This window comes from Microbulbifer agarilyticus S89, assembly GCF_000220505.1.
Taxonomy (GTDB): domain Bacteria; phylum Pseudomonadota; class Gammaproteobacteria; order Pseudomonadales; family Cellvibrionaceae; genus Microbulbifer; species Microbulbifer agarilyticus_B.
Map to the genome: position 1 here is coordinate 1 of NZ_AFPJ01000034.1, position 56655 is coordinate 56655.

Genomic DNA, 56655 nt, shown 5'->3' on the forward strand with positions numbered 1-56655 from the left:
TGGTGGAGCGCGCGCTCTACATGGCGGATCTCGCCGAGTCTGACGGGAGTCCGCTGCAGGATATCCCGCTGCCGGAAAAAAACGGCTACATGCGGTTTATTCGTCGCGAGCCGTTGGGCACAAGCCTGGTGATCGCGCCCTGGAATTACCCCTATCTCACCGCCATCAATGCGGTGGTGCCAGCGCTACTTGCGGGCAACAGTGTGATCCTCAAGCACTCCGCGCAGACGCCACTCTGTAGTGAGCGGCTGGTTGAGGCATTTACCGCGGCGGGACTGCCCGGCGGCGTGTTTCAATATCTTCATCTCGGCCACCGGGATGCGGAGCAGATCATTATTCGCGGCAGCGTGCAGCATGTGGCCTTTACCGGTTCGGTGGCGGGCGGTGCGGCGGTAGAGAGCGCGGCCGCCGGGCGCTTTCTTTCTGTGGGGCTGGAACTTGGTGGCAAGGATCCCGCATACGTGCGTGCGGATGCCGACCTCGAGTATGCGGTGGACTCTGTTGTGGATGGAGCCTTTTTTAATTCAGGGCAATCCTGTTGCGGGATTGAACGGGCATATGTCCATCACTCTGTGTATGACGAATTCGTGGCGCGCGCGGTGCAGAAAATCAATGCCTATCGCCTGGGCCGCTCAGACGAGCCGGAAACCACATTGGGGCCAATGGTGCGAGCTAGCGCTGCGGATTTCGTACGCGATCAAATTGATGAAGCTGTGACACAAGGCGCTCATGCGCATATCGACGAAGGGGATTTTGCACTGGACTGCCGCGGCAGTGCCTATATGGCACCGCAGCTATTGACTAATGTGGACCACGATATGCGGGTGATGAGCGAGGAGTCTTTTGGACCGGTTCTGGGGGTGGTGCCGGTGCGTGACGACGACGAAGCGCTGGCATTGATGAACGACAGTGAATATGGACTGACCGCGGCGATCTACTCCGCCGACGAGCAGGTTGCCTTGCGCCTGGGTGACCGACTGCGCACCGGCACAGTGTTTTTAAATCGATGTGATTACCTGGACCCGGCACTGGCGTGGACCGGGGTAAAGAACTCCGGTCGCGGGTGCACCCTGTCCGGCATCGGCTTCGAGCACCTCACACGGCCGAAGTCCTTCAATTTCAAACTGTCAGGCGGATAGTGAGATGTCTGATTCGGACTTTTTCTCCAACTGGAATTATCCCACCGCGATGCGGGTGGGTGCCGGGCGCATCACTGAGTTGCCGCAGATGTGTCGCGAACTGGGCATGGCGACACCGCTGCTGGTAACCGACCCGGGCCTGGCGGCGCTGCCCATGGTGCAAGCGATCGTAGAACAGTGTCTGGTGGATGGGATACCTCTGGCGGTATTCAGTGAGATCAAAGGTAATCCCACCGGAGAAAATGTCCAGGATGGTGTGGGCGCATTCAAGGCGCACGGATGCGATGGCGTGATTGCGTTTGGCGGCGGGTCCGCACTGGATGCCGGCAAGGCGATTGCATTAATGGTTGGGCAGACCCACCCGATCTGGACGTTCGAGGATGTAGGCGATAACTACCTTAAGGTGAATACCCGGGGTATGGCGCCGGTCATCGCGGTGCCCACCACGGCTGGCACGGGCTCGGAAGTGGGGCGCTCATCGGTTATCACCGACCAGGATGCCAAGCGAAAGAAAGTCATTTTCCATCCGCGCATGCTGCCACAAATCGTGTTGCTGGATCCCGAGCTCACGCTCGGGCTGCCAGCACCGATCACTGCGGCGACCGGAATGGATGCCCTGTCTCACAACCTGGAAGCCTTCTGCTCTAGTAGTTTTCACCCCATGGCAGAGGGTATTGCGCTTGAAGCGATGCGCCTCATCCATATTTACCTGCCCCGTGCAGTCGCCAACGGCAATGACCTCGAGGCGCGTATGCACATGCTCGCGGCATCGAGTATGGGAGCGACCGCATTCCAGCGTGGGCTGGGTGCCATGCACGCGCTGGCGCATCCTCTGGGTGCCGTGTATGACAAGCATCACGGATTGCTGAACGCGATTCTCATGCCCTATGTACTGGTGGCCAACCGATCCGCGATCGAAGAGCCGATGCGTCGGCTGTCGAGTTATCTCGGCCTGTCCGAAACAGGATTTGACGGCGTTCTGGACTGGGTGCTGCTGCTCCGCCGCGAGTTCGGTATCCCTCATACCTGGGCGGAAATTGGCATTGGTGAAGACGCTGCCAATGAGATTGCCGCAATGGCGATTGCCGACCCATCGGCGCTGGGCAACCCGCTGCCGCTGTCGGCGGCGGATTATCGCGGTATTTTCCTGAATGCCTGCCGCGGCAAGCTTGGCTGATCGCCGGGGCTAATCGATATCCGTCAGGAGATCGTGAATTTGCTGTTGCAATGCGGCGGCCGTGATGGGTGGGACCGAAGCCTGTTCCCGCTGCACGGCGTACCAGAGTATCGACAGGTAGCGGTAGACTTTCTGCCACATATCCAGCTTTTGTAGTTCGCTTGCCCCTGCGGGCCGCTGCAGGTACTCGGTGAGTAATGTTTGCCGCTGCTGGTGACTCAGCTTGAATCCCTCAACCACTGTTGCCAGATCAAAATAGGGTTCCCCTGTGGCTGCATACTCCCAGTCAATGGCACGCAGCTCGCCAGAGTTATCCACAATCAGGTTGTCTGGGAGAAGATCGTTGTGGCACAGGCAGTGTGCACCTTGTGCGGAGTCGAGGCGCTCTAGCTGGGGCGTTATCTTTGCGCGCAGCTCCAGTAGCGTTTGCCAAATGGGCGTGTGGGTATGCTCCAGGTTGACTGACTGCCAGTAGTGGTCAGCCTTGTGGGCGTAGTGCAGTTGTGCAGAAATTGGCGCCAGCTGGTGTAGCTGGCGCAGCATATGGGACATGCGGGCGAGGGCATCGGTCTGATCCAGTTGCAGTGGCACACCCTGGATAAAGCGGGTCAGCAGGTAGCGGTGACCCGGATCGATATACACAAGTGGGGCGCAGAGCTTTTTGCTACTCGCCTGGCGTAACGCTTCAGCTTCGGCGGCTCGGTTGAGGTCCAGCGCCAGGGAATTGGGTGCGTTGATACGCAGCACCAGTTTTTCATCGCCTGCGTCAATCAGAAAGCTGCGGTTGGTCAGCCCGCCGTGCAGCGGACCGATCAACTTTGCCGGCGTGTCGCTCCATCGTTGCCAGTCATCGGCAATAAGACGTTCGACAGACAGGGTCATGCGGTTGCCAATTGCTCCTGGCTACTGTTCTGCCGCTGATACAGCGTGTACCACTGGAAAAAGCCGATAATTACCAGAATCACGTAAAGTACGAACAGCAGCGCGGTGAGGTACATCTCGCGATCGATGTACAGATAGATCGCCGCACCGTCGATCACGATCCAGTAGAGCCAGTTTTCCAGCACCTTGCGGGTGACCATGTAAGTGGTGACCACGGCACCCCAGGTGGTAAAGGAATCAAGATAGGGCAGTGCCGCACTGGTGTAGTTATCCAGTACGTAGCCAAACACCAGAGTAAGTACGCCAACCCCGGCGAGCGCTGAGATGTGCATGGTGGCGGACCAGCGATGGATATGCAGCCGCTCTCCATCTTGCCGGCGCCGGCGCCATTGCCACCAGCCGTACAACGCCATGGCGAGATAAAAGATCTGCAGCGCAGACTCCATCAACAGGCTGACATCCCAGAACAGGAACAGGTAGATAGCCGTGCTGGCAAACGCCGCATACCAGCACAGGATGTTTTCCCGCATGGCCAGCAGTAAGTAGGTCAGCGCCAGCAGCACTGCCGCCACTTCCCATAGGGACATGGCGGCGTAGGCACTGGCGATGGCTTCGCGAATCTCCGGTGAGAACATGGGTCAGAGCCCGCTATTGGGGTTGAGGTCGCCGTCGATAAATTTGCACACGAAGATCGCGCGACCGAACTGCTCCCAGGACTTGCGCATTTCCGCTTTCAGAATATCCATGACCACGTCGTAATCACCAAATACCTGGGTACTCATGGTATTGGAGATTACCTGCAGTTGCGGGTGTTCATTCAGGCGCTGGATAAAATCCTTGATGGCCGGAATGTATTCATCTTTCAGCGGGTACATGCTGATTTCTACGGAGAGTTGCATAGCGAGGCTCCCATTTAGAAGGTGTAACTGCCAGAGATGCCGGCAGTGCGCGGTTCACCCAGCTGATAGTAAGCTTCCGGAGCATAGCCATTCGCCGGGTTATTGCCGAACTGATTGCTGAAGTAGAAACCGCGGGTGTAAATCACTTCATCGGTCAGGTTTCTGCCCCACAAGGATAGATCCCAGTTGTCTTCGCGGTAGGTTAGGCGCGCATTGACCAGTTCGTAGGCGGTGGACTTTTCGTTGTGGCTATTGGAGAAGTAAAAGTCGTCTTTACCTTCCAGCTCCACGCGCGCGCTCAGGTTGTCGGTCAGCGTGTACTCCGCCCCGGTGAACAACTGGTAGTTGGGCGCGTGGGCCAGATCGCGGCCACCGAGGTCGACCAGAGTGGTTTCGCCGGTATAGTCATCGCGGGCATCGACATGGGTGCTGCTGATGAAATCTTCAAATTCCGCATTTAGCCAGCCGAAGGTAGCGAACAGTTGCAGGGCATCGCTGGCCCGGAAATTCACCTCTGCTTCAACACCGACACTGTGACCACTGGCGGCATTCGCCAGGTAGTCATCGAAGGAGAAATCTTGCGGGTTGAAAATGGACTGTTTGGCCTGGACGTCACTGCGATCCTGGTAGAAAGTTGCAACCTGGGCCTGCAGGCGGCTTTCCAACCAGTCGCCCTTTATCCCGAGTTCGTAGTTCAGCATGCTCTCGGTATCGAACAGGAAGGTATCGCTGCCAATGGCGGGATTGCTCGCGGAAGCGGAAATGATTCGGCCGTTGACGCCACCAGCTTTGTAGCCGCGGGAAAGGGTCGCGTAAACCATAGCTTCGTCGGAGGCGTTGAACTGCAGGGTGATATTGCCGCCCCACAGGTCCTCACTGGCGTCACTGACCACCGCAAGAGAATCGTTGTAATCTGCACGGCGCTGCTCGAAACGCAGTCCGGTAATCAACTCAAGGCGCGCACTCAGGGCGGTGTTGAGCTGCCCATAAAGCGCCGCATTGTCGGTATCGAACTGGCTTGTAAAGCTGGTGTTGCGCTGCAGCGCTTCTTCTTCGGTTCGCAGATAGACTCCGGCCACCCAGCCGGTGCTGTCGTTAAACAGGCGGCTCGCCTCGGTGGAAACCAGGCGGATATCCGCGCTCAGGTTGTCGCGATCGCGCAGGTAGTTATCGGTAGAGCTGTATTCCCAGGGGTGGAAGCCCACGAAGGACCAGTCTTCGTCGTAACCGTATTCGGTATCGGAGTTGGCCGCGCTCAGCACCGAGTGGACGGTGAACTGGTCATTGCCGCCCCACTGCAGGTTCACCGCGCCCGCGAGGGTTTCCTGGCGGTCGTGGCCAGGTTGGTCGGACTGGGTGGTGCGGGAATTGTCGAAGCTGAATGCGTCATAACCGTTGTCTGCATCCAGATAAAACAGGGTGAAGTCCAGTTGCAGATTATCGCTGGCTTTAAACTGCAGCTTGCCGCGGGCAACCGTCTCGTCGATATTGTTTGTGTCGGCGCGGTCCAGATAGCGGTTGTCCACATAGCCGTCGGACTGCTGGTTCTGTACTGCAAAGCGGTAGCTCAGTTGCTCGGACAGTGGGCCACTGGTTACCGCAGACAGCGTGTGGGAGCCGTAGTGGGCGGCTTCGGCGGATACCTTGGCGAAGTATTCTTCGCTGGGTGCATTGCTGGTCATGCTCACCAGGCCGGCCAGTGCATTGGCCCCGTAAACGGTACCCTGCGGGCCGCGCAGGATTTCCACCTGCTGCATGTCCAGCGTGCTGGCGGCGAGGCCGAGGCCGGTAAAGTCGATGCCATCCACGATCAGGCCCACCGACGGATTCACCGGGTCGATAAACTGGCTGCGCTCGCCAATACCGCGAATCTGCACGAACCGACCACGGGAGGCGCCGCTTGAGAAGTTCACATTGGGCGCCAGGTTCAGCAGTTGCTCAAGGTTGGTGGCACCGCGGGTGTCGATGGCGGCTGCATCCAACACACTGACACTGGTGGGGGTGTCGAGCTGGCTGGCTTCACGCAGCTGGCTGGTCACCGTGACTTCCTCGATGGCGTTGTCTGCAGACACCGCAGCGCTGGCGAATGCCATAGCGGCGGCAATAGCCTGGGCGACCGGTTTGATATTGGGCTGGATGCGAACGTTGGAATTCATGGCTCTCTCTGACTGATCGATGAGAGACCCGGTGTGCGACGTGAAGAGGGGAGTTTGTGGACTACCTATTCCTACGCCGGTATTAGCCGGATCAGGTTCAAGGGTTTGCGGTTCAAGTCAATGCGACTTGACGACATCTCAGGCTTTCGCCACCCCTTAGGTTTGCGCACGCGATGCTATCAGATATGGCGTGGCACAGGAACACGGCTAGCGGGCAAACCGGCCGGTTTATCCACAAGGTTTTTTTTGCCTGCATAGATTTGCAAACAAAGTGTTTCCATTACACTGCGCACTCCTTTTCAATCTCTTGGCTAGTCCTCTGGAGCCCGTATGAGTCAGCCCGACTCCAATTCCTGGCTGAATGCCCTGCCCGAAGCCTTCCTTGCCTATTTGAATGGCCGCCGCCTGGATGAGGTGGAATGCATTGTTCCTGACCTGCACGGTATGTCGCGCGGCAAAGCGATGCCTCTGCTCAAGTTCTCCCCGGACGCACCAATTTTTCTGCCGATTTCCATCTTTTACCAGACGATTACCGGTCAGGATGTGGAGATGGATATTCAGGACCAGTGGGCAGAAAGTGACATGGCGTTGGTGCCGGATATGTCCACCGCGATGGCGGTGCCCTGGGCAAAGACGCCGGCCTTGCAGATTATTCACGACCTGCAGGACCTCGATGGCAACCCGATTCCCTGTGCCCCGCGCAATGTGTTGAAACGGGTCATTGGTATGTTCCGGGAAAAGGGCTGGCAGCCGGTTGTGGCGCCAGAACTCGAGTTCTACCTGACACGCCCTAATATCGATCCCAACGAGCCCATCCAGCCGCCGGTTGGCCGTAACGGGCGCTCTGGTACCTCGTTGCAGTCATACTCCATGACGGCGATCGATGAGTATGGTCCGGTCATCGATACCATTTATGAGTTTGCCGAGGCCGCCGGCCTGGATATCGATTCGGTGATTCAGGAAGATGGTGCGGGGCAGGTGGAGTTCAATATGCCCCATGGCGACCCGCTGCTGCTGGCGGATCAGGTGTTTTACTTCAAACGCATCATCCGTGAGGCCGCGTTGAAGCATGGTATGTTTGCGACCTTTATGGCGAAGCCGATGCGCGACCAGCCCGGTAGCGCCATGCACATTCACCAGAGTGTGGTGGATATCGAGAGTGGCAAGAATGTCTTTTCCAGTACAGATGGTAGCGCCTCGGATCTGTTTCGATATTTTATCGGTGGTACCCAAAAGCATCTGCGGGAGATCATGCCGTTCATTGCCCCCAACGTGAACTCCTACCGGCGTTTTGAGCTTGCCGATAACTCCAGTGCGCCGACCAATACCGGCTGGGGTTACGATAATCGGGCAACCGGTTTGCGCGTCCCCAATTCGGGCGCCCAGGATCGGCGCCTGGAAAACCGGGTAGTGGGTGTGGATGCCAATCCTTATTTAGCGATTGCTGCCAGCCTTGTCTGTGGTTATCTCGGCATGGTGAATGGTGTGGAGCCCAGTGCGCCGGCGGCATCCGAGTTGGATGAGGAGCAGGAAGCGAGTTTCTATATACCCGGTACTTTTGATGAGGCGCTGCGGATTTTCACCGATGCCAGTGAGGTGCGTCAGGCGCTGGGTGAAGATTTCTGTCAGCTGTATGCGGCAGTTAAGTTGCAGGAGATGCGTCTATTTCACCGCGAGATTTCTCCCTGGGAACGTCAGCATTTATTGCTAAACGTATAGCCTTTGCGGCTATCTTTCCTAGCGAACGCCCCTAATGAGCACGAACAAAAAAGCCCCCGATGGTTTTCCGTCGGGGGCTTTTTTTGTGCTTCAATGTCTGATAACCGGATGCTAACTGGTTAGCAACCGTTAATCAGACGTCGAAGCCGTCTGGCAGTTTCTTATCCACCAGTATTTTGTTCAGGCGCGCGTACTGGGGGATGCCATTCTTGTAGGGCGGGTAGTCCTCGCCCTGAATCAGCGGCTCCAGATAATCGCGGCCGGCCCGGGTAATGCCAAAGCCATCTTCGGCAATGAACTCCTTGGGCATGAACTTCTCGACATTTGCCACTTCCGACAGCGGTGCTTCGCCAATGCTCCAGCTATAGTCGGCCGCCGAGCTGCCATTGCGCTCAATGGTCGGCATGATGGCATTCTTGCCGGCAACAGCAGCTTCCACTGCCGCCTTGCCCACGGCGTAGGCCTGCTCGACGTCGGTGGCCGAGGCTATGTGTCGTGCTGCGCGCTGCAGGTAGTCTGCCAGTGCCCAGTGGTACTTGAGACCCAGCTCGTCTTTGACCATTTTGGCCAGCGTCGGCGCAACGCCGCCCAGCTGCTTGTGGCCGAAGGCATCAACACTGCCAGCATCCGCGAGGAAGGTGCCATCTGCGTATTGGGCACCCTCGGAGGCGACGATCACGCAGTAGCCGTTGTCGGCAACGGTCTGCTGTACCTTGGCGAGAAACTTTTCTTTATCGAAGGCCACTTCCGGCAGCAGGATGATGTGCGGCGCATCGCCTTGCTGTTCCTGGGCCAGGGCGCCGGCGGCGGCAATCCAGCCAGCGTGACGGCCCATCACTTCGAGGATAAATACCTTGGTGGATGTGGCACACATGGAGGCGACGTCCAGCGCGGCTTCTTTTGTGGACACGGCGACATACTTGGCCACCGAGCCAAAACCGGGGCAGTTGTCGGTAAGCGGCAGATCGTTGTCCACGGTTTTCGGGATGTGGATAGCCTGGATGGGATACCCCATCTTCTCCGACAGCTGGGAAATCTTGAGGCAGGTATCGGCGGAGTCGCCACCGCCGTTATAGAAGAAATAGCCGATGTCGTGGGCTTTGAACACTTCGATCAAGCGCTCGTATTCGGCGCGGTTTTGTTCGAGGCTTTTCAGCTTGTAGCGGCAGGAACCAAAAGCGCCGGAGGGCGTATGGCGCAGGGCGGCGATGGTCTCGGTGGACTCCTGGCTGACGTCGATCAACTCTTCTTTGAGGGCACCGACAATGCCGTTCAGGCCGGCGTAGACCTTGCCGATCTTGTCGCTGTGCTGGCGGGCGGTCTCGATAACCCCACAGGCTGAGGCGTTAATAACGGCGGTAACGCCGCCGGATTGCGCATAAAAAGCGTTCTTCTTGGACATGACTATCCTATGGCTGCAGTTTCTCGTCAAAGTACACGTCTGGGCGTGTTGGCGGCGGGCGACTTCTATTGGCAGCCTCGCGCGGCGCGAAGTCTAATGTATTCATATAGCAATTGCATGGTATTGCGGGCATTCGGCACATACTGCGGTAAAAGGCCATGATAAGCTTGGCCGATTGTCGAATCCGGCCATATTGCAGCGCGCTCTGCCGCTGAACTCCAAGCAAGCAAAATCCGCGCCGATCATGGCTGTCGATCACCCGTTCGCCCACGCGGCGACAATGGTTGTGTGAACCCTGGGTCCCGCGGCAACCCGTATTTTGAGAGAGCATTTCTACTGGCATGCATATTCATATCTTAGGCATCTGTGGAACTTTTATGGGCAGCCTGGCCCAGCTGGCGGTGGCCGAAGGGCACAAGGTTACCGGGTCCGACGCCAACGTTTACCCCCCGATGAGTACCCAGCTGGAGCGCGTAGGCATTGCCCTGACCGAGGGCTACGACCCGGCTCAGCTCGAACCGACCCCGGATTTGGTGATTATTGGCAATGCGCTGTCGCGGGGTAACCCGGCGGTCGAGGCGGTACTGGAGAAAGGCCTGCCCTATACCTCCGGTGCCCAGTGGCTGTGCGATCATTTCCTGGGCGGGCGTTGGGTGCTGGCGGTTTCCGGGACCCACGGTAAGACCACCACCGCGAGTATGCTTGCCTGGGTGCTGGAGTACGCGGGTATGGACCCGGGCTTCTTAATTGGAGGCGTGCCCAGTAACTTTGACGTGTCCGCACGTTTGGGTGGCACGCCGTTTTTTGTCGTAGAAGCCGATGAATACGACACGGCGTTTTTCGACAAGCGCTCCAAGTTTGTTCACTATCGCCCGCGCACCCTGATCATCAATAACCTCGAATTTGACCACGCAGACATTTTTGACGACCTGGCGGCGATCCAGAAGCAGTTCCATCACCTGGTGCGCACCGTACCGGCAAGTGGTCTGGTAGTTGCGGCTCAGGAAGACACCGTCACCCAGGTACTGGATCAGGGCTGCTGGAGCCAGGTTCAGCGCTTCGATGTGGAGCGCGAAGGCGGTGTGCGCCTGGGAGACTGGTGTGCGATCAATATTGCCGCCGATGGCAGCTGTTTTGATGTCCTGCTGGAGGGCAACACGGTCGCCACGGTGCAGTGGGATCAGACCGGCATGCACAGTGTCAAAAACGGCCTTGCGGTACTGGCCGCGGCGCGTCACGTGGGCGTGGAGCCTGCGGTAGCTGCCGAGGCGCTGGCGAAGTTTGCCGGGGTGAAACGCCGTATGGAATGCCTGGGGGATATCCAGGGGATTCGGGTGTACGACGATTTTGCCCATCACCCCACAGCCATCGAGACCACGCTCAACGGCCTGCGGGCCAAGGTCGGCGAGGAGCGCGTGATCGCGCTGATCGAACCGCGCTCAAATACCATGCGCCAGGGGCACCACAGGGATCAACTGGCGCGCGCCTGTGCCGGGGCGGATCTGGTGCTCTGGTATCAGCCCGAGGGGATGAACTGGTCTCTGGATGAGGTGGTCCACCATTCCACCGTGCCGGCGAAGGTTCTCCACAGCATCGAGGCTGCGGTAGAATCCGTCCTCGAACTGACAAGTCCCGGCAGTCACGTGATTGTGATGAGCAACGGTGGCTTTGGCGGTGTACACCAGCGGCTTTTGCGTGCGCTTGAGCACAAGTATGGGCCGCAGACTACCAGCGGATAGCCTCGTCACGGGGCGTAACGGATACCCCATTGGCTGAGCCCACATTCCCCAAAACTGTCACCCTCGCAATTACCGGTGCGTCCGGCGCCCAGTATGGCCTGCGCCTGCTGCAGTGCCTGCTGGCCGCACGGGTACGTGTGTGGTTACTGATCTCAGATGCCGCGCGCATCGTAATCAATACCGAAACCGATATTTCGCTCCCAGAAGAGGAAGAGCGCACAGAATATTTTTTGAGCGATCTGTACAATGCGGAGCCAGGTCAGTTGACCCTGTTTAGCAAACGCGACTGGTTCTCGCCGGTGGCATCGGGTACGGGGGCAGCCTCCAGCCTGGTTATTTGCCCAGCCAGTGGTGGCACCCTGTCGGCGATTGCCTGCGGGGCCTCGAACAACCTGATTGAGCGGGCCGCCGATGTGGCTCTGAAGGAGCGTCGGCAACTGATTATTGTGCCGCGCGAGGCGCCGTATTCGGAGGTGCACTTGGAGAATATGCTCAAGCTGACCCGCATGGGCGCGGTGATATTGCCCGCGAGCCCGGGTTTTTATCAGCGGCCCCAGTCGGTGGAAGAACTGGTGGATTTTGTGGTGGCCCGGATTCTGAGTCAGCTACATATCGAACAGGACCTGCTGCCTCCCTGGGGCGACCAGTGAGTAGGGGCCAGTGAGCAGCCGAACTATGCAAAAGACGGTCACCATTCACTTTTGCGTACAGTGCAACTGGATGCTGCGGGCAACCTGGATGGCCCAGGAACTTCTGTACACCTTTTCTGAGGACCTGGATCAGGTGGCGCTGCAACCCGGCAGCGACGGTGTATTTGAGATTCACGTGGGTGAGCAATTGATCTGGGAGCGCAAGCGGGACGGGGGCTTTCCCGGGGCGAAAGAATTGAAACAGAAAGTACGCGATGTACTTTTTCCTGAACGCGACTTGGGCCACGTGGATAGGTGACCTTGAATATCGCGAGTGCGCCAGCATTTATGGCCCTCGCCGTCGATTAAAAAAGCGAATGAATTATGCTGTTGGGCTTAAAGACCTGGTATGAAAAATTGGTTCTCGGGCACCCGAAAACCGTACTTGCGCTGGTGGCACTGCTCACTATCGCCGCTGCCGCGGGTTTGCCGCGCTTCAAACTGGACGCTTCCGCGGACTCCCTGACCCTGGAGACCGACGACTCGCTGGATTTCTTCCGCGAGATCTCCGAGCGCTATAACTCCGGCGACTTTCTGGTTGTTACCTATCGCTTTAAGGACGGAGACCTGTTTAGCGATGAGTCCCTGGCAACCATGCGCCGCCTGCAAGATGAATTGACCATGGTGCAGGGCGTTACCACGGTACAGTCGATTCTCAATGTCCCTTTGCTATATAGCCCCAAGCTGCCGATCTCTGAGGTCTCCGATGGTATCCGCACCCTGTCTAGCCCGGGTGTCGATCGCGACCTGGTGCGCACGGAGTTTCTCGAGAGCCCCATTTACAAAGAGTTGATTTTGAGCCCCGATGGCGAGACTACCGCCATGATGCTCAATCTTGAACTCGACAAGGAAGGCTTGGACCTTGTGCGCGAGCGCGATGCGCTGCGCCGACTGCGCAACACGGAGGGCCTGAATCCGGAGCAGGCCACGCGTCTGGAAGAGGTTGCCGCAGAGTACCTGAAGCACCGTACCGCACAGGAAGCGCAAGCGCGCGAGCGGGTGCAGGAAGTGCGCGAAATTCTCACGCACTACGACGACCAGGCGGAACTGTTCCTCGGCGGCCTCACCATGATCACCTCGGATATGATCGCGTTTATTCAGAGCGACCTGATGGTATTCGGCGCAGGTATTCTGATTTTTATCGTGGTGACGCTGTTGCTCATTTTCCGTCAGCCGCGCTGGGTAATCCTGCCGCTGATTACCTGTGTCACCACCGCCGTGGTAATGCTCGGCCTGCTGTCCTGGCTGGATTGGCGGATGACGGTTATTTCCGCCAATTTTGTCGCCTTGCTGTTGATCATCACGCTGGCGATTACCATTCACCTGGCGGTGCGCTATCGGGAATATTTTTCCGAGCACCCGGAGTGGGACCGCTTCCAGCTGGCCTCCGCAACCGTCGCGTTTATGGCCAAGCCGTGCCTGTATACGGGCCTGACCACCATGGTTGCGTTTATCTCGCTGGTGGTGAGCGGTATTCGTCCGGTGATTGATTTTGGCTGGATGATGACCATCGGTGTAACCCTGGCATTAGTGCTGTCCTTCCTGATCATCCCCGCCAGTCTGATGCTGCTGAAAAAGCAGGACGGGGCATTGGGCAAAGACAATTCACACGCGTTTACCCAGGTGTTCTCCCGCTTCGCGGAGCATCACAAGGCGGTGGTACTGGGCGTTGCGGTACTGGCAGCGATCATCAGCGCCGTGGGCATTTCCCGCCTGAAAGTGGAAAACCGGTTTATCGATTACTTTGATGACTCGACGGAAATCCATCAGGGCATGCTGGTGATTGATCAGCGGCTCGGCGGCACCATTAACCTGGATATCGTGTTGAACAAACCCGAGGATTCCGCGCCTGCGTTTGCGGGGGAAGAGGATCCCTTTGGCAGCGACTTCGGTGGGGATGAGCTAGCCGGGGATGAATCTGCTGGGGAGGAATCGGCCGCTGAGGAAGCAGGCGGTGACCCGTTTGCCGCAGAAGACCCATTTGCCAGCGAGGATCCATTCGCCGCAGACGACCCGTTTGCCAGCGAGGGTGAGGCCACGGCGCCGGACGCCTACTGGTTTACCGTTGCCGGTTTAAACCAGATTGAACAGTTACACGATTTTCTCGAAGCGCAGCCCGAAATTGGCAAGGTGCAGTCACTTGCGACCCTGTATAAGGTGGCGCAGGACCTGAATGACGGCAGCCTGAATGATTTTGAGCTGGCAATCGCTCGCCAAACCCTGCCGGAAGAGATTAATCAGGTTCTGGTTAATCCCTACTGGTCACCGCAGGAGCAGCAAGCCCGGATCACCATGCGGGTGATGGAGACGGACCCCAACTTGCGTCGCGACGAGCTGATCCAGCGTATTTATACATTTGCCGAACAGGAAATGGGCCTGGCCCCGGAGAACGTGCGTCAGACCGGCATGCTGGTGCTTTACAACAACATGCTGCAGAGCCTGTTCAAATCGCAGATCCTCACCCTGGGTGCGGTATTTGCCGGGATTCTGTTGATGTTCCTGGTGCTCTTCCGCTCCCTGTCGCTGGCAGTCATTGCGCTGGTGCCGAATATGCTCGCGGCTTGTGTGGTGCTCGGGGGGATGGGGCTGGCGAATATCCCACTGGATATGATGACCATTACCATCGCGGCAATTACCGTGGGTATCGGTGTGGACCACGCAATCCACTACCTGTACCGCTTCCGCGAGGAATTTGCCAAAGACGGTGACTACGTGGCGACCATGCATCGGAGCCACGCCACTATCGGCCGGGCCATGTTCTATACCGCCATTACCATCATTGCCGGTTTCTCGATCTTGGCGCTGTCGAAGTTTGTGCCGTCGATCTACTTTGGCCTGCTGACCGCGCTGGCGATGTCTGCAGCGCTGCTGGGCTCCCTGACCCTGTTACCGCTGCTGCTGGTGCTGTTCAAGCCGCTGCCAAAACCCGCGGGAGATGCCGCGCCGGGAAAGCCGCTGCCGGTGGCTGAGGCGTGTGCCGGCTGACAGCGCTTGCCGGTCATCAGTTACCGCCGATAACTTGAATTTCGGGCCCGTGGATGCGAATCCACGGGCCCGAATTGTTTCTGCCCGCCGCACCCGCCTTCTAACCTTACGATATACACAGCGGTAACTTGGCTGACTAGTGGGTGGTGAGAAGGTGCGAAAAAGTCGCGTGGCGATACTGATTCCGGGCATCTTTGACCGGGGGAATTCGATGCTCAGGATGCAGCACGCCCTGAACCTGGCGGGATTCACCGCACACAATATAAAACTCAAGACCAACAGTGGCTGGCGCGGCATGGAACCCATGGCCCTGCAGCTGCGCGACCTGGTGGAGCAGGTTACCCGGCAGGGAGAAACCTGTGCGTTGGTGGGGTTCAGTATGGGGGGAATTGTCGCGCGCTATTATCTGCAGCGCCTCGGTGGTGCGGACCGGGTGCACAAGTTTATTTCCCTCTCCAGCCCGCATTTTGGCAGTGCCTGGGCCCACCTGCTGCCCTACAAGGGAGGGCGCCAGTTACGTATCGGCAGCGACTTCCTGGGTGACCTGAACCGCGATTCGGGACTGCTGGAGTGCACTGCTCCGGTCTCGATCTGGACGCCGTACGATACCACCATCGTGCCGTATACCAGCTCCCGCCTGCCGCTGGGGAAAACCTACCAGGTGCCGGTCAGCCTGCACCGCTGGGTGCCGCAGAACCCGCGGGTGATCGAAATCGTCGCGCAGGAGTTGACGACCGTGCTGGAGCGCCCCTACTGAGCGCGGGCGGTGTCGCCCACGCGGAATGTGGATAAGTACTGGCGTTGGATGCGTGCGATCGAGTGTCAGCTGTTCTGCATAAAGAAATCGCGCAGGTAACGAAACAGCTTGCGCTGATTGGTGGGCGCCTTCTTATTGGTGATTTCTTTATTCGATTCGCGAATCAGGGCGCGCAATTGTTGGTGGTCCACACCGGGGTAGGCGTCGAAGAAGGCGCTCTGTGCTTCCTTGCCCTGCTCCAAAAGGCGCTGGCGCCAGTCTTCCGCCATGCGGTCAAAGCGCAGGTGTTGGTGATCCTGCTCCTTGTGCTTTTCCAGTACCGCCCGAATGGCTTCTACGTCGGCATTGCGCATTAGCTTGCCAATAAACTGCAGCTGCCGGCGGCGTGCTTCGCGGGACTTGATGCGGTGCATGGTTTCGATGGCGTCGGTGAGCTCTGCATCCATCGGCACTTCCGCGAATTTGGCAGCGCTCAACTCGGTCAACTGCTTGCCCAATGCCTGAAGTTCATGCATCTCCTGTTTGACCTGGGTCTTGCTCTTCGGCAGGTCCTCGTCAAATTCGTCGTGGGCGTCAAAGTCGTCGGAATTGTGCATAAAACATCTCAAGAAATTTGGCGCTCCGTAGGGGGAGCGGCATCAGGCGAAATACAGGGTAGCGAGACCGAGGAAGGACATAAATCCTACCACATCGGTCACGGTGGTCAGTGCCACACCACCGGCCAGCGCCGGGTCGATGCGCATGGCGCGGAGTGTCACTGGCAAAATTGCGCCGGCGAGGGCCGCGGTAATCAGGTTGATAACCATGGCCGCAATGATAATCCAGGCAATGCGGTGATCCCCAAACCATAGCGCGGTGATGGCTCCGAGGACCGCGGACCACAAGATGGCGTTCAGCGCCCCGCTGGCTAACTCCCTAGACAATAGCCAGCGCAGGTTGCTTTTGCCTATTTGGCCGAGGGCCATACCGCGGATCACCACCGTCAGTGTCTGGCTGCCGGCGACACCCCCCATACTGGCGACAATGGGCATCAGTACTGCCAGCGCCACCACCTTGTCGATGGTGCCCTGGAACAGGTTGATGACCCAGGAGGCCAGCAGTGCCGTGAGCAGGTTGACCCCCAGCCAGATGGCGCGTCGCGGTGCGGTGCGGGCGACGGTGGCAAAGGTATCCTCTTCCTCGCCGAGACCGGCAAGGCTCATCAGTGAGTGGTCCGCATCTTCGCGGATTACATCCACCACGTCGTCGATGGTGATACGCCCGAGCAGGCGCTTATGTGCATCCACCACCGGTGCGGTCACCCAGTCGTATTTGGTGAATAGCCGCGCAACCTCATCGTCCGGCATATCCGCAGGGATGGGGTCCACATCGGTCAGCATGATTTCGCGGACGGTGACGGATGGGTCCGTGGTCAGCAGCTTGGTCAGCGGCAGCAGGCCGATAAAGCGGTCTTTGCGGGTTACCACAAACAGGTTATCCGTGGACTCGGGCAGCTGGTCGTGCCGGCGCAGGTAGCGCAAAACCACATCCAGGGTGAGGTTGGGGCGCACGGACACGATCTCGGTGTCCATCAGGCCGCCGGCCGTTTCCTCGTCGTAGGCGAGCACGCCCTCCACGCGCTTGCGGTCGCTCTCGCTCATCGCCGAGAGCACCTCTGACATCACCCTCTCCGGCAACTGCTGCAGGATGTCGGCCACATCGTCGGCGTCCAGACCCTCCATGATGGTTACCATTTTGTTGGTATCCATGGTGGAGAGAATCTGGCTTTGGACCTCGTCGGGGAGTTCCTGCAGGACTTCCCCCTCCACGTCCTGGTCGATGAGCTTCCACAGGACCTGGCGAATGTGTGGGGGCGAACTTTCCAGCAGCTGGGCAATACTCTGCGGCGACAGCGATGCCAGCATCTGCTGTACTTCCCGGCCGGTGCCGCTATCCAGCGCCGCATACAGCTCACCGAGCTGCTTTTGCGCGCGGAAGGTAAAGTCCGTATTGGTGGAGGGGTTAACCACGTTGTTTCCTGCGTATGGGGGCTACTGCGCGAGTGTCGGGTTTGGCGACGTGATTGGCGGTCAGGCCGTGCGCTTACTCGCCCTCACCAAAGCGGTTGTTGATTAGTGCGCAAATGGCTTCGTGGGCGGCGTCTTCGTCACGGCCGATCACTTCTAGTTCCAGCTCAATGCCCTTGCCTGCGGCCAGCAACATCAACGCCATCACACTCTTGCCGTCCACCGCCTTGCCCTGGCAATGCACCTTTACTTCGGAGGAAAAACGGGCACTGGTCTGGGCAAACTTGCTGGCGGCGCGGGCGTGCAGTCCGAGCTTGTTGATGATGGTAATCCGGCTTTTTTGCATGGGCGCTGTTCTTCTGGTTCTTGCTGCGGCGAGCGGGGCGTTTTACTGGGGGTCAGTCGCTTACTGGGGTCAGTTGCGGTTTTTCTGTTGTTCCCGGTGGCGGACCTGAATGTTCTCAAAGGTGTTGGAGAAGTGCTTGGCCAGGGCTTCCACCATGTACACGGAGCGGTGTCTGCCACCGGTGCAACCAATGGAGACGGAGGTATAGCTGCGGTTGCTCTGCTGGTACGAGGGCAGCCAGCGCTCGAGGTATGCGGTGATATCCCGCTGCATATCCGCGGTTTCCTGGTGCGAGCGTAAAAACTCGGCGACTTCCGGGTCTTTGCCGGTTTTTTCGCGCAATTCGGGCACCCAGTAGGGATTGGGCAGGCAGCGCAAGTCAAACACCAGGTCCGCGTCTACGGGCACCCCGTGCTTGAAGCCAAAGGACTGGAACAGCACGGCCATGCCCGGTGAGTCCTTGCCCACCACACGGGTCTTAATCTGGTCCCTGAGCTGGTGCAGGCTGAGGTTGCTGGTGTCGATCACCAGGTCGGCCATGGCGGCGAGGGGTGCGAGGATCTCTTTCTCGCGATTGAGCGCTTCCAGCAGGTGGGTGTGGCTGTCACTCAGGGGGTGCTTGCGACGGGTCTCACTGAAGCGCTGTACCAGCACCGGCGAGCGCGCGTCCAGATACACCACATCGCAGTCCACGCCATTGGCGCGCAGGTCGTCAATGATCTTGGGGGCTTGGGCCACATCTTGCCAGAGGGTGCGTGCATCGATACCCAGCGCCAGCTGGGTGTTTGCATCCGGCGGCTGCTGGCTTACGCGCCGCAACAGGTCCGGTACCAGGCTGGTGGGGAGGTTGTCGATGCAGTTGAAGCCGACATCTTCAAGCAGCTGTAAGGCTGAACTCTTTCCGGAACCGGAACGGCCGCTGATGATGACCAATCGCATTGCTATCGCGCTCCTTGCTGGTTGGCTGGCACCGGCTTTGCTGTGACCGGTGGTGAACCGTGCCAGTATAAAGCAGTCGCCCCCGGTAGCGGGGTGGAAATTTATGCCGCTGCAGCGCTATTGATGGCCAGCGCGTAGAGTTCATCGCTGGTGGTCGCGTCGCGCAGTTTTTCCCGCACCCGGCTGTCGCTGAACAGGGCGGCAATCTCCGCCAGGGTATCCAGGTGTTCTTGTTCCGAGTCTTCGGGAACGAGCAGCGCAAACAGCAGGTCGACGGGCTGGCGGTCGATGGCGTCGAAGTCTACTGCAGGGGAGGTGGTGCAGAGCACACCAATCGGTTTTTCGCAGCCAGGCAGGCGGCAGTGGGGAATGGCGACCCCTTCGCCGATGCCGGTGGAGCCCAGTCGCTCACGGGCCACCAGCTGACTGAATACCGTATCGGCATCCAGCTCGGGAAACTGTTCAGAGATCGCCTGGGCGATATTGAGCAACAGCTTTTTCTTGCTACTCCCCGCCAGGTGGCAAAGGCTCAGGCGGGGAGAGAGTAATGCTTCCAATGTCATAACGTACAGATGATCTAGCGATGCAGGTCAGCCGTTGCTCTTGGGTACTTTGAGTACTGAGGCTAGCGGTGACTGCGTAACTTCTCTTTGTGTTTCAGCAGCTGTCGGTCGAGTTTGTCCGTGAGCGAATCGATCGCTGCGTACATGTCGTCGGATTCCGAGTCGGCAAAAATATCCTTGTTGCCGTTGACATGCACCAGGGCCTCGGCTTTCTGCGTGAGTTTGTCGACAGACAGGGTGACCTGCGCATCGTTGACGAGGTCGTTGTGGCGGGAGAGCTTGTCCAGTTTGGTCAGGCAGTAATCGCGAATGGCCGGAGTAACGTCTACATGGTGACCACTGATAATGATCTGCATGAATTTCTCCTTATTGGGTACAACACGAATCTTGTCGCACCCCCGCACAGGGCGGCAACCCTACTAGGAAGTGCGTCAGAATGGAAGGATACACTGGGCGGAGAGCTATTGGTTGTACCGAATGCTGCTTTCCAGGCGTTAAATTGCCGGTTGCGCAGGCGAAATAGCGCCAAACGGTGACCCAGCTGGTTAGACCAGTCGCTTGCGCTCGCTGGAGGAGGGGATACCCATGGATTCCCGGTACTTGGCCACGGTGCGTCGCGCGACCTTGATGCCCTGGGCATCCAGTTCCTGGGTGATCTTGTTGTCGGAGAGTGGCTTGCGCGGCTGCTCGCCATCGATCAGCTTGCGGATCAGCGCGCGGATGGCGGTGGAGGAGGCGTCCTCACCGGAGTCGGTGCTCACGTGGCTGGAGAAGAAGTACTTGAGCTCGAATACGCCGCGCGGGGTAAGCATGTACTTCTGGGTGGTCACCCGCGAGATGGTGGATTCGTGCATGCCGATGGTCTCGGCGATATTCGCCAGCACCATGGGCTTCATGGCTTCGGGGCCCTGTTCGAAGAAGCCCTGCTGTTTTTCCACGATGCTGCTGGCGACCTTGAGCAGGGTCTCGTGACGGCTCTGCAGGCTCTTCAGGAACCAGCGCGCCTCTTGCAGGTTGTCGCGCAGGTAGTTGTTGTCACTGGAATTATCGGCTCGCTTGATCAGCGCAGCGTAGGTGTCATTGATGCGCAGCTTGGGCGTGGTTTCCGGGTTGAGCTCCACTACCCAGCGATCCTGCTTGCGGGTGACGATGACGTCCGGCACCACATACTGTGGTTCCTCACCGCCAAAGGCTTCACCGGGATAGGGTGTGAGCGTCTGGATCAGGCGCATGACTTCGCCCAGTTGCGCCTCATTGAGTCGGGTGCGCCGGCTCAGTTGGCGAAAATCGCGTTTGCCCAGCAAATCGAGATGCTGGCTGACCACGGTGAGCGCCTGAGCCAGCCACGGTGTTTCCTCAGGCAGCTGGCGCAACTGCAGCATCAGGCTTTCACGCAGGTCGCGGGCGCCACAGCCAACGGGCTCAAGCTGCTGAATTGTTTTGAGAACCGCGGTGACCTCGTCGGCATCTACTTCCAGGGATTCCGCCAGCTCATCCACGCTCGCGTCGAGGAAGCCATTTGGCGCGATGGCATCAATTAATGCTTCGCCGATCTGCTTGTCGGGATCGGTAAGAGGGGTCAGGTTCAGTTGCCAAAGCAAGTGATCCTGCAGGCTTTCAGAAGCCGCATTGCGCTGCTCCAGCGCGTACTCCTCCATATCCCCCGAACCGCTGCTACTGCCTCCAGAGTAAATATCATCCCAGCGGGTATCTACTGGCAGGTCATCGGGGATATCGCTGTTCCATTCGCCATCGGCGGTGGCCTCTGGCTGGGGCTCGGGCGCGCTCTCGGTGCGCTCTTCGGCTTGTTGGGCGGGGGTGTTCTGGTCCTGGTGGGACTCACCGGCATGCTCGTCAAAATCCGACTCGAGCAGCGGATTGCTGTCCAGTGCGGATTGGATTTCCTGCTGGAGGTCCAGCGTCGACAGTTGCAGTAGACGGATAGCCTGCTGCAGCTGAGGCGTCATTGTCAGCTGTGTGCCGAGTTTTAACTGGAGTGACTGCTTCATAGGGGGTTGCCGACAGAAAAATCTGGCGATGCACCACCGTGAAGAATTTTATTCCTTCACCGGCGGATTAAGGCTCATTTCCTGCAGACTACCGCGGGGCGAGTAGGAAGACAAGGGGCAGGTTAAGCAATAAGTATGCCGAAAAAGTCACCTCTTGCGGAGTGGGGTGAAAAGGCGTGATGTGATTCTCTGAACCACGTGTTCGAAGGGAATGGTTTCCCGGTTTTGGTTCAAATAATAAATTGATGGCCCAGGTACACATCTTTCACGCGTTTGTTGTCGGCGACGTCTCGGGGGTTGCCGGAGGCGATGATGTGGCCTTCGCTGACGATGTAGGCGATCTCGCAAATGTCGAGGGTCTCCCGCACGTTGTGGTCGGTGATCAGCACGCCAATATCGCGATCGCGAAGGTGGCGAATGATCTGCTGAATATCGGCGACCGAAATGGGGTCAACACCGGCAAAGGGCTCGTCCAGTAGTACGAATGCGGGGTTGGTTGCCAGTGCCCGTGCAATTTCCACCCGGCGGCGTTCACCGCCGGAGAGCGCCATACCCAGGCTCTCGCGGATATGCGTGATATGGAATTCTTCCAGCAGCGACTCGAGCTGCTCCTTGCGCTGTGCGCGGTCGAGGTCTTTGCGGGTCTCCAGGATCGCCATGATGTTGTCCTGTACCGACAGGCGGCGGAATACCGAGGCCTCTTGCGGCAGGTAGCCAATACCCTTGCGGGCGCGGCCGTGCATGGAGAGGCCGGTAATGTCCTCGTCATCAATCAAAACCTGCCCGGCGTCTGCCTGAACCAGGCCCGCAATCATGTAGAAACAGGTGGTCTTGCCCGCGCCGTTGGGGCCAAGTAGGCCCACAACCTGCCCACTGGATACGCTCACAGACACGTCCTGGACAACTTTGCGCTTTTTGTATTGCTTGGCGAGGTGTAGCGCCTGGAGCGTTGGCATTGCTTGATTCCGCTGTCAGCGCGTAATGCGCTGCTTGATTTTGTTAGGCTCGGTTTTTACTGGGGTAAGGGCGTTGAGTTACTGCCCTTGCTGCGCCGGCTTGGCTTCCGGCTTCCAGATCATCTCGACGCGTTTCTTTTCCGACTGGCCGCGCGCTTTAATTTGCTCGCTGTTTAGGTCGTAGTCGATGCGTTCGGCGGTCAGGGTGTTGCCGTCGCGGTCGACGACCGCTTCACCGGTCAGTTGCAGGGCATCGTTGGCCACCAGGAATTCGATCCGCTGGGCGCGAGCCTTTACCGGATTGGTGCTTTCCTCGACCTGCTGTTGGAAGTGCGCAGGGGTGCCGGTGGCAACGACCTTGCTCAGTTCGCCTTTATCGTTACCGTGCAGCTCAACGCGATCGGCGCGAATCTGCAGGGTGCCCTGGCGTATGATGACGTTGCCCAGATAGACGGAAAGGTTTTTGCTCCGGTCAGCCTCAAAGTTGTCTGATTTAACGCTCACGGGTTGTTGGCGGTCTTCGGGCAGTGCGATTGCCTGTGGGGCCACCCATGCGCAGGCTACGGTGAGCGCGAGTGCGGCAATGTGTCCGCGGGAATTAGCGAGTTTCATAGCGGCTTTCCACATTGGAGAGTATTTTCACTGTGTCTTGTTTGAGGTCTGCCCGCAGGCCTTTGCCGGTAGTGACGTTGGCGCCATCGGTAATGGTAACAACTTTGTCGGTTTCGGCGAATTCTTCTCGGGGTTTCAGGGTGATTTTCGGGGTGCGCAGGGTAATACCCGGCTGTGGCAACTCCGAAATCGAGACATCTCCCTGAAGTACCACCCGCTGCCCATTGTTGTAGGCAATACCCTTGCGGGACTCGGTGCGCCACTTGGTGTTCTCGTCCTGGTAAAACATCATGCGCGGTTCGGTGAGGTCGGCGCGGTCGCGGCGGGCAAACTGAAAGAAAGTAATACGCTCGGCGTCGACTTCGTAGGCCAGGTTGCCATCAATGTTGTAGTGGCGTGTGCGCGCATCGCGAATAACAAGATCGGCGGCGCGGTTGTGTTCCTGCTGGGTGGGGCGTTTGCCCAGCAGCTGCTCTGGCGGGCTTTCAGTAAACCAGAGGCCGGCCGAGATGAGGATCACCACGATCACCAGGGGGAGCCAGGTGCGCATTCCGTTGTTTCTTCCTTTTATCCGTCTGCTAAATAAGGAGCGAGGGCAGCCTCAAAGGTTCCCTGCGCGAGCATGATACGGTCGCATACTTCCCTTACCGCGCCCATGCCGCCGCGGCGCTCGGTGACAAACAGTGCGCGCTCCTGCACCGGATGCGCGGCATCCGGTACTGCGATCGGGCAGCCCACGCGAGTCATCAGTTGCAGGTCTGGGTAATCGTCGCCGACGTAGGCGATATTTTCCAGATCGTAGGGTTCGTTGGCGAACAGCTCCAGGAATGCGGTGTATTTGTCTTCGCGGCCCTGAATCAGGCGGGTAATGCCCAGGTCGTGTGCGCGCTTCTCAACCAGGGAGCTGCGGCGACCGGTAATGATCGCCACGGCCACACCGGATTTCTGCAGCATTTTAATGCCGTGCCCATCTAGGGTGTGGAAGGTTTTCTGTTCGTTGCCCTGATTGTCAAAGTACAGGCGGCCATCGGTGAGCACGCCGTCGACGTCGAGGATCAGGTGGCGCACCTTGCTCAGCTTCTCGAGAATTTGCTGCTGGCTGGCTTGAGAGGTGGGTTGGGTCAAGGGTGTCGTCCTTCAGTGCGGTCAGATAACGCCGGCGCGCAAAACATCATGCATGTGCAGCAGGCCGATGGGGTGGTGTTCCGGGTCTTCCACCACCAGCGCGGTGATTTTGTTGTCTTCCATAATACGCAGGGCCTCCGCGGCGAGCGTGTGCGCACTCACCGTCTTCGGGCGACGGCTCATCACCTGTTCCATGGTGGCAGCGTCCAGTTCCAGCTTCTGGTCGATCACCCGGCGCAGGTCACCGTCGGTGAATACCCCAATCAGGTGTCCGCTGCTGTCCACAATGGTGGTCATACCGAAGCCCTTGCTGGTCATCTCCAGCAGCGCTTTGGAAAGCGGCGTGTCCGGTGAAACCTGGGGGAGCTCTTCGCCTGCGTGCATGACATCGGCAACCTTGAGCAGCAGCTGCCGGCCGAGCGCTCCGCCAGGGTGGGAGAAGGCGAAATCCTCGGCGGTAAAGCCGCGCGCTTCGAGCAGTGCCACCGCCAGGGCATCGCCCATTACCAGGGTGACGGTGGTGGACGATGTTGGCGCCAGGTTCAGTGGGCAAGCCTCGGTTTCAACTGCGATGTCGAGATTGACGTCTGCAGACTGTGCCAGGGGGGAGTCTGCCTTGCCGGTCATGCTGATCAGGGGAATGCCCAGTCGCTTCAATAGCGGCAGCAGGGTAAGTACTTCCGCCGATGAGCCAGAATTGGATATGGCGATGACCACGTCGTGGCGGGTAATCATGCCCAGGTCGCCGTGGCTAGCCTCTCCCGGGTGCACAAAAAAGCTCGGTGTACCGGTGCTCGCGAGGGTGGCGGCTATTTTTCGGCCAATATGACCGGATTTGCCCATGCCCGACACGATTACCCGGCCGCTACAGCCCAACATAAGTTCACAGGCACGGTGAAAGTTGTCGTCAACGCGCGCTTCCAGTGCCGCCACCGCGGCAGTCTCCATGGATATGGTGCGGCGTCCCGCCTGGAGAATCAGGTCTTTACCCATCATTTGTCTCACTGTCTCGGGGCAGTCTCTAGCGTAGCTTTGCGGAAGCCGCCTGTTTGGTTGGCAGAAGTGCTAACCTATCAATATTGGCTCAAAAAGCGGCGCCTCAAGGCAAAGTGACCCAGTGCCGCTTGTCCGCGGGGCCGCCATGGTATAGTTTGCCGCCGCTAATGTCAGCAGCAGAGCCGGGGCGAATCCATAATCCGCCTTTTTGCGTAACCCAACGTGAATTTTCGGCGTCCCATGACACTTTTTGACGTTGTGGGCATCCAAGGGACGAATTGCCAATGGGAGATGACCTGTGAGTGCACTCACTTCTACCTTTATTTCTACTGATAGCACTGGAAAGCGTTCTGGCTCCGCAGTGATGCGTGTCGTGCGCGCCGCGAGTCTGTGGATGTCTGCCGCGCTGCTGTGCCTGGTGGCGCCTTTCGCGACTGCCGCACAAAACCCCTATACCCTGATCGAAGGGGTTTCCGGGCAGCTGTTGAATACCATCCGCGCAGAGGGGCAGCACCTGAGCTCCAACCCGCAGCGTTACTACAACGCCGTCGACCGGGTTCTGGAGCCGGTGGTGGATTTCGATTTCATTGCCCGCGGTGTGATGGGCAACTACGCGAAGCAGGCGACCCCGGCTCAGCGCGCCAAATTCGCCAGCGCTTTTCGGCGTGACCTGGTTGCGACCTTTGCCCGTGGCGTTGCTACTTTCGGCAATCTCGACGTAAAGGTGATTAACCCTGGAACCGCACCGAAAGGCAACCGTGTCAATGTGTTGCAGGAAGTGCGTAGTAAAGAGGGTTTGACCAAGGTTTCCTACACCCTGGTGCGCAATCGCAGTGGCCAGTGGAAACTGATTAATGTGATCTTGAACGGGGTAAACCTGGGCAAGACGTTCCGCGGTCAGTTTGCCCAGGCCATGCAGGCAAACAGCGGCAATATCGACAAGGTGATTGCTGGCTGGTCTGCGGCCGACAAGGTTGCAGGTACGCCCTGATCCCTGCGACGAATTCTCACAGCGGTGTGCAGTGGCGGTAACGCGGCTGCGCACCGGGCGCTATTCCAGTACACTTGCGCGCTCTTTGTTATCCGATAGTAATTCCCTCCTATGCAGCCAGATCAAATCAAGTCCCTGATTGAAGGGCACATTCCCGGCAGTAACGTAGAAGTCGCCTTTGAAGGTAGCCACCTGCAGCTGACCGTGGTCAGTGACGCGTTCAGCGGCCTCAGTCGCCTGAAGAAGCAGCAGCTGGTCTACGCGGCGCTGTCTGACAAAATCGCCGACGGCACCCTGCACGCGGTGCAAATGAAAACCCTCACGCCCGAAGAGGCTGGACTGTAATTTTTTGTGATGCAGGCACTTTTGTATCGCGATGGGAAACCGTAACGCATGGATAAACTGATTATCGAAGGGGGCAGCCCCATCTCCGGAACCCTGAAAATCTCCGGAGCCAAGAATTCCGCTTTGCCGATTCTTGCCGCGGCGCTGCTCCCTGACGGCCCCGTGCAAATCCATAATTTGCCGCACCTCAACGATATCACCACCATGATCACCCTGTTGCGGTGCATGGGGACCGAAATCACCATTGATGAAAAGCTGGGTGTGGAGATTGATCCGCGTTCGGTCAATGAGCTCACCGCGCCCTATGAGCTGGTGAAAACCATGCGCGCCTCTATCCTGGTGCTCGGCCCGTTGCTGGCCCGTCACGGGGTGGCGAATGTCTCTTTCCCTGGCGGTTGTGCCATCGGCAGCCGGCCTGTGGATATCCACCTGAAAGGTCTTGAGGCCATGGGTGCGGAAATTACCATCGATGAAGGTTTTATCCGCGCGCGCAGTAATGGCCGCCTCAAGGGTGCCAATATCGTGATGGAAAAGGTGACCGTTGGCGGCACCGAGAACCTGCTGATGGCGGCCGTTTTGGCCGAAGGCACTACCGTGCTGCACAACGCAGCGCGTGAACCCGAGATTGTCGATCTGGCCGAGTTCCTGATGGCGATGGGTGCGCAAATCGAGGGTGCGGGGACCGATACCATTCGCGTGCATGGTGTAGCGCGACTGAACCCGTGCACCTACTCTGTGATGCCGGACCGTATTGAAACCGGTACTTTCCTCGCGGCAGCCGCTGCGGCTCGCGGTAAGGTGCGGTTGACCCACACCCGTGCGGACATTCTCGATGCCGTGCTGGTCAAGTTTGAGGAAGCGGGCGCGCACCTCAGTATCGGCGACGACTGGATCGAACTGGATATGAAGGGCAACCGTCCGAAGGCGGTGAGTTTCCGTACCGCGCCGTATCCCGCATTTCCCACCGATATGCAGTCGCAGTTCACCGCAATGAACGCGGTTGCGGAGGGTAAGGGAACCGTGGTGGAGACGATTTTCGAGAATCGCCTGATCCAGGTGCACGAACTCAATCGTATGGGGGCAAATATCGTCCTCGAGGGCAACACCGCGATTGTCACCGGTGTGGAAAAACTGACGGGCGCGCCAGTGATGGCATCGGATTTGCGAGCTTCCGCAAGCCTGGTTATTGCCGGTATGGTGGCCGAAGGCACTACCACCGTCGATCGTATTTACCATATTGACCGCGGTTACGAATGCATCGAAGAGAAATTGCAGCAATTGGGTGCGAACATTCGTCGCGTCCCTGGCTAGCTCTCTTCTGTCGGGGCGGGTGCGAGCCCGCTTCCTTCTAGCGTTATTCTAGATTTTTATTGGCGCGGCCAAACAAGAGTCGATAAGCTCCCGGGGGATTTTGGGAGCCATATCCACGCACATTAGCCCGGGTATTTCGGGCTTACAGACAACCATAATTGCTATGCAGATCACTATTGCCCTGACCAAGGGGCGTATCCTCAAGGAAACTCTTCCGCTACTCGCGGCCGCAGGTTTGGAGCCGGCAGAAGATATTGCCAAAAGCCGTAAGCTGATTTTCCCAACCAACCAGGAAAATGTTCGCCTGCTCATCCTTCGTGGCTCCGACGTGCCCACCTATGTACAGCATGGCGCTGCGGATATGGGCGTGGCCGGTAAAGATAACCTGTTGGAGCACGATGACAGCAACATTTACGAGCCGCTGGATCTCAATATCGCGCGCTGCCGCCTGATGACGGCGGGTATCAAAGGGGCCCCACTGCCCAGTGGGCGTATCAAGGTTGCTACCAAGTTCGTGCAGTCAGCCAAGCGTTATTACGCTGCGCAGGGGCGCCAGGCCGATATCATCAAGTTGTATGGTGCGATGGAACTGGCGCCATTGATGGACCTTGCCGATGAAATTGTGGACATTGTTGATACCGGCAACACACTGAAAGCGAATGGCCTGGAAGCGCGCGATGAAATCGCAGATATCAGCAGTCGCCTGATTGTGAACAAGGCCTCCATGAAAATGAAGTATGGCCCGATCAACGCGCTGATTGAGCAGTTGGCTGAAGCCGTGCGCGCCCGGAGCGGGGAGTAGTCCTCCATGAGTGATTTTTCCATACGCCGGCTGGATGCCGCATCGGCAGGATTTTCCATAGAGCTCGACGCTTTGCTGGCCTGGGAGTCGGTCGCCGACACGCGTGTTGAGTCGACGGTTGCGGAAATCCTGAGTGAGGTGCGGTCCCGTGGCGATGCGGCGGTGATTGAGTTCACCAACCGTTTTGACCGTCGCGAGTTACAGCAGGCGCAAGACTTTTGCCTGCAGCACGAAGATTTACAGGCGGCGCTGACGCGGATCCCCGCGGATAAGCGGGCCGCGCTCGAGGCCGCGGCAGAGCGCGTGCGGGCCTATCACGAGCATCAATTGCAGGCATCCTGGCAGTATCAGGAGGCCGATGGCACGGTATTGGGTCAGCAGATCACCGCCATGGAACGGGTGGGAATCTATGTGCCCGGAGGTAAGGCGAGTTACCCTTCATCAGTACTAATGAATGCCATCCCTGCTCGGGTTGCCGGTGTGGATGAAGTGCTGATGGTGGTGCCGGCTCCGGATGATCAGCTCAGTGACCTGGTGCTGGCGGCTGCGGCCATAGCCGGCGTCGACAAGGTGTTCACCATTGGTGGCGCACAGGCCGTTGCCGCGCTGGCGTACGGTACAGAGACTGTGGCCAAGGTCGATAAAATTGTCGGTCCGGGCAATATTTTCGTCGCCTCGGCCAAGCGCGCGGTGTTTGGCCAGGTGGCTATCGATATGATCGCCGGGCCTTCCGAGATTCTGGTGATCTGCGACGGCAAAACCGATCCGGACTGGATTGCCATGGATCTGCTGTCTCAGGCCGAGCACGATGAGCAGGCCCAGTCCATCCTGTTGAGCCCGGATGCCGACTTCCTGAATGCAGTGGAAGCGTCTCTGCAAAAACTACTGGCGGATTTGCCTCGCGAAGAGATTGCGAGTCGATCGCTAAAGGATCGCGGTGCATTGATTCTGGTGCGTGATATTGAGCAAGCGATTGAGGTTTCCAACCGGATCGCCCCGGAGCATCTCGAAGTGTCGGTAGATGCGCCGGAACAGTACCTGCCAAAGATTCGTCATGCCGGTGCTATTTTCCTGGGTCGCTACACCGCGGAAGCACTTGGTGATTACTGTGCCGGGCCAAATCATGTCTTGCCTACCAGTGGCACTGCGCGCTTCTCCTCCCCGTTAGGGGTTTACGATTACCAGAAGCGCAGCTCGATTATTTTCTGTTCTCCGCAAGGTGCCGACACCCTCGGGCGGGTTGCCGCGACCTTGGCGAAAGGGGAGGGGTTGGATGCCCATGCCCGCTCTGCCGAATACCGCGTGCGGGACCGTTTAGAGTAACGTCCGTGGCCTAATCGCTCGATGCAGCAGCGGCCGGTGGGATTTTCGTTGCCTGCCAGGCCACTGCCTGCCACTTGCCACTCCGTTTGACGAAGGTCCCGGTGTTGAAGAATTCGCTCTTCTCCGGTTGCTTCGCCGTTGTGTCGGCGCCACTAGGTTCAGCCACAAGCCGGAAGGTAATCACCGCGGTATTCCCGAATAGCCGGATGTCCGTGTCCTCAGCCCGGTAAGTGATACTTGCGGCCGCTTGCTTGGCCTCGCCTTCCGCTTCCCGCATGCCCTCGATGATTTTTTTCTTGCCAAAACGCTGTCCACTCGAGCTGGTATAGACCAGGTCGTCTGCCCAGAAGCGCTCATGCACTTTGATGTCACTGACGGCACCGGCAAGGAACTGGTCTAGCATGGTATTCAGGTCGTTTTGGTCGCTGGCGAAAGCGGTGCTCGAGAGTAGCGTTGCGAGCGTCAGTAGGAGCGCTTTAAAAGCGTTATTTGAGCAGGTCACTGTTTATCTTCTCCTGTCGGCCTTTGCTGTGCTTTTTTAAGGAGCCGGTGCCGTCACGTCATCGGGTCTTTCTGAGACGACGGCGCGGGTGGCAAGGATGTCGCCTTTCCGAATATAGGTGATCGTTACGACTTCCCCGGGGCGCAGTGTGGCCATTGCCGCGTACCCGTGAACGCCATCATTAATCGGGGTGGCGTTGATGTGAGTGATTACGTCACCGGGTTTTAGTCCTGCCTGGTGGGCCGGCCCCCGCTTATCGACCCCTAACACGATAACGCCATTGGTCGAAGGTAGGTTGAGCGAGCGTGCAAGTTTCGGATTCAGGTTGTCGGCGTCAATACCGAGCCAGCCGGGAACGACCCGTCCGAACTCGATAATGTCCTGCATCACTTTTAGGGCAATGTTTGATGGGATCGCGAAGCTGATGCCGCTGGTGGAGGCGGCTTGGTCAAGGACTCGTGTATTGATGCCAAGGAGTTTGCCGTGGGCATCGACTAGCGCGCCGCCAGAGTTACCGGGGTTAATCGCAGCATCAGTTTGCAGGAAGTTCTGTAAATAGTCGCCGACACCAGTGTTGCGCAGGTCGCGCTCGGTGGCACTGATAATGCCTTGGGTAACCGTCTGTCCGACCCCCCAGGGATTGCCGATGGCCAGTACAACGTCGCCGACCTGCGCCTGATCCGGGTCGCCCACCTCGATAGCGGTCAGGTTGGGGAGGTCGATCTTGAGGACCGCAAGATCAAACTCTGCCGAGGCACCGACCAAGCTGACCTGCCCCTCGCGGCCGTCAGCCAGCACCACAGATACCTGCTCGGCACCGGAGATTACATGGAAGTTGGTCAGTAAATATCCATCCTCGCTGACGATAACACCGGAGCCGAGGCTTTGTTGCAGGCGCTCTCGCTCCAGAGGAGTCATTCTGTTCAGGAAATAAGGGAACAGCGGGTGTGTGGCCAATGGATGGTTGCGCAAGGGTATCCGGCTAAACACGTTTACCACCGCGGGGCCCGCTAAATTGACTGCTGCGGCATAAGACACTGGGCCGGAGGCGGCGCCCGTAGCGGGGGTGTTGACTGTCCCGCGCAGGTGCGGGAACACCAGTAGCAGCGCCGCGGCCACCGCAAGGCCGATTACGGCGGGGATGGCCCAGTCTTGCACAAATCGTTGTAATGACACCGAAGGCTCCTTGGTTTGGGGTCATTATACGTCTTTCGGTTCTGGTGTCCTCATCAGAAGTTCTAGCCCGGTGGTGATCCAGACCCTTGGTATGGCGTCGCGAATGCGTATAATGTGGCGCTCAAAAATTTCGTCTGGTTCCTCATTTTCAGGAGTATCTATGTCCCTGGTTCGTCCACACGGCAGTGTCGAGCTGCAGCCGCGCTTTGTTTACGATGCCGAGCGCCATCACCAGCTCGCGCACGAAGCGGAGTCCCTGCCTTCCATTGTTGTAAGCTCCGCGGCGGCGGCGAATGCGGTGATGTTGGGTGCAGGTTATTTCAACCCGCTGCACGGCTATATGAACCTCGCGGACACCCTGAGTGTGGCCGAGACTCTGCGCACTGTGGACGGCCTGTTCTGGCCGGTGCCTGTGGTGAATATGGTCGAAGATACGGCCGCGATCGCCGGTGCCAAGCGCATTGCCCTGCGTGATCCGAACGTTGAGGGCAACCCGGTGCTGGCGGTGATGGACGTTGACGCCATCGAAACAGTGACCGACGAGCAGGTAAATACCATTGCCGAGCACGTGTTCGGTACCCTGGATGACGCCCACCCCGGTGTTGCGACCTTCAAGGGTGCAGGTCGTCAGTTGATCTCCGGTTCCATTGAAGTGCTCAACTTCAGCTACTTCCAGGCGGACTTCCCGGATACTTTCCGTACCGCGGTGGAAATCCGCAATGAATTTGTGGAACACGGTTGGAGCAAGGTTGTTGCTTTCCAGACCCGTAACCCCATGCACCGTGCCCACGAAGAGTTGTGCAAAATGGCACTGGAAGCGGTCGATGCGGACGGTGTACTTATCCACATGCTGCTGGGCCAGTTGAAGCCGGGTGATATCCCTGCGCACGTGCGCGATGCCGCTATCCGCAAAATGGTGGAAGACTACTTCCCCAAAAACACCGTGATGGTGACCGGATATGGTTTCGACATGCTGTACGCGGGCCCACGTGAAGCGGTTCTGCACGCGGTATTCCGCCAAAACTGTGGCTGCAGCCACCTGATTGTTGGTCGCGACCATGCCGGTGTTGGTGATTACTATGGTGCGTTCGATGCGCAGACCATCTTCGACGACAAGGTGCCCGAGGGTGCGCTGGAGATTGAAATCTTCCGTGCAGACCACACCGCTTACTCGAAGAAACTGAACCGTGTCGTCATGATGCGTGACGTGCCGGATCACTCCAAGGAAGACTTCATTTTGCTGTCAGGCACCAAGGTGCGCGAAATGCTGGGTAACGGCGTTGCGCCGCCCCCGGAATTTTCCCGCCCAGAGGTCGCACAGATCCTGATGGATTATTACCAGAACCTGTAATTCGCAGTGTGGTACAGGTCGCTCGCGCTATGCAGGGCGGGGGCGACACAAAAAAGGCGGGGTAACCCGCCTTTTTTGTGTCTTGTTGTATGTATTCGTGTTTTGAATCCGGGTCGGTGCGCGTTCGCACTATTTGGGCCCCGCATGATAGGGGCCCAGCATGGACTCAGCGGTGAGAAACCCCTTCCTGCGCCGGTGTTGGGGGCGGTGCGGCGGCTTCTTTCTCCAGGCCGAACTCCTCCGACAGGGTACCTTTGGCGCCAGGCTCTTTGGGGGCCCAGTCGCGAGGGGGCAGTACGTTCAGGTCGTCCTTGCTGTCACTGAGCTGGCCGCTGCCTGCTTCCAGCATCTGCCGGCCAATATCCTGGCTCGACAGGCGCATCGCGCTATTCGCCAGGTATTCGTGAACATCCCGGTAGCTTTCGGTGAGGTTGTGGACGAGCTGCGCCGTCTGATCAAAATGTTCGTTCACCTGCAGCTGGAAGTCTTCCAGCTTGGTGTTGGCTTCCTTTAGGCGCAATTCCAGTTCCCGGGTGCGATCAATGCTCTGGCGTCCGCGAGTTGCGAGAAATGCCAGCAATGCGCCGAGGGTCAGGCCAATCACGCCCACCAGAATTAAAACCGAAGTTGAGTGCACGATACTTCCTCCTCTTAGAAAAATGGCACCGGCCAATCCGTGGCGGCGATCTTATTATACGCAATTCCACCCGCTACGCTGTGGCGGCGTTTGTGCCAATTTGTGGGGGATTTGGTAAAGTGCGCGCCAGTCGAACTGTAGTCGACTCTTCCGCTTGAATTTGTGGTGCCAAGTATGGGTGCCACTGGTCGCTCTTTGGCAGTGTCGCCTTTATATTAATGAACGGTTTCTCTTAGATGGTCACGGAACAGCATCAGACTGCCTCATCAGCGTCTTCGCGGCGCCTATCTCCCATGGAGCGTTACCAGCGCGACCTACAGCGTCCCGATTTTGTCGCAGATCCTGCGCAGAAGGCTGCGGTGGAGGAGTTACAGGATTTATATGAGCGTCTGATTGCGGGTGCGCAAGAGTGTGGTTTGATCGCGCGGGTGCGTCGCCTGTGGCGCGGGACGCAAGCGCCAGAGAAGGGCTTGTACTTCTGGGGTGGTGTCGGCCGCGGTAAGACCTACCTGATGGACGCCTTTTATGAGTCGCTACCCTTCGAGCGTAAGCAGCGCACCCACTTTCACCGCTTCATGCGCGAGGTTCACCGCCAGTTAAAGTCCCTGGCGGGGCAAAAGAACCCACTGGAAAAGGTGGCGGATCGTATTGCGGAGCGCGCGCGCGTGCTGTGTTTTGACGAGTTTTTTGTGTCAGACATTACCGATGCAATGATCCTTGCCAATCTGCTGCAGGAGCTGTTCCAGCGCGGAGTTACCCTGGTGGCAACCTCCAATATCGTGCCCGAGGGCCTATATCGCGACGGCCTGCAGCGTGCGCGCTTCCTGCCTGCGATTGATTTACTGCTGGCGCATACCAAGGTCGTCAATGTGGATAACGGGGTGGACTATCGTTTGCGCGCCCTGGAAATGGCCGAGCTGTACCACAGCCCGCTGGATAACGATGCGGATGCCAGCCTGGCGCGCTCCTTTAATAGCCTGATTGTGGAAGGGGCTGAGGTGCGCGAGCAGGTCACCCTGGATATCGAGGGGCGTCCTATTGTTGCTGTGCGTATCGCCGATGATGTGGCGTGGTTTGAGTTTGCCGAATTGTGCGACGGGCCGCGCTCCCAGAATGACTACATCGAGCTGGCGCGTGAGTTTCATACGGTGCTGCTGGCGAATATCCCGCAGTTCAATGAGCGTACCGAGAGTCAGGCGCGGCGCTTTATCAATTTGATCGATGAGTTTTATGACCGTGGCGTCAACCTGGTGGTGTCGGCGGCGGAGCCCATTGAGCGTCTTTACGGCGGGCGTCAGCTGCGCTTTGAATTTGAGCGCACGGTGAGTCGCTTGCAGGAGATGCAATCCCGCGAGTATCTGGCGCAGCCGCACCGTGCGGAATAGGTGTTCTCTCCTTATATAGCGAACGGCGCAGGGAGGGGTTGTGAGGGTGTCTGGAGCGAGACGGGCTGTTCACAAGTTGCTCAATTTTGTGCTTGAAAACCCCATGGCGCTTATGTAGTATTCGCGCTCTTTTCGTGGGACGGCCCCCATTTCGGGAGCCATATACAGGTGTTTTATAACATGAAGACTTACAGTGCCAAGCCAGAAGCGGTCACTCGCGACTGGTACATTGTTGACGCTGCGGACAAGACTCTCGGCCGTATTTCCGCCGAGATCGCCCACCGCCTGCGCGGCAAGCACAAGCCTGAATATACGCCCCACGTGGACACCGGTGACTACATCGTAGTAATCAACGCCGAAAAGGTCCGCGTGACCGGCAATAAGGCCAAAGACAAGATCTACCACAGCCACTCCGGCTACCCTGGTGGTCTTAAATCCATCAGCTTTGAGAAGCTGATCGACAAGGCGCCTGAGCGCACTATCCAAAGTGCTGTGAAAGGCATGCTCCCTAAGGGCCCACTGGGTCGCGCCATGTTCAAGAAATTGAAGGTGTACAAGGGTAGCGAACATCCTCATGCGGCCCAGCAGCCGATTGAACTGTCGATCTAAACGGAATCATTCTCATGGCAACTACTCAATACTACGGTACCGGCCGCCGCAAGACCTCCACCGCTCGCGTATTTATCGCGCAGGGTGAAGGTAAAATCAGCGTTAACGGTCGTACCCTGGACGAATACTTCGGCCGCGAAGTGGCGCGCATGATCGTGCGTCAGCCGCTGGAAATGGTCGATATGGTCGAGAAATTCGACATCAATGTAACTGTGAAGGGCGGCGGTTCCTTCGGTCAGGCGGGCGCTATCCGTCACGGCCTGACCCGCGCTCTGATGCAGTATGACGAGTCTCTGCGTCAGCCGCTGCGTGCAGCTGGTTACGTAACTCGCGACGCTCGTGCAGTTGAGCGTAAGAAAGTCGGTCTGCGCAAAGCGCGTAAGAAGCCGCAATTCTCCAAGCGTTAAGCGAGAATTACTTTTTTCTGGCCCGGCTTATGCCGGGCTTTTTTTTGTTCGCGTTTTTGTGATTGTGTCGATTGGGTGCTGGCTGCTGGGCAAAAAGTCGCCAGTTGGCCGCGGGATTACCGACGTTCGCCGAGGTATTCACCTTGTATCAAATTGGCATTTTCTTTAACATTGCGCGAATTTCTATCCGCTTGCACCTGGGGTTTGGCCATTTTGTCTTATGGTCGAGCAGGCGGGCCAGTTGTAGGGGAGTTTCTGTTTTAAGTCTCTGATTATGTGACGGTAGGACATTTATCGTCACACGGGCGCTCTGTTCTCTCTGGTTTTCGGCCATTGGAGCTGTATCGTCACTGCCAACGCGCGGGCTACCCTGATTTACCTGCGTGCCGTGGTGTTTTGGATTCTTGACAGACATTTTCCGGAATTTTGGGTTTGGGCCAGTCAGTCTCGAGCTTGCATATGGCAGGTTACGGGGCGCTGTGATGGGAGATCTACGTCATGAGTGATGACGGTGTAAATGTGGGGCGTCGTCGATTCCTGACTGCCGCTACCTCCGTTGTGGGTGGTGCCGGGGCAGTAGGGGTCGCTGTACCTTTTGTCGCCTCCTGGAATCCGAGTGCCAAGGCTAAGGCCGCCGGCGCACCAGTTAAGTACAACATTGCCAAGCTGGAGCCGGGCCAGATGGTCACCGTTGAGTGGCGCGGTAAGCCTGTCTATGTGGTGCGTCGTACCCAGGAAGTTCTGGATAACCTGACGAAGGTTGATCCGTTCCTGCGTGATCCTGAGTCTCAGGAATCTTCCCAGCCGACGTATGTTGATCCGGAAAATCGTGCCATCAAGCCACAGATTCTGGTGCTTGTCGGTCTCTGTACGCACCTGGGCTGTGCGCCCATGTACCGCCCGGAAGTTGGCACTGCCGACCTCGGCGGTGATCAGTGGCAGGGTGGTTTCTTCTGTGCCTGTCACGGCTCCAAGTATGACCTGGCTGGCCGTGTTTATACCGGTGTTCCGGCTCCGCTGAATATGGAAGTACCTCCCTATTCCTACGATGGGGATGACGTAATCGTAATTGGCGTAGATCAGGAGGGCGCTGCATGAACTGGCTAACCGCACTTGGCGACTGGGTTGACCAGCGACTGCCGATCTACCGCGCGTGGGATACCCATATGGGTAAGTACTACGCGCCCAAGAACTTTAACCTGTGGTATTTCTTTGGCGTGCTCTCCATGCTGGTTCTGGTGAACCAGCTGGTGACCGGTATCTGGCTGGTGATGAGCTATGCCCCCACCGCCGAAGACGCATTCGCGTCCGTTGAATACATCATGCGTGATGTAGAAATGGGGTGGATCATTCGCTATCTGCACTCCACCGGTGCCTCCGCATTCTTCGTGGTGGTCTACCTGCACATGTTCCGCGCGCTAATGTATGGCTCCTACAAGCCACCGCGCGAGCTGGTGTGGATCTTCGGTATGTGTATCTACCTGGTGCTAATGGCGGAAGCCTTCATGGGCTACGTACTGCCCTGGGGACAGATGTCCTACTGGGGTGCCCAGGTAATCGTATCCCTGTTCGGCGCTATTCCGGGCATTGGTGAAGATCTGGTTCAGTGGATTCGTGGTGACTACCTGATTTCAGGCATTACCCTGACGCGCTTCTTCTCCCTGCATGTGATCGCACTGCCGCTGGTACTGGTGCTGCTGGTGGTGCTGCATATTCTGGCGCTGCACGAAGTCGGTTCCAATAACCCGGACGGCATCGATATCAAGAAGCACAAAGATGAAAACGGTGTGCCCCTGGACGGCGTTGCCTTCCATCCGTACTACACCGTGCACGACCTGGTGGGTATTGCAGTATTCCTGTTTGCCTTCTGTGTTGTTGTGTTCTTCTTCCCGGAAATGGGTGGTTTCTTCCTTGAATACGCGAACTTTGAGGAAGCCAACCCACTGAAGACACCTGAGCATATTGCACCGGTTTGGTACTTTACGCCGTTCTACGCAGTACTGCGTGCGGTAACCATCGATATCGGCCCGCTGACAGCGAAGTTCCTCGGCCTGGTGGCCATGGGCGCAGCCATTGCGATCCTGTTTGTGTTGCCATGGCTGGATAAGAGCCCGGTGCGCTCCATTCGCTACAAAGGTTGGCTGCCGAAGGTTCTGCTGCTGGTATTCGCGGCGATCTTCATCATCCTGGGTTACCTGGGTGTGAAATCTCCGACCCCTGGGCGTAACTTCCTGGCTCAGGTAGCAACCCTGTTCTACTTCGCCTTCTTCGTAACCATGCCGATCTGGACCAACCCCACCAGCCGCAAGGGCATGCTGTCGTGGATTGTCAGTGGTGCATTTGGCTTTATGTTCCTGTGGATGGCGGTGGCGAACTGGGGCGCGAGCTTGTTCGTCGGCTTCCTGTCCCTGCTGTTTGCCGTGTTCTTCGGAATTCTGCCCTGGTTGACCGACCGCGACGTGGTGCACCCGGAGCCTGAGCGTGTTACCAGCCCGTCTGGTGCCAAGACGTTCATTATTCTGTTTGCCGGTATTATCGCGGTACTGCTGCTGACCTTTATCCCGATCAAGGCGGTAGGCGCAGAGAGCAAGGTTGAGCTGGATTACATCAAGACCGACCTGACTGACAAGCCGTCTCTGCAGCGTGGTGCCAAGTACTTTGTGAACTATTGCATGGGGTGTCACAGCGCCAACTTTTCCCGCTGGGAGCGTGTGGCAACAGACCTGGATATCCCAAACGAACTGATGCTCGCAAACCTGGTGCTGGGTGACGCAAAAATTGGTGATCTGATGGAGATCTCCATGAAACCAGACGATTCCAAAGTCTGGTTCGGCGCCACTCCTCCCGATCTGACGCTGGTGGCGCGCGCCCGTTCGCCAGAATGGCTATACACTTACCTGCGCAGCTTCTATAAAGATGACAGCCGTCCGCTGGGTGTAAACAACAAGGTTTTCCCTAACGTTGGTATGCCGCACGTGCTGATGGAGCTGCAAGGTTTGCCCGAATGTGCCCCCGGCCCGCAGCGCGACCACGGCAAAGTTGTACGCGATGAAATGGGCAACCCGATCATGGATGCCGATTGTGGCAGCCTGCGGGTGGGCGATGTAAAAGGCTCAATGGATGAAGTGCAGTATGACCAGGCGGTGTACGACCTGGTGAACTTCATGGAGTACATTGCTGAGCCGATGGCAGAAACCCGCAAGCGCATTGGTTTCTACGTGCTGGCCTTTATTCTGGTGTTCTTCATTTTCGCTTGGTTGCTTAACCGCGAGTACTGGAAAGACGTACACCACTGAGGTTAGGCCTGAGAGTTTTTCGGGTGGTGGGCCGCCGCATTGCCGGCATTAGCTCACCACCCGTTTTCTATTTTTGAATGTTTCGGCCGGACCTGCTCCGGTCAGTAGATTGAGGTAGTTCCATAATGGGTGTGCCGACCAACAAGCGCTCCTCCATGACCTTCTTTTCCGACGGTCGTTGTCACTTCAGCCACCGTGTGCGCATTGTGCTTGCGGAAAAAGGTGTTTCTGTCGAAATCATCGACGTAGATCCCGATGACAAGCCGGCAGAGCTTGCCGACCTCAACCCCTACAACTCACTGCCGACGCTGGTTGACCGTGACCTGGTGCTGTTTGAGACCAAGGTTATGATGGAATACCTCGATGAGCGCTTCCCGCATCCGCCGCTGTTGCCGGTATACCCGGTAGCCCGTGCACAGAGCCGCCAGATCATGCATCGCATCGAGCGCGACTGGTGTCCGCTGGTGGATAAGATCCTGGCCGGCGGTAAGGACGTTGCTGCCGCCCGCAAGGACTTGCGTGACAGCCTGGTAGGTATCGCGCCGATGTTCACCGATCTGCCGTACTTCTTTAATGAAGAGTTCTCTTTGGTGGATTGCTGCATGGCACCACTGCTGTGGCGTCTCGACCAGCTTGAGGTTGCGTTGCCGAAGACCAAGCAGGCCAAGCCACTGCTGGACTACATGGATCGCCTGTTCGCTCGCGAAGCCTTCCAGCAAAGCTTGACCGAGTTTGAGCGCGAAATGCGCGCCTGAGGTGCTGATTGAATAAGCCGCCGATGACGTCCAACCGCCCGTATCTGTTGCGGGCGTTTTACGAGTGGATAACCGATAACAAGTGCACCCCATATCTGTTGGTGGACACCCACCTGGACGGGGTGCTGGTTCCCCAGCAACACGTCAATGAAGATGGCCAGATCGTGCTGAATGTGTCGGAAACCGCGGTGGTTGGCCTCACCATGGATAACTACGCTATCCGCTTTAATGCGCGCTTCGGCGGTGTGCCTACGGATATCCAGGTACCCGTCGGTGCGGTGGTGGGGATCTATGCCCGCGAAAATGGCCAGGGTATGGTATTCGAGCCGGAAGAGACCCCGGAACCACCAGAGCCCACACCGCCCACCACGCTGAAAAAGCCGGTGAAAAAGCCCGCACTGCGCGTGGTGAAGTGACCCTCCTCGGGTGCCCCTGCCCGAGGGGCACCTGTTGGCGTCATTGTTTGGCGCCATATTTAACCAAAGCACCGTCTTTGGCCCGCCGATACGCTGCGTAACTCTTCTTAAGTCCTTTTGGCGTAAAAATTGACGCCGTAATCCTGTTCTTCATTGGTGAATTCGCTGGCACCTTCCGATACTGCTATCAAGCCGTGTATAGGAGGAGAGCAAGTGAGACTACTGAGCCATACCATAGGAATATTCACCAACCCGGATAAGGAGTGGCAGGCTATCCGGTCCGACAAGCACTCGTTTGTGCAGGTGTTTTTGAGCCATGTACCCATTCTGGCGCTGATACCGGTTGTGTCCGCCTATATCGGGGTGACCCAGGTCGGCTTCTCTGTGGGCGACAATGTGCAAAAGCTCACACCTGGCAGTGCGCTCACCCTCGCCATCATCACGTATTTCTCCCTGCTATTCGGCGTTTATATCTTTGGCGAATTTATCAATTGGATGGCGAAAAGCTTTAAGGTGGAAGGTGACGAGGAGACCCGCCACTACGAGGGCACGGCACTTGCGGTCTTTGTGACAACGCCCATCTTCCTGGTTGGCTTTATCGGGCTCTACCCGAACCTGTGGTTGAATGCGGCGGTTACGCTGGCAGCCACCGCCTACTCGGTATATCTCATTTACGAGGGCATACCGATCCTGATGAACATCGATAAAGAGCGCGCGTTTGTTTACGCGTCGTCGGTGATTACGGTGGGCTTGGTGCTGCTGGTAACGGTGCGGATTGGTACCGTTATTCTGTGGAGTATGGGGATTGGCCCCGTGTATCAAAATTAGTGAACCTCAACCCGGTTGAGGTTCACTTGCGAGCCGGTATGAGAGCATATGGACGTGTAGACACAGCGAGCATGCCGGCTGTTGCCGCTGATAGGTTTAAGCGGTTTCTTCCATTGCCGCGGTTGGGCTGAGTGCCTGCCCGCGGTCGCTCAAGGCCAGCGGCGGCATCGGGCAGTCCAGGCAGTCCGCGATAGCGCGCAACAAATCAACCTCGCGTCCATCGACGATGCCATCATGGCTCATGGTTGTCGCCAGTGCCTTAAGAAGCGCAGGTTTCCGCAGGGCGGGGGTGTCCCGGGCGATGGCTACCGCCTTGTCCAGCCTCTGCAGTGTCATGTCCGCGCGTGCGGGCAGTGCCACCAAGTTCAATCCCAACTGTCGCACGCCGGTTTCAAAGGCCCGCTTGGCCGCCAGGTAATCCTCACAGTCCGCGTGTGCCATGGTCGCCAGCAAGAACTGGTGCGCATCAACGAGGGCCTTGCTGCTTGTTTTGCGCGCGTTGAGCGTGCGATGCCGATCGGGGTTCTGCTCCAGGCCATGCATAAGCACGCGATAGAGTGCCCACTCCCAGATCTCGATCTTGCCATCGGCGCGCAGTAGCTTGATGACGTTGCGCTTGAAGATCTGAAACTGCTGTGCGGCCAGAGACTTCAGGGCCGGAATACACAGGTCCAGCAGTGGCAAGCGCAGGTGCGTTCCAATCCCCATCAGCTCACCGTTCAGCTTTTTAAACTCACGCAGCACAGCCGGGTGTGCGATCTTGGCGAGCAATTCAAGCTGCGTCACACGGTGTTTTGATGCCTCTTCACTGTCAATCAGCAAACCGTAGACCAGTGCGCGCGCCGCAAAGGGATCACGCGCTGCTGCCTGCAATGACGCAGGTATTTCTGCAAGCAACACCTTGCCCTGCGCGCATTGCTGGTATGAGGGATTGGCGATATTGTTATCCACCACCTCGACAATGTCCTCAAGCTTAGCCTGGTAAGGATTACCTGCAGGGGCGGCATTCGTGGTCGATGCGTTGATCGGGTCGCTTGCGCTGTGCGAGTTGTGCATCTGCGAGACCGCAGCCGTGTCTGAACCTGCCATGGCGGCGATGGCGCTTTCATTGGTGTAACCACTTGTTTGCCACTGTGGGTCGAGGCGTGAAATACGCGCATCGAGGGGAGGGTGCGTGGCGAATAGCCCGCCAAAGCGCGCCCTCAGTCCGCTGGCGAAGTACATGTGGCTAAATTCACTGGCATTGGCCGCTTGTAGGTTTGAACCCGACGTATGTTGGGCAATTTTTTTCAGCGCGCCGGCAATGCCCTGTTTATTGCGGGTAAATTGCACCGCTGACGCGTCTGCCAGGTATTCCCGCTGACGGCTCACCGCAGATTTGATCAGGTTGCCAAAAAAAGTACCTGTGTAGCCAATGACGACCAGCCCCATCCCGGCCGCAAATAGCGGCGCGCGACCGCGGCTGCTGCGCCGGCCCCCCAGGTAGCTACCGCGAAGCAGCCAGCTGCCCACCAGACCGATAATCAGAATGCCGTGTAGCAGCCCCACAATGCGAATGTTGAGGCGCATGTCGCCGTTAAAGATATGGCTGAATTCGTGTGCCACAACGCCCTGTAACTCGTCGCGGTCGAGCTGTTCGATGCAGCCGCGGGTCAGGCCAATGACGGCATCGCTCGGCGCATAACCGGCGGCGAACGCATTAATCGCAGTGTCTTCAAGGATGTAGACGTCCGGTACGGGGGTACCGGAAGCGAGGGCCATCTCTTCAACCACATTTAGCGCGCGTTGCTCTGCCAGGCCAGAGGGCGATGTGTTGATTTTGCGCCCACCGAGGGATTCGGCAACGGCGCGGCCCCCGCCCGCCAGCTGGCGCAGTCGAAACAGGCTGGCCAGGCCGATGATGGCGGTGATGGTAACAGCGATCCCGGCGACGGTCTCCCAGCCCAGGTGGCTGAGGATACCGGTAAGCGATGTATCTACCGCGGGATTGCGCAGGTCCGAGTAGCTGGTAACAAAGGCAACGAACACCGTGGTGATTGCCACTAGCCCGATCACCGCTGCGCAAAATAGGGCGAGTAGCACGCCGCTGTTGCGCCGCGCCTTGTCCTGATATTCAAAAAAGTTCATTGGTGCTTAGCCCTGAATTAGAACTCGACGCGGGGCGCCGCCTGGAACACCTCAGAATCGGCAAACTCCAGTAGCTTGCCATTCTCCCGGTGGCCGAAAAACCCGGCAAAGAACACCGGCGGGAAGCTCTGGCGGAAAATGTTGTATGCGGTCACGCCGTCATTAAATGCCTGGCGGGCAAAGGACACTTTGTTTTCCGTGCTGGTCAGCTCTTCCATGACTTGCTGTACGGTCTGGTTTGCCTTGAGGTCGGGGTAGGCCTCCATTACCACATTGAGCCGCCCCAGGGCGTTGCTGAGCATTCCTTCGGCGTTACCGAGATCGGCAATCGCAGCGGCGTTGCCGGGATTACTGGCGGCAGCCTGAAGGCCGGCGAGGGCAGTATTGCGTGCGGAGATAACGGCTTCGAGGGTTTCGCGCTCATGTTTCAGGTATGCCTTGGCCGACTCCACCAGGTTGGGGATCAGGTCGTAGCGACGCTTCAGTTGCACCTCAATCTGCGCAAACGCATTTTCATAGCGGTTTTTCAGAGACACCAAATTGTTGTAGATGCTGATGATGTAAAACACGACGGCAGCGGTAGCAACCAGCCATACGATGGTAGAAATTTCCATAGAGCTCGAATTTCCCTGTAAGTGAGTGCCTGGCGGCGTGTGAGGCCACAGGATTTCGGGTGGTACGCGAAGTCTGCTGGAAGTCAGTGGATTCGGTCATTGGGATTGATCCGTATCGGTTTATTCCAGCGCCGAGCTCGATACTACCATGGACCGTACAACGAAAGGCGGATAGCCCGCGCACCGCGGTGCTGGGGTATAATCCGCCACCAAATTGCGTTTCTCCGCAATATTGGTCAGCCTTGCCGGGTAATTCCCGCTAGATTCGGAGTGAAATCAGTATGAGCGAGCATGTTAAGGACCCCGTGGTCATCGTCGGTATCTCACGCACCCCTATGGGCGCCATGCAGGGAGCGCTTTCTGGCCTCAGTGCCCCTGAGCTGGGCGCAGTTGCGATTCGCGGTGCGCTCGCCGATGCCGGTGTCGATGCCGCAGACGTCGACGAAGTACTGATGGGGTGCGTGCTGCCCGCGGGTGTCGGTCAGGCACCAGCACGCCAGGCGTCCCTGGGTGCAGGCATTCCCCAGAGCACCCCGACCACCACGGTGAACAAAGTGTGCGGTTCTGGCATGAAGACCGTGATGATGGCGCGCGACGCCCTGTTTGCCGGTGATGCAAAGGTCGTTGTTGCTGGTGGTATGGAGAGCATGAGCAATGCGCCCTACATGCTGCCCAAGGCACGCGGCGGTATGCGTCTGGGCCACGGTCAGGTGCTCGACCACATGTTTGTGGACGGGCTTGAAAACGCCGCCGATGGCCAGTTGATGGGCAATTTCGCGGAAAATACCGCGGACAAGTACAGCTTCTCCCGTGAAGAGCAAGACGAATTCGCCATTGAGTCCCTGGCGCGCGCCAATGCGGCGATCGAGTCGGGCGCATTTGAGCGCGAGATTAGCCCGGTAACCGTACGCAGCCGCAAGGGCGAGCTAGAAGTGAGTGTGGATGAAGCGCCCGGCAGTGCGCGTCCCGACAAGATTCCGGCACTGCGCCCAGCGTTTCGCAAGGACGGTACCGTAACCGCGGCGAACGCCAGCTCTATTTCCGATGGCGCCGCAGCACTGGTACTGATGCGTGAGAGCGAAGCCAAGGCCCGCGGTATCAAGGTGCTCGCGGTATTGCGTGGTCAGACCCAGTTTGCCCATGCCCCGGAGTGGTTCACCACCGCACCAGTCTCCGCCATGGCGAACCTGCTGGAAAAAACCGGCTGGAGCAGCACTGATGTTGACCTGTTCGAGATCAATGAGGCATTCGCGGTCGTGACCATGGCGGCGATGAAGGACCTGGACCTGCCACGCGCGAAGGTGAACGTGAATGGCGGTGCCTGTGCACTGGGCCACCCGCTGGGTGCCAGTGGTGCCCGGGTGATCGTTACCCTGCTGGCGGCGCTGGAAAATCGCGACCTGAAGAAGGGCGTAGCCAGCCTGTGTATCGGCGGCGGCGAAGCGACAGCCGTGGCGATCGAACGCCCCTGATCCAGCGGCACGAGCGCATGGTTCGAGCATAAAAAAACGGAGGCCTTGGCCTCCGTTTTTTTATCTGGGAAAAGTGTAGTCAGTCGATGTATTCCACCGCTTTTACCACTTTTTGCACACCGCCCACGGTGCGGGTTTTCTGCGCGGCATTTTCCGCTTCCTGGCGGGTCAGCAGGCCCATCAGGTAAACTACGCCGTTCTCGGTAACAACCTTGATGCGCCCGCTGTCAATTTCCTTGTCGGTCATCAGCGCGCCTTTCACCTTGGTGGTGAGCCAGGTGTCGCTGGTACGAGCCAGTACCGACGTGGTGCCGCGTACCTGAATTTCGTTATACACCTGGCGCACCGAATGCACCTGCTGTGCCGTTTGCCCGGCCAGGTTGCGCAGGTCATTGCTGGTGACCTGTCCGGTCAGCAGGACCACACCGTTAAAGCTGGTAACGTCGATATTGGATTCCTTCAGCTCCGGATGCGCTTTGCGCAGGTTGACCTTGGTGATGGTCTCCAGTTGCTGGTCATCAATGTAGGTGCCAAAGCTGCGCTCACCCGGATCAGGCTGAATAGGCCCGTCATGGGTGGCGTCCAGCACGGTCGCACAGCCGCCCAGCAGGGCCAGCACGCCGCCACCAACAAGCATTTTAAGAGTTGCGGAAAATGTTTTTTTCGCGCTCGATCGCATGGATTACTCCTCGAATCCGCCAAACAGACTGCTGTCGATCAAATCGCACAGACAGAAAAGTATTAATAATTGGACCTGGTGCACCTCTGCAGCAACCGCCGACGGTACCCGCAGTTCAATATCGTGTACGTCCAACAGTGCGGTGCAATCACCATCGGACTCGCCACCGGTCAGCGCCAGTACCCCCATATCGCGGTCGTGCGCGGCGCGGATGGCTTGCACCAGGTTGGAATCCTGGCCGTCAGTGCTGACGATCACCAGCAAATCACCGGGCTGCCCCAGCGCGCGAATCTGGCGCGCGTAAGATTCGGCCCGGCCGTGGTTGCCGGCCACGGTACCGGTGGTTACCGCATCGCCATTCAGTGCAATAGCCGGCAGCCCCGGTCGCTCGCGTTCAAAGCCACCCATTAATTGGGCAGAAAAGCTTTGCGCGAGCGCGCCACTGAGACCGTTGCCACAGATCAGGAGCTTATTTTCGGCCAGCAGGGTATGCACGATCATTTCGCTGGCTTCGGCAATGTAGGGTGCCAAAAGTTCACCGGCATTCATGGTGGCTTCAATGCTGCGGTGAAACAGGGTTACCACTCTCTGTTCCATGTACTGTGTGTATTCCTGTGAGTGAGACTATTTATTGCCCGAAGGCATTTTGTATCCAGTCAATGTTGAGTGGTTCATCACCGACGCCGCGCTCGATCGTCACAACGTCGAAACGGCAGGGGCAATCCAATCTGCGTAATTGCAGGTAGCCGTTGGCCGTGGTCAGTAATTTTCGCTGTTTTCGATAGTCAATGGAAAGCCCGGCGCCACCAAAAGTCCGGTTGCGCCGGTAGCGCACCTCGACAAACACCAGGGTATTACCATCCCGTGCGATCAAATCAATTTCGCCGAAGCGCCCGCGAAAGTTGCGCTCCACGATACGCAGGCCCGCGGCAATCAGGTGCCGCTCGGCCTGCGCTTCCATCTGGTTGCCGATACTGGTGGTGTCCATGAAATTCCCTTTCGATGGATGTCGGTGGATGTGTGTCAGCGAGCGCCCATTAACCCTCAGCTCTAATCCTCAGTTCTGCGTAATGGGTACCGGCGCTCCCCTATTGATGCGCGCCCAGATCTGCTCGCGCACAATGCGACCGTCCCCACTCAGGCTGAGTGCGCCAGTCAGTCCGTATACCTGTTGGTCCGGAAACTGGCGCAGCATCGGCAGGCGCGGGTACAGGCGGAACGCATCGGCGCCCAGCGCATACAGGCGGGCAAAGGCCGGTGCGGGCGCTGCCTGCTTGACGATGTTCTGCTTGGTTTCGTTATCGTCCTCAAACAGCCACGGCAGTGCGGTAAAGCGCACGCCGTTGAGGTCTCGGTCCCGCTGGCGGTCGATATTGCCGGCAAAGATCTGTGAAGTGGAGTAAACCGGTAGTTCGCCGGCATAGAAGAACGACAGCATTGGTTTAATCTGGCGCGCCTGCTGGGGCTGTGCCAGTACAAACAGCATGTCGACATCGCCGCGGCGGCGCGGGGTGAACTTGAGCGGGGTCGACAGGGCACTGCGCAGGGCGCGCTCACGCTCTTTGCTCTCAGGAATCAGCAGGGCATCGCTCACCAGCTGCGAGAAGTTGGAATTATCCCGGTAGTTGCGGCTGACGCTCACCGTGCCGCCGAGGCGGTTCCACTCTTCGGTGAATGCGGTGAGTCCGCGCTGGCCCCAGCCCGATTCGGGGGCCAGGATCATGGCCTGGCGATGGCCCTGGCGGAAAGCCTGTTGGGCGACCTGGCGCGCTTCATCTTCGATCGCGAGGCCAAATTGCACCAAGTCGTCGCTCAAGCGGCCCTCATCGCCGTAGTTCAGGGCGAGGGTAGCCACCGGCAGCTTCTCAGTGGCGAGTAGATTGGCCACCTTGCTCTTGTCGAGGGGGCCAACGATCGCCTGGGCACCGCCGTTGACGGCGGCCTGGTAAATCTCTTCGAAGGGCTGTTCGGTACCGGTGTCATACACCTGCACCTGCGGTGTGGGCGCACCGGCGTCCAGCGCGCTGTAGTAGGCCGCCATAAATCCATCGCGAATGGCGCGGCCGGCGGAACCCAGCGGGCCGGACAGTGGCAGCAGCAAGGCGACATTTTGTGCCGGTTGCGCGGCCAGTTGCTCCAGTAGCTGCAGGGCCTGCGGCGGGTGGCTGACCGCGGGGTGGGTCGGCCACTGCTGGCGCCAGCGGCTCAGCTCGGTCAGCTGGGTACTGATATCGGCCTGGGTGTCGCGGCCGATCAGTGCCAGCTGGTACCAGGCGCGCATCTGCGGTGACAGGCTTTCGTCGGCGCGCGCGCGCAGTTCGGCGGAGGGCAGCTGGGTCAGTAGCTGCCACAGGCCATCGTTGTTGGTTGTGGTTGCCTGGTCGTCCAGGGGCAGGCCGGAGATGCGCTGTCGCTCCTGGATGCCGCTGTCGATATCGCCCATCAGGCCCCACAGGTCCGCGCGCAGGTTGCGCAGCGGCAGGGCGGTGGCGGCCGGGATCTCAAACCAGGACTGTTCCAGTCGGGGTGCGCTTACCAGGTCCAGAGCGGTGAAAAATTCGTCGTCCGCCGCCAGCGCGCTACCGTAGACTTGCGCGTACTGGGCGTATTCCGCGTTGGTCAGCTGTTCCGGGTCGATACTGCTGGCGGTCTGCAGAACCGTCGCGTTATCGCCCAATCCGTATAGAATGGCGGCCGCCTGCAGCTGTGCCTGGTCCTTTTGCGGCGAAGGCAGCTGGCGCGCCTCGCTCAGCAGGCGAATGGCGCTCTGGCGGTTGGCGGTTTCCGCGTCGCTGGGCGCGGCGGCAACCGGGGTGCCGGGCTGGGTACTGGGTGTCTGGCAGCCGGCCAGGGCCAGCGCCAGAGTGCCTGCAGCCAGGCTATTCAACAGGAAGGGGATGCGCCGGGAAAGGGCGGACATATTCTTCTCCCACAAAACTTATTCTGGAGTGAACTATGGGGCTTGATACAGCGGTGCTATATATCGTCGCGACGCCCATTGGCAATTTGGCTGATATGGTACCGCGAGCCGTTGAAGTTCTACAATCCGCTGATTTGGTGGCGGCGGAAGACACCCGTCACAGTCAGAGACTTTTTTCCCATTTTTCCATCGATACCCCCCTGGTTGCGTACCATGACCACTCGGACGATCAGCGTACCAACAATATTCTCGAGCGTCTGGCGCAAGGGCAGACGGTGGCACTTATTTCCGATGCCGGTACCCCGCTGATCTCTGACCCCGGCTACCGGCTGGTGCGCGATGCCCGTGAACAGGGTTTTCAGGTGGTTCCCATTCCCGGGCCCTGCGCCTTTGTTGCCGCACTGTCCGCTGCCGGGTTGCCCAGCGACCGCTTCTCCTTCGAGGGGTTTCTGCCAGCGAAATCGCAGGCGCGGGCCAAGGCGCTGGGTGCCCTGGCCGGAGAAACGCGCACCATGGTGTTCTATGAAGCGCCCCACCGGGTGCTGGATACCCTTGAGGCCATGGCGGAAAGCTTTGGCGGCGAGCGCGAGGCGGTGATCGCGCGCGAGCTGACCAAGGCCTTTGAGACGATCCAGTTGCTGCCGCTTGCCGAGCTGGTGGAGTGGGTGCGCGCAGACAGTAACCAGCAGCGGGGCGAGATCGTGCTGCTGGTGCGGGGCGCTGTGGAATCAAAAACCGCGGAGCTGGATGCGGAGTCAGAGCGGGTGATGAAGTTGCTGCTGGCCGAGCTGCCCCCCAAGCGCGCTGCGGCGCTGGCGGCGGAGATCACCGGCGTAAACAAAAAGGCGCTGTACAACTGGTCACTGGCACAGAAATAGCGAAACTCGGGTATTGGGCGCCCGCCCGCGAATTTGTCTTGCATCCCGCACCCCCGGTCTTTAACCTTCGCGCCCGAGTCAGCCAGACAATCGCTGTTCGATCGCCCTCGGGTGGTTGGGCGGAGGAAAGTCCGGGCTCCATAGGGTGGGACGCCAGGTAACGCCTGGGGGGCGCGAGCCTACGGAAAGTGCCGCAGAGAGTAGACCGCCGATGGCCTGTTCGCAGGCACAGGTAAGGGTGAAAGGGTGCGGTAAGAGCGCACCGCGCGGCTGGTAACAGTCCGCGGCACGGTAAACCCCGTTCGGAGCAAGACCAAATAGGCCCCCTTTAGCCTTGTGCTAGCAGGTGTGACCCGCACTGGGGGCGGGTAGGTCGCTTGAGGTGTCTGGTGACAGGCATCCCAGATGAATGATTGTCCGCGACAGAACCCGGCTTATCGGCTGACTCACCAAATTCCATGCTGCCTTGCCCGTCGGAGTTCACTTCGACAGGGGCAGCCAGCTAGCCTATCTAAATCTTGCCTATCTAAATATCGCTAATTGGTGGCCCCTGGGCGGGCCACTGTTTGTGCGGGCGGGTGGGGCAAGGCGTTACTTTTGCAGTAACAACCCACACTCGCGGTGCTCCTCGCCCTTGGTCGGGTCGAAGTACACATCATTATCCGGCAGATCATTCTCGTACACGTACTCTTCCACATCAATTTCCTTGAGGTGGAACATGGGGGCTACGCGAATGGTGCCGTGGTTACCCTTGGTAAACACGTCCAAACCCTTGCGGTGTGCGTTTTGATCGTGACGGATGCCATTCAGCCACACGTCCGGCTTCAGCTCTTCCATGGCGCGGTTAAACGGTTCCAGCTTTACCGTGCGCGAGAAGAAATCGTGCTCCGGAGTGTCCAGTGGCGGAATGCCGCCGTACACCGCGTTGTAATGCGCCGCAGACATCTTGGGTGAGTAGGTGTACAGATTCAGGTCCAGAAGCTTGATGACCTTCTCGATGTGGCGGTAGGTTTCCGGCGTGTTATAGCCGTGATCCACCCAGATAACCGGGATGTCCGGCTTGGCGCGGGTTACCAGGTGGAGAAATGCAATGGCCAGGGGGCGGAAATTGGTGAAGACCACAGGGTTTTGCGCCTCGGCGATGGTGAACTCCATGATTTCACTGGGCTTGCTGTCTTTGAAGCGCTGGTTGAGAGCGTCCAGGTCGGCACCGTGATGGAAGGTGCGGGCGGCGCTTTGCGTGCTCAGTCCTGCTGAAAGGCCCATGCTGAAAAATTCCTGCTGAAAATTGGATATGGCAAAGCTACAGCGACTTATCCGGTATTAAAAATAATAAAAGCTGATTTTTATATGCCCCTACGTTCTATTGGCTTGGCTGGTACTGTGTCACTGGTGCGGGCGGGCCGGCGCTGAATCCGTGGGTGAGTCGATAGCTGGCGGAAAATTCGCCATTCGGCGTCAAAATCCTCTTTAACTATTCCCCGTATCCTCAAGAGAGGTTAGCGTCCACTCACGTCGGTGATTTCTGATGCCTGTCATGGCGCTCTGGCACGAAGTTAAAGTGGTTTGTTAGGTTGGCAAAGTAAGTGCTTGCTTTGCAGATCTTTTGTTCCCCCTTGTGGGCGCCTGAAATGTGACCACTTCGCCTGTAGGCCGCGAAATTACTGGGCCCTTTCTCGTTTTCTCCCCTCTATTTCCTTGACTTTGCTTCACTCAGATTTATAGTGTCGTAGGTGGAGAAAAGTGGAAAATTGTGGGTGATTGTGGAGTTCAGGTGGATGTGAGTGGTTGTTTACTCAGATTTGCCAGCCGTTCAGCGCCATCCAACCACTTTTTTGATTAATAACTGTGCACTCAACACGAGAAACCGAGCAGCGGCAGATTCATGTATCTGGGTAGCCACGCAATCAATATGGATGCCAAGGGGCGTCTGGCGATTCCGGCGCGAGTAAGAGACTCGCTGCTGGAGGATTGTGATGGTCGTCTGGTTGTGACGGCGCATACGGAAGAGCGCTGTTTACTCGTCTATCCTGATGCACAGTGGCGCGAAATTCTTCCAAAGATTGAGGCGCTGTCCAGTTTCAACAAAGTGGCGCGGCGCGCCCAGCGACTATTGATCGGATATGCCTGTGAATTACAGGTCGACGCCAATGGCCGGGTGCTGATTCCGCCCACCCTGCGCGAGTACGCCGGGCTTGAGAAAAAGCTGATGCTAGTGGGGCAGGGCAAGAAACTGGAGTTGTGGAGCGAAGACCGCTGGATGCATTGGCTCGACGACAGCGAAGGGGATGGTGAGATGCCCGAAGAGATGGCCTCGCTTTCCCTGTAATCGAATTTAATCAAACGCAGGAGAAAGGGGTGTCCCAGGATCTGCATCGCAGTGTGTTGTTACGCGAGGCTGTGGACGCCCTGGTGGTGGACCCTGACGGCTTTTATATAGACGGTACTTTTGGGCGTGGTGGTCACAGTGCACTGGTACTGGAGCAGCTCGGGGGTGCCGGTAGCCTGCTGGCAGTGGATAAGGATCCACAAGCCATTGCCTACGCCGGTGAGCGTTTTGCTGGGGAGTCGCGTTTCGCGATCTGGCATGGTTCGTTTGCCGACATGGATCAGGCGGCGGCAGGTAGGGAAGGGCAAGTATCCGGCATCCTGCTGGACCTGGGCGTTTCCTCACCGCAGCTGGACCAGGCCGAGCGCGGCTTCAGCTTTATGCAGGACGGACCGCTGGATATGCGTATGGACACCAGCCGTGGCATGAGCGCCGCCGATTGGGTTAACACGGAATCCGAGGCCGAAATGGCGCGGGTGTTTAAGGAGTATGGCGAAGAGCGCTTTGCACGTCGTATGGCGGCGGCCATTGCCAGGCGCCGGGCAGAAAAGCCATTTGAGCGCACGCTTGACCTGGCGGAAGTGGTGAAGGCGGCGAACCCTGCCTGGGAAAAGGGGAAACACCCGGCGACACGCGTGTTCCAGGCAATACGCATACATATAAATGGTGAGTTGGACGACCTGTATCAGGCATTGGACAAGTCGCTGCAGTTGTTAAAGCCCGGTGGGCGTCTGGTCATTATCAGCTTCCACTCACTGGAAGATCGTATCGTGAAGCGCTTTATTCGCGAGCAAGAAAAGGGGCCACAATTGCCGCGCGGTTTGCCGGTAATGGACAGCCAGATCACCAAGACACTTCGCTCTGTGGGTAAGGCGGTCAAGGCGGAAGCCCAAGAAGTCGGTGAGAACGTCCGCTCCAGAAGTGCGGTGATGCGAGTGGCCGAGCGGCTGCCGAGTCGGGCGTAACAAATGTCGACGAAGAAGCTGTGGCTGTTGGTGCTGTGGGCGCTGGTAATGGTATCCGCCCTGGGTGTAGTGCACACCACGCACCAGAGCCGGGTGTTGACCGCCCAGCTGGAACAGGCGCAGCGCTATCGAGATGAACTGCGCTACGAACAGGAACGTTTGTTGCTGGAGCGCGGCGCCTGGTCCGCGTACAGCCGTATCGAGCAGGTTGCGAAGGAAAAGCTGGAAATGCACGCGCCGGGTCCCTCCGAGCGGGTGTTGGTGTCGAAGAATTAGATGGTTGGGAATGTGTTTTGGCGCAGTGTCAAAGCAGTTGAGCCAAAACAATAGATAAAGAAGAAATAGGGTCAGGGGAAGGTCGCCACTATGGGTGCCGTCAAAAAGCAGCAACAACAGCCGGGTATTGCCCGCTGGCGCTTCGCGCTGGTGGCCGGTTTGCTGTGCCTGCTTGCCGCAGCCCTGGTGGTTCATTTGGCAGGGCTGCAGGTATTGCCCGAGCAAGATAAAGGCTATCGGTTCCTGCAGGACCAAGGGCGCGCACGCACCATTCGCACGGAAGAAATAGCTGCCTATCGCGGCAGTATTGTCGACCGTAACGGCGAGTTGCTGGCGGTGAGCACGCCGGTGCACACCATCTGGGCAAACCCCCAACTGTTGAAAGAAGCAAGCGCGGACCAGTTGCGTCTTCTCGCATCAACGCTCGGCACGCCAGCGGCCCGTCTTGCAGAGCGCCTGAAAAAGTATCGCAACAAAGGATTTATGTACCTGCGTCGCCATATGACCCCGGAGGGCGCGCAAAAGGTATTGGCTTTGGATCTGGCCGGGGTATACAGCAAGAAAGAGTATCGGCGTTTTTATCCGGCGGGCGAAGTGACTGCCCAGCTGCTGGGCTTTACTAATATCGACGACCTTGGTCAGGAAGGGTTGGAGCTTGCTTACGAGCAGTCCCTGGCTGGTGAGCCCGGTAAGCGCCAGGTGATGAAGGACCTGAAGGGGCGCGTGGTACGGGACCTGGCGGTTCAGCAGGAGGCACGTCCGGGGCGGGACTTGCAGCTCACCATTGATATGCGTCTGCAATACCTCGCGTATCGCGAACTGAAAAAAGCTGTTGCGGAAAACGGCGCCGCGTCCGGCTACATGGTGATCCTCGATACCCAATCCGGCGACGTATTGGCGATGGCGAATCAACCATCGTTCAACCCGAACAATCGCGCTGGGGTTAAGGCCGCCGCAATGCGCAACCGTGCGCTGATCGACCAGTTCGAGCCCGGCTCGACGATTAAGCCACTGACCGCACTGGCGGCACTGGAGACTGGTCGCTGGCAGCCAAATACGCGAATCAATACCAGTCCCGGATATATCCGGTTGCCGGGAAAAACGTTGCTGGACCCGGTGAACTACGGCGAGATTGACCTCACCAAGGTCATTACCAAGTCGAGCCAGGTGGGTATTACCAAGGTGGCTATGGATCTGGAGCCCGAAACCTTGCGTGGACTTTTTTATCGCCTGGGACTGGGCGAGGCAGTTGGCAGCGGATTCCCCGGGGAGGCCCCGGGAATCCTGCCAACCAGGGATCGATGGCATCCCATTGAGCTAGCGAACTTTGCGTTCGGCTACGGTTTAACAGTGAACGCGGTGCAATTGGCTCAGGCCTACAGTGTGGTTGCAAGCGCCGGGCAAAAACGCCCGGTTTCGCTGATTTTGGAGCAGGGAAAAAACTCTGCCACAAGTGTTCCAGCGGAGCGTGTCGTGGATGCCGAGTTGGCGCGCAAAGTTGCCGCCATGCTGGAGACGGTAATCGGCCCCGAGGGCACGGGCAAGCACGCCGCGGTGGATGGTTACCGTGTGGCCGGAAAGACGGGCACCGTGCACAAGGTGGGCCGTGAGGGTTACGTCGACAACCGCTATCGCTCGGTGTTTGCCGGCTTTGTGCCTGTGGATAACCCGCGCCTTGCTGCGGTGGTAGTGATCGATGATCCCACCAACACTAAATATTACGGCGGTGAGGTGGCAGCGCCGGTATTTGGCAAAGTGATGACTGGCGCCATGCGCTTGCTGCAGGTACCGCCCGAACATATTCCGCCGGCTGAAGAGCAGCTGGCAAAGCAGCTGGACGAAAGAGGTACAACATCGTGACCCAGCGCAAGCAAACGAATGCGAACAACACGCGCCATGTATCCCTCGCGATGCTGGTGCCCGGCTATGCCGGAATTCCAGATATTTCGGTAAGTGGTGTTGCCCTGGATAGCCGTCAGGTGAAACCGGGTGACGTTTTTATGGCGCTGCGCGGCACCGTAGTGGATGGCCGTGAATATATAGAAAGTGCTATTGCCAGTGGCGCCGCAGCGGTGCTCGCTGATGGCGACACGCTCGATAGCGTCGAGCGGGATGGCGTACAGGTTATTACCGTACCGGGACTGGCAGCGCGCGTGGGCGAAATTGCCGCGCGTTTTTATGGCAACCCGAGTGCGGCGATGTACCTGGTGGGTATTACCGGTACCAACGGGAAGTCCACTTGCGCGTATTTGACCGCGCAATTACTCGCCGCACATTTTGGGAGTGCCGCGGTGATGGGCACGATTGGCAATGGCGTGTGGAAAGATGGCGAAGTGCATCTGGAAGATACGGGCCTTACCACTCCCGACCCGGTGCGCCTACAAAAAGACTACGCGGAGTTCTATGCACAGGGCGCGCGCGCCGGTGCCATGGAAGTTTCTTCCCACTCGTTGGCGCAGGGGCGAGTGCACGGGCTGGAGTTCGATACCGCGGTATTTACCAACCTCACGCGGGATCATCTCGATTACCACGGCAATATGGCGGCCTACGGTGCGGCCAAAGAAAAACTGTTTGGGTTGCCCAAGCTCAAGCGCGGTGTGATCAATATCGATGATCCGTTTGGAGCGCAAATGGTCGAGCGCTGCAAGCTGCGAGGTTTGAAAGTCATTACCTATGGTTTGCAGTCCGGCGATTTGCAAATTCGCGACTTGAAGCGCCTCGACAGTGGCTTTTCGGTGCGCCTGATTACCCCGTGGGGCGAGGGACAGCTGAAGGCGCCGCTCATCGGTGACTTTAATATTCACAACGCGCTTGCCGTTGTGGCTGCGGCGGGCGCAGCAGGTATGCCACTGTCGGATATTCTGGCCGCCTTCGAAACGATTCGTCCGGTGCCAGGCCGCATGGAGCGTGTGGTTACGGGGGGAAGCGAAGACATCAGTGTGTTGGTGGACTACGCCCATACCCCAGACGCGCTGCGTGCGGCGTTGGAAGCTGCGCGGCCCTACTGTCGCGGCAAGTTATGGTGTGTGTTTGGTTGTGGCGGGGATCGCGATACTGGAAAGCGTGCCCCGATGGGACGCATCGCGGTCGAGCTGTCGGATTGCCCGGTAGTGACCAGTGACAACCCGCGAAGCGAAGACCCGCAAAAAATCATCGACGATATTT

The 56655-nt window shown here is 58.2% G+C and carries 56 protein-coding genes, 1 other RNA gene and 1 riboswitch (1 of these 58 only partly in view); of the genes, 30 read left to right on the forward strand and 27 right to left on the reverse strand.

Going from position 1 to position 56655, the window contains the following annotated elements; translation table 11 throughout:
* Both AS89_RS0110095 and AS89_RS0110100 read left to right on the forward strand, forming a co-directional pair.
* Positions 1 to 1139 (forward strand): aldehyde dehydrogenase family protein (locus tag AS89_RS0110095; RefSeq protein ID WP_029249933.1); only part of this gene is annotated, 1139 nt, incomplete at its 5' end.
* Positions 1140 to 1143: 4 nt separating this feature from the next.
* Positions 1144 to 2316, forward strand: a complete 1173-nt coding sequence (locus AS89_RS0110100) for an iron-containing alcohol dehydrogenase (protein ID WP_010132465.1) — start codon at positions 1144 to 1146, stop codon at positions 2314 to 2316.
* Between the two features lie 9 nt (positions 2317 to 2325).
* On the opposite strand, the gene AS89_RS0110105 is transcribed toward AS89_RS0110100, so the two are convergent.
* From AS89_RS0110105 to AS89_RS0110120, 4 genes are read right to left on the reverse strand one after another with little or no spacing between them, the layout of a single operon-like run.
* Positions 2326 to 3198, reverse strand: a complete 873-nt coding sequence (locus AS89_RS0110105; protein ID WP_010132466.1) for a choline kinase family protein — start codon at positions 3196 to 3198, stop codon at positions 2326 to 2328.
* Positions 3195 to 3833 carry a nicotinamide riboside transporter PnuC gene (pnuC, locus tag AS89_RS0110110; RefSeq protein WP_010132467.1) on the reverse strand — a complete coding sequence of 213 codons (639 nt, stop codon included), beginning with the start codon at positions 3831 to 3833 and terminating at the stop codon, positions 3195 to 3197. The genes AS89_RS0110105 and pnuC overlap by 4 nt, the downstream gene beginning before the upstream one ends.
* Before the next feature lie 3 nt (positions 3834 to 3836).
* The gene (locus AS89_RS0110115; RefSeq protein ID WP_010132468.1) at positions 3837 to 4097 is read right to left on the reverse strand and encodes a YkoF family thiamine/hydroxymethylpyrimidine-binding protein; all 261 of its coding nucleotides are present in this window, start codon (positions 4095 to 4097) and stop codon (positions 3837 to 3839) included.
* 14 nt (positions 4098 to 4111) lie between these two features.
* Entirely contained in the window at positions 4112 to 6253 is a 2142-nt protein-coding gene (locus AS89_RS0110120) for a TonB-dependent receptor (RefSeq protein ID WP_010132470.1), read from the reverse strand.
* A gap of 51 nt (positions 6254 to 6304) precedes the next feature.
* A riboswitch (TPP riboswitch) is annotated at positions 6305 to 6420 on the reverse strand.
* Between the two features lie 163 nt (positions 6421 to 6583).
* On the opposite strand from AS89_RS0110120, the gene AS89_RS0110125 reads away from it, so the two are divergent.
* Entirely contained in the window at positions 6584 to 7972 is a 1389-nt protein-coding gene (locus AS89_RS0110125) for a glutamine synthetase family protein (RefSeq protein WP_010132471.1), read from the forward strand.
* A gap of 133 nt (positions 7973 to 8105) precedes the next feature.
* On the opposite strand, the gene AS89_RS0110130 is transcribed toward AS89_RS0110125, so the two are convergent.
* Positions 8106 to 9374 carry a 6-phosphofructokinase gene (locus tag AS89_RS0110130; protein ID WP_010132472.1) on the reverse strand — a complete coding sequence of 423 codons (1269 nt, stop codon included), beginning with the start codon at positions 9372 to 9374 and terminating at the stop codon, positions 8106 to 8108.
* Between the two features lie 341 nt (positions 9375 to 9715).
* On the opposite strand from AS89_RS0110130, the gene mpl reads away from it, so the two are divergent.
* From mpl to AS89_RS17315, 5 genes are all read left to right on the forward strand, one after another.
* Entirely contained in the window at positions 9716 to 11113 is a 1398-nt protein-coding gene (gene mpl / locus AS89_RS17310; protein ID WP_033230288.1) for a UDP-N-acetylmuramate:L-alanyl-gamma-D-glutamyl-meso-diaminopimelate ligase, read from the forward strand.
* Between the two features lie 29 nt (positions 11114 to 11142).
* Entirely contained in the window at positions 11143 to 11763 is a 621-nt protein-coding gene (locus AS89_RS0110140) for a flavin prenyltransferase UbiX (protein WP_010132474.1), read from the forward strand.
* A gap of 25 nt (positions 11764 to 11788) precedes the next feature.
* On the forward strand, positions 11789 to 12061 hold the full coding sequence (locus tag AS89_RS0110145) for a SelT/SelW/SelH family protein (protein ID WP_010132475.1): 273 nt from the start codon (positions 11789 to 11791) through the stop codon (positions 12059 to 12061).
* Between the two features lie 65 nt (positions 12062 to 12126).
* Complete coding sequence (locus AS89_RS0110150; RefSeq protein WP_010132476.1) at positions 12127 to 14787, forward strand: efflux RND transporter permease subunit; 2661 nt, start codon at positions 12127 to 12129, stop codon at positions 14785 to 14787.
* A 154-nt stretch (positions 14788 to 14941) separates the two neighbouring features.
* Positions 14942 to 15544, forward strand: coding sequence for a lipase family alpha/beta hydrolase (locus AS89_RS17315; protein WP_033230305.1), 603 nt, complete (start codon positions 14942 to 14944; stop codon positions 15542 to 15544).
* Positions 15545 to 15609: 65 nt separating this feature from the next.
* On the opposite strand, the gene yjgA is transcribed toward AS89_RS17315, so the two are convergent.
* The 12 genes from yjgA to AS89_RS0110215 form a co-directional block, all read right to left on the reverse strand.
* Positions 15610 to 16140, reverse strand: a complete 531-nt coding sequence (gene yjgA / locus AS89_RS0110160) for a ribosome biogenesis factor YjgA (protein WP_010132479.1) — start codon at positions 16138 to 16140, stop codon at positions 15610 to 15612.
* A gap of 42 nt (positions 16141 to 16182) precedes the next feature.
* Positions 16183 to 17553 carry a magnesium transporter gene (mgtE, locus tag AS89_RS0110165; protein ID WP_010132480.1) on the reverse strand — a complete coding sequence of 457 codons (1371 nt, stop codon included), beginning with the start codon at positions 17551 to 17553 and terminating at the stop codon, positions 16183 to 16185.
* A 73-nt stretch (positions 17554 to 17626) separates the two neighbouring features.
* Entirely contained in the window at positions 17627 to 17896 is a 270-nt protein-coding gene (locus tag AS89_RS0110170; RefSeq protein ID WP_010132481.1) for an HPr family phosphocarrier protein, read from the reverse strand.
* Positions 17897 to 17965: 69 nt separating this feature from the next.
* A complete protein-coding gene (gene rapZ, locus AS89_RS0110175; protein ID WP_010132482.1) occupies positions 17966 to 18835 on the reverse strand; it encodes an RNase adapter RapZ in 870 nt (289 codons plus the stop codon).
* A 101-nt stretch (positions 18836 to 18936) separates the two neighbouring features.
* Complete coding sequence (ptsN, locus tag AS89_RS0110180; RefSeq protein ID WP_029249935.1) at positions 18937 to 19398, reverse strand: PTS IIA-like nitrogen regulatory protein PtsN; 462 nt, start codon at positions 19396 to 19398, stop codon at positions 18937 to 18939.
* Between the two features lie 62 nt (positions 19399 to 19460).
* Entirely contained in the window at positions 19461 to 19754 is a 294-nt protein-coding gene (gene hpf, locus AS89_RS0110185; RefSeq protein ID WP_010132484.1) for a ribosome hibernation-promoting factor, HPF/YfiA family, read from the reverse strand.
* 189 nt (positions 19755 to 19943) lie between these two features.
* On the reverse strand, positions 19944 to 21407 hold the full coding sequence (locus AS89_RS0110190; protein WP_010132485.1) for an RNA polymerase factor sigma-54: 1464 nt from the start codon (positions 21405 to 21407) through the stop codon (positions 19944 to 19946).
* A 230-nt stretch (positions 21408 to 21637) separates the two neighbouring features.
* Complete coding sequence (gene lptB / locus AS89_RS0110195; protein WP_010132487.1) at positions 21638 to 22363, reverse strand: LPS export ABC transporter ATP-binding protein; 726 nt, start codon at positions 22361 to 22363, stop codon at positions 21638 to 21640.
* Positions 22364 to 22441: 78 nt separating this feature from the next.
* Entirely contained in the window at positions 22442 to 22975 is a 534-nt protein-coding gene (gene lptA / locus AS89_RS0110200) for a lipopolysaccharide transport periplasmic protein LptA (protein WP_010132489.1), read from the reverse strand.
* Positions 22962 to 23525, reverse strand: a complete 564-nt coding sequence (gene lptC / locus AS89_RS0110205) for an LPS export ABC transporter periplasmic protein LptC (protein WP_010132491.1) — start codon at positions 23523 to 23525, stop codon at positions 22962 to 22964. The genes lptA and lptC overlap by 14 nt, the downstream gene beginning before the upstream one ends.
* Positions 23526 to 23542: 17 nt before the next feature.
* Positions 23543 to 24100, reverse strand: coding sequence for a KdsC family phosphatase (locus AS89_RS0110210; protein ID WP_010132493.1), 558 nt, complete (start codon positions 24098 to 24100; stop codon positions 23543 to 23545).
* A 21-nt stretch (positions 24101 to 24121) separates the two neighbouring features.
* Entirely contained in the window at positions 24122 to 25093 is a 972-nt protein-coding gene (locus AS89_RS0110215) for a KpsF/GutQ family sugar-phosphate isomerase (RefSeq protein WP_100169342.1), read from the reverse strand.
* A gap of 301 nt (positions 25094 to 25394) precedes the next feature.
* Here AS89_RS0110215 and AS89_RS0110220 point away from each other — a divergent pair, with 301 nt between their 5' ends.
* From AS89_RS0110220 to hisD, 5 genes are all read left to right on the forward strand, one after another.
* The gene (locus AS89_RS0110220) at positions 25395 to 26087 is read left to right on the forward strand and encodes an MlaC/ttg2D family ABC transporter substrate-binding protein (protein ID WP_237709668.1); all 693 of its coding nucleotides are present in this window, start codon (positions 25395 to 25397) and stop codon (positions 26085 to 26087) included.
* A 111-nt stretch (positions 26088 to 26198) separates the two neighbouring features.
* Positions 26199 to 26432 (forward strand): BolA family protein, encoded by a 234-nt coding sequence (locus AS89_RS0110225; protein ID WP_010132498.1) that lies wholly within the window; start codon positions 26199 to 26201, stop codon positions 26430 to 26432.
* A 48-nt stretch (positions 26433 to 26480) separates the two neighbouring features.
* The gene (murA, locus tag AS89_RS0110230; RefSeq protein WP_010132500.1) at positions 26481 to 27743 is read left to right on the forward strand and encodes a UDP-N-acetylglucosamine 1-carboxyvinyltransferase; all 1263 of its coding nucleotides are present in this window, start codon (positions 26481 to 26483) and stop codon (positions 27741 to 27743) included.
* Between the two features lie 163 nt (positions 27744 to 27906).
* Positions 27907 to 28545 (forward strand): ATP phosphoribosyltransferase, encoded by a 639-nt coding sequence (gene hisG / locus AS89_RS0110235; RefSeq protein ID WP_010132503.1) that lies wholly within the window; start codon positions 27907 to 27909, stop codon positions 28543 to 28545.
* A gap of 6 nt (positions 28546 to 28551) precedes the next feature.
* On the forward strand, positions 28552 to 29868 hold the full coding sequence (gene hisD / locus AS89_RS0110240) for a histidinol dehydrogenase (RefSeq protein ID WP_010132504.1): 1317 nt from the start codon (positions 28552 to 28554) through the stop codon (positions 29866 to 29868).
* Between the two features lie 10 nt (positions 29869 to 29878).
* Here the strand turns inward: hisD and AS89_RS0110245 are convergent, their stop codons facing one another.
* Both AS89_RS0110245 and AS89_RS0110250 read right to left on the reverse strand, forming a co-directional pair.
* Positions 29879 to 30370, reverse strand: a complete 492-nt coding sequence (locus AS89_RS0110245) for a nuclear transport factor 2 family protein (RefSeq protein WP_010132505.1) — start codon at positions 30368 to 30370, stop codon at positions 29879 to 29881.
* A 36-nt stretch (positions 30371 to 30406) separates the two neighbouring features.
* Entirely contained in the window at positions 30407 to 31546 is a 1140-nt protein-coding gene (locus AS89_RS0110250; RefSeq protein WP_010132506.1) for a S1C family serine protease, read from the reverse strand.
* A 160-nt stretch (positions 31547 to 31706) separates the two neighbouring features.
* On the opposite strand from AS89_RS0110250, the gene sat reads away from it, so the two are divergent.
* On the forward strand, positions 31707 to 32897 hold the full coding sequence (gene sat, locus AS89_RS0110255; RefSeq protein WP_010132508.1) for a sulfate adenylyltransferase: 1191 nt from the start codon (positions 31707 to 31709) through the stop codon (positions 32895 to 32897).
* A gap of 166 nt (positions 32898 to 33063) precedes the next feature.
* On the opposite strand, the gene AS89_RS0110260 is transcribed toward sat, so the two are convergent.
* Positions 33064 to 33534: a YhcB family protein gene (locus AS89_RS0110260; protein ID WP_010132509.1), complete on the reverse strand. Its 471-nt coding sequence runs from the start codon at positions 33532 to 33534 to the stop codon at positions 33064 to 33066.
* Positions 33535 to 33827: 293 nt separating this feature from the next.
* Here AS89_RS0110260 and zapE point away from each other — a divergent pair, with 293 nt between their 5' ends.
* The 8 genes from zapE to AS89_RS0110300 all read left to right on the forward strand — a co-directional run bounded on the left by zapE (position 33828) and on the right by AS89_RS0110300 (position 41230).
* Entirely contained in the window at positions 33828 to 34919 is a 1092-nt protein-coding gene (gene zapE, locus AS89_RS0110265; RefSeq protein WP_010132510.1) for a cell division protein ZapE, read from the forward strand.
* A gap of 180 nt (positions 34920 to 35099) precedes the next feature.
* Positions 35100 to 35528 (forward strand): 50S ribosomal protein L13, encoded by a 429-nt coding sequence (gene rplM, locus AS89_RS0110270; RefSeq protein WP_010132512.1) that lies wholly within the window; start codon positions 35100 to 35102, stop codon positions 35526 to 35528.
* A 14-nt stretch (positions 35529 to 35542) separates the two neighbouring features.
* On the forward strand, positions 35543 to 35935 hold the full coding sequence (rpsI, locus tag AS89_RS0110275; protein ID WP_010132513.1) for a 30S ribosomal protein S9: 393 nt from the start codon (positions 35543 to 35545) through the stop codon (positions 35933 to 35935).
* 498 nt (positions 35936 to 36433) lie between these two features.
* Positions 36434 to 37033: a ubiquinol-cytochrome c reductase iron-sulfur subunit gene (petA, locus tag AS89_RS0110280; RefSeq protein WP_010132514.1), complete on the forward strand. Its 600-nt coding sequence runs from the start codon at positions 36434 to 36436 to the stop codon at positions 37031 to 37033.
* Complete coding sequence (locus tag AS89_RS0110285; protein ID WP_010132515.1) at positions 37030 to 39231, forward strand: ubiquinol-cytochrome c reductase; 2202 nt, start codon at positions 37030 to 37032, stop codon at positions 39229 to 39231. The genes petA and AS89_RS0110285 overlap by 4 nt, the downstream gene beginning before the upstream one ends.
* A 125-nt stretch (positions 39232 to 39356) precedes the next feature.
* Positions 39357 to 39986 (forward strand): glutathione S-transferase N-terminal domain-containing protein, encoded by a 630-nt coding sequence (locus AS89_RS0110290; RefSeq protein ID WP_010132516.1) that lies wholly within the window; start codon positions 39357 to 39359, stop codon positions 39984 to 39986.
* A 23-nt stretch (positions 39987 to 40009) separates the two neighbouring features.
* Complete coding sequence (locus AS89_RS0110295; RefSeq protein ID WP_010132517.1) at positions 40010 to 40402, forward strand: ClpXP protease specificity-enhancing factor; 393 nt, start codon at positions 40010 to 40012, stop codon at positions 40400 to 40402.
* A 213-nt stretch (positions 40403 to 40615) separates the two neighbouring features.
* Positions 40616 to 41230, forward strand: a complete 615-nt coding sequence (locus AS89_RS0110300; RefSeq protein WP_010132518.1) for a Yip1 family protein — start codon at positions 40616 to 40618, stop codon at positions 41228 to 41230.
* A gap of 96 nt (positions 41231 to 41326) precedes the next feature.
* On the opposite strand, the gene AS89_RS0110305 is transcribed toward AS89_RS0110300, so the two are convergent.
* Both AS89_RS0110305 and AS89_RS0110310 read right to left on the reverse strand, forming a co-directional pair.
* Positions 41327 to 43357: a M48 family metallopeptidase gene (locus AS89_RS0110305; protein WP_010132519.1), complete on the reverse strand. Its 2031-nt coding sequence runs from the start codon at positions 43355 to 43357 to the stop codon at positions 41327 to 41329.
* A gap of 17 nt (positions 43358 to 43374) precedes the next feature.
* Positions 43375 to 43971: a LemA family protein gene (locus AS89_RS0110310; protein ID WP_010132520.1), complete on the reverse strand. Its 597-nt coding sequence runs from the start codon at positions 43969 to 43971 to the stop codon at positions 43375 to 43377.
* A gap of 281 nt (positions 43972 to 44252) precedes the next feature.
* Here AS89_RS0110310 and AS89_RS0110315 point away from each other — a divergent pair, with 281 nt between their 5' ends.
* Positions 44253 to 45443, forward strand: coding sequence for an acetyl-CoA C-acyltransferase (locus tag AS89_RS0110315; RefSeq protein ID WP_010132521.1), 1191 nt, complete (start codon positions 44253 to 44255; stop codon positions 45441 to 45443).
* Positions 45444 to 45522: 79 nt separating this feature from the next.
* On the opposite strand, the gene AS89_RS0110320 is transcribed toward AS89_RS0110315, so the two are convergent.
* From AS89_RS0110320 to AS89_RS0110335, 4 genes are all read right to left on the reverse strand, one after another.
* Positions 45523 to 46122, reverse strand: a complete 600-nt coding sequence (locus AS89_RS0110320; RefSeq protein ID WP_010132522.1) for a BON domain-containing protein — start codon at positions 46120 to 46122, stop codon at positions 45523 to 45525.
* Positions 46123 to 46125: 3 nt separating this feature from the next.
* Complete coding sequence (locus AS89_RS0110325) at positions 46126 to 46719, reverse strand: SIS domain-containing protein (RefSeq protein ID WP_010132524.1); 594 nt, start codon at positions 46717 to 46719, stop codon at positions 46126 to 46128.
* A gap of 31 nt (positions 46720 to 46750) precedes the next feature.
* Complete coding sequence (locus AS89_RS0110330; RefSeq protein ID WP_010132525.1) at positions 46751 to 47110, reverse strand: YraN family protein; 360 nt, start codon at positions 47108 to 47110, stop codon at positions 46751 to 46753.
* A 69-nt stretch (positions 47111 to 47179) separates the two neighbouring features.
* A complete protein-coding gene (locus tag AS89_RS0110335; protein ID WP_010132526.1) occupies positions 47180 to 49042 on the reverse strand; it encodes a penicillin-binding protein activator in 1863 nt (620 codons plus the stop codon).
* 35 nt (positions 49043 to 49077) lie between these two features.
* On the opposite strand from AS89_RS0110335, the gene rsmI reads away from it, so the two are divergent.
* Positions 49078 to 49920: a 16S rRNA (cytidine(1402)-2'-O)-methyltransferase gene (rsmI, locus tag AS89_RS0110340; RefSeq protein ID WP_010132527.1), complete on the forward strand. Its 843-nt coding sequence runs from the start codon at positions 49078 to 49080 to the stop codon at positions 49918 to 49920.
* A 74-nt stretch (positions 49921 to 49994) separates the two neighbouring features.
* An RNA gene (rnpB, locus tag AS89_RS18210) (RNase P RNA component class A) lies at positions 49995 to 50373 on the forward strand.
* A gap of 138 nt (positions 50374 to 50511) precedes the next feature.
* Here the strand turns inward: rnpB and AS89_RS0110345 are convergent.
* Positions 50512 to 51186, reverse strand: coding sequence for a phosphoadenosine phosphosulfate reductase domain-containing protein (locus AS89_RS0110345; protein WP_010132528.1), 675 nt, complete (start codon positions 51184 to 51186; stop codon positions 50512 to 50514).
* 619 nt (positions 51187 to 51805) lie between these two features.
* Here AS89_RS0110345 and mraZ point away from each other — a divergent pair.
* The 5 genes from mraZ to AS89_RS0110370 form a co-directional block, all read left to right on the forward strand.
* On the forward strand, positions 51806 to 52249 hold the full coding sequence (gene mraZ, locus AS89_RS0110350) for a division/cell wall cluster transcriptional repressor MraZ (protein ID WP_010132529.1): 444 nt from the start codon (positions 51806 to 51808) through the stop codon (positions 52247 to 52249).
* A 29-nt stretch (positions 52250 to 52278) separates the two neighbouring features.
* Positions 52279 to 53214, forward strand: coding sequence for a 16S rRNA (cytosine(1402)-N(4))-methyltransferase RsmH (rsmH, locus tag AS89_RS0110355; protein ID WP_010132530.1), 936 nt, complete (start codon positions 52279 to 52281; stop codon positions 53212 to 53214).
* 3 nt (positions 53215 to 53217) lie between these two features.
* Entirely contained in the window at positions 53218 to 53490 is a 273-nt protein-coding gene (gene ftsL / locus AS89_RS0110360) for a cell division protein FtsL (RefSeq protein ID WP_010132531.1), read from the forward strand.
* 90 nt (positions 53491 to 53580) lie between these two features.
* Positions 53581 to 55350: a peptidoglycan D,D-transpeptidase FtsI family protein gene (locus tag AS89_RS0110365; protein WP_010132533.1), complete on the forward strand. Its 1770-nt coding sequence runs from the start codon at positions 53581 to 53583 to the stop codon at positions 55348 to 55350.
* Positions 55347 to 56655: the 5' portion of a UDP-N-acetylmuramoyl-L-alanyl-D-glutamate--2,6-diaminopimelate ligase gene (locus AS89_RS0110370; protein ID WP_010132534.1), read on the forward strand. 227 nt of this gene lie beyond the right edge of the window; 1309 of the gene's 1536 nt are visible here — the first part of the coding sequence; its start codon is at positions 55347 to 55349; the stop codon falls past the right edge of the window. The genes AS89_RS0110365 and AS89_RS0110370 overlap by 4 nt, the downstream gene beginning before the upstream one ends.

Excerpts from the sequence above, each read along its gene's own strand:
- sat (WP_010132508.1), top strand. The coding sequence starts at position 31,707 with ATGTCCCTGGTTCGTCCACACGGCAGTGTCGAGCTGCAGCCGCGCTTT.
- hisG (WP_010132503.1), top strand. The coding sequence starts at position 27,907 with ATGCAGATCACTATTGCCCTGACCAAGGGGCGTATCCTCAAGGAAACT.
- yjgA (WP_010132479.1), bottom strand. The coding sequence starts at position 16,140 with ATGCACAATTCCGACGACTTTGACGCCCACGACGAATTTGACGAGGAC.
- AS89_RS0110190 (WP_010132485.1), bottom strand. The coding sequence starts at position 21,407 with ATGAAGCAGTCACTCCAGTTAAAACTCGGCACACAGCTGACAATGACG.
- hisD (WP_010132504.1), top strand. The coding sequence starts at position 28,552 with ATGAGTGATTTTTCCATACGCCGGCTGGATGCCGCATCGGCAGGATTT.
- AS89_RS0110305 (WP_010132519.1), bottom strand. The coding sequence starts at position 43,357 with ATGAACTTTTTTGAATATCAGGACAAGGCGCGGCGCAACAGCGGCGTG.
- zapE (WP_010132510.1), top strand. The coding sequence starts at position 33,828 with ATGGAGCGTTACCAGCGCGACCTACAGCGTCCCGATTTTGTCGCAGAT.
- rapZ (WP_010132482.1), bottom strand. The coding sequence starts at position 18,835 with ATGCGATTGGTCATCATCAGCGGCCGTTCCGGTTCCGGAAAGAGTTCA.
- pnuC (WP_010132467.1), bottom strand. The coding sequence starts at position 3,833 with ATGTTCTCACCGGAGATTCGCGAAGCCATCGCCAGTGCCTACGCCGCC.
- AS89_RS0110120 (WP_010132470.1), bottom strand. The coding sequence starts at position 6,253 with ATGAATTCCAACGTTCGCATCCAGCCCAATATCAAACCGGTCGCCCAG.
- lptB (WP_010132487.1), bottom strand. The coding sequence starts at position 22,363 with ATGCCAACGCTCCAGGCGCTACACCTCGCCAAGCAATACAAAAAGCGC.
- AS89_RS0110215 (WP_100169342.1), bottom strand. The coding sequence starts at position 25,093 with ATGGGTAAAGACCTGATTCTCCAGGCGGGACGCCGCACCATATCCATG.
- AS89_RS0110315 (WP_010132521.1), top strand. The coding sequence starts at position 44,253 with ATGAGCGAGCATGTTAAGGACCCCGTGGTCATCGTCGGTATCTCACGC.
- rplM (WP_010132512.1), top strand. The coding sequence starts at position 35,100 with ATGAAGACTTACAGTGCCAAGCCAGAAGCGGTCACTCGCGACTGGTAC.
- lptA (WP_010132489.1), bottom strand. The coding sequence starts at position 22,975 with ATGAAACTCGCTAATTCCCGCGGACACATTGCCGCACTCGCGCTCACC.
- petA (WP_010132514.1), top strand. The coding sequence starts at position 36,434 with ATGAGTGATGACGGTGTAAATGTGGGGCGTCGTCGATTCCTGACTGCC.
- AS89_RS0110145 (WP_010132475.1), top strand. The coding sequence starts at position 11,789 with ATGCAAAAGACGGTCACCATTCACTTTTGCGTACAGTGCAACTGGATG.
- hpf (WP_010132484.1), bottom strand. The coding sequence starts at position 19,754 with ATGCAGATCATTATCAGTGGTCACCATGTAGACGTTACTCCGGCCATT.
- rsmI (WP_010132527.1), top strand. The coding sequence starts at position 49,078 with ATGGGGCTTGATACAGCGGTGCTATATATCGTCGCGACGCCCATTGGC.
- AS89_RS0110100 (WP_010132465.1), top strand. The coding sequence starts at position 1,144 with ATGTCTGATTCGGACTTTTTCTCCAACTGGAATTATCCCACCGCGATG.
- AS89_RS0110290 (WP_010132516.1), top strand. The coding sequence starts at position 39,357 with ATGGGTGTGCCGACCAACAAGCGCTCCTCCATGACCTTCTTTTCCGAC.
- AS89_RS0110330 (WP_010132525.1), bottom strand. The coding sequence starts at position 47,110 with ATGGACACCACCAGTATCGGCAACCAGATGGAAGCGCAGGCCGAGCGG.
- rpsI (WP_010132513.1), top strand. The coding sequence starts at position 35,543 with ATGGCAACTACTCAATACTACGGTACCGGCCGCCGCAAGACCTCCACC.
- ftsL (WP_010132531.1), top strand. The coding sequence starts at position 53,218 with ATGTCGACGAAGAAGCTGTGGCTGTTGGTGCTGTGGGCGCTGGTAATG.
- mraZ (WP_010132529.1), top strand. The coding sequence starts at position 51,806 with ATGTATCTGGGTAGCCACGCAATCAATATGGATGCCAAGGGGCGTCTG.
- AS89_RS0110225 (WP_010132498.1), top strand. The coding sequence starts at position 26,199 with ATGCAGCCAGATCAAATCAAGTCCCTGATTGAAGGGCACATTCCCGGC.
- AS89_RS0110285 (WP_010132515.1), top strand. The coding sequence starts at position 37,030 with ATGAACTGGCTAACCGCACTTGGCGACTGGGTTGACCAGCGACTGCCG.
- AS89_RS0110345 (WP_010132528.1), bottom strand. The coding sequence starts at position 51,186 with ATGGGCCTTTCAGCAGGACTGAGCACGCAAAGCGCCGCCCGCACCTTC.
- AS89_RS0110335 (WP_010132526.1), bottom strand. The coding sequence starts at position 49,042 with ATGTCCGCCCTTTCCCGGCGCATCCCCTTCCTGTTGAATAGCCTGGCT.
- AS89_RS0110365 (WP_010132533.1), top strand. The coding sequence starts at position 53,581 with ATGGGTGCCGTCAAAAAGCAGCAACAACAGCCGGGTATTGCCCGCTGG.
- ptsN (WP_029249935.1), bottom strand. The coding sequence starts at position 19,398 with ATGACATTGGAAGCATTACTCTCTCCCCGCCTGAGCCTTTGCCACCTG.
- AS89_RS0110105 (WP_010132466.1), bottom strand. The coding sequence starts at position 3,198 with ATGACCCTGTCTGTCGAACGTCTTATTGCCGATGACTGGCAACGATGG.
- AS89_RS0110170 (WP_010132481.1), bottom strand. The coding sequence starts at position 17,896 with ATGCAAAAAAGCCGGATTACCATCATCAACAAGCTCGGACTGCACGCC.
- AS89_RS0110130 (WP_010132472.1), bottom strand. The coding sequence starts at position 9,374 with ATGTCCAAGAAGAACGCTTTTTATGCGCAATCCGGCGGCGTTACCGCC.
- AS89_RS0110325 (WP_010132524.1), bottom strand. The coding sequence starts at position 46,719 with ATGGAACAGAGAGTGGTAACCCTGTTTCACCGCAGCATTGAAGCCACC.
- AS89_RS0110295 (WP_010132517.1), top strand. The coding sequence starts at position 40,010 with ATGACGTCCAACCGCCCGTATCTGTTGCGGGCGTTTTACGAGTGGATA.
- AS89_RS0110115 (WP_010132468.1), bottom strand. The coding sequence starts at position 4,097 with ATGCAACTCTCCGTAGAAATCAGCATGTACCCGCTGAAAGATGAATAC.
- AS89_RS0110310 (WP_010132520.1), bottom strand. The coding sequence starts at position 43,971 with ATGGAAATTTCTACCATCGTATGGCTGGTTGCTACCGCTGCCGTCGTG.
- AS89_RS0110320 (WP_010132522.1), bottom strand. The coding sequence starts at position 46,122 with ATGCGATCGAGCGCGAAAAAAACATTTTCCGCAACTCTTAAAATGCTT.
- murA (WP_010132500.1), top strand. The coding sequence starts at position 26,481 with ATGGATAAACTGATTATCGAAGGGGGCAGCCCCATCTCCGGAACCCTG.
- lptC (WP_010132491.1), bottom strand. The coding sequence starts at position 23,525 with ATGCGCACCTGGCTCCCCCTGGTGATCGTGGTGATCCTCATCTCGGCC.
- AS89_RS0110150 (WP_010132476.1), top strand. The coding sequence starts at position 12,127 with ATGCTGTTGGGCTTAAAGACCTGGTATGAAAAATTGGTTCTCGGGCAC.
- mpl (WP_033230288.1), top strand. The coding sequence starts at position 9,716 with ATGCATATTCATATCTTAGGCATCTGTGGAACTTTTATGGGCAGCCTG.
- AS89_RS0110125 (WP_010132471.1), top strand. The coding sequence starts at position 6,584 with ATGAGTCAGCCCGACTCCAATTCCTGGCTGAATGCCCTGCCCGAAGCC.